Source organism: Neorhizobium tomejilense, from assembly GCF_964254135.1.
In the GTDB taxonomy this organism is placed as follows: domain Bacteria; phylum Pseudomonadota; class Alphaproteobacteria; order Rhizobiales; family Rhizobiaceae; genus Neorhizobium; species Neorhizobium tomejilense.
The window spans coordinates 790396-845365 of the sequence record NZ_CAXUSO020000002.1; the positions used below are offsets into that span (position 1 = coordinate 790396).

Annotated in this window: 60 protein-coding genes (1 of these 60 cut by a window edge); 17 read left to right on the forward strand and 43 right to left on the reverse strand. The window is 62.3% G+C overall.

What is annotated here, in order from left to right; all coding sequences use genetic code 11:
- Nucleotides 1–12: 12 nt before the first annotated feature.
- From ACSQ3G_RS26455 to ACSQ3G_RS26500, 10 genes are all read right to left on the reverse strand, one after another.
- Nucleotides 13–1359, reverse strand: coding sequence for an extracellular solute-binding protein (locus tag ACSQ3G_RS26455; RefSeq protein WP_436112355.1), 1347 nt, complete (start codon nt 1357–1359; stop codon nt 13–15).
- 187 nt (nt 1360–1546) lie between these two features.
- A complete protein-coding gene (locus ACSQ3G_RS26460; protein ID WP_436112356.1) occupies nt 1547–1843 on the reverse strand; it encodes an addiction module antidote protein in 297 nt (98 codons plus the stop codon).
- 2 nt (nt 1844–1845) lie between these two features.
- Nucleotides 1846–2136 carry a type II toxin-antitoxin system RelE/ParE family toxin gene (locus tag ACSQ3G_RS26465; protein WP_436112357.1) on the reverse strand — a complete coding sequence of 97 codons (291 nt, stop codon included), beginning with the start codon at nt 2134–2136 and terminating at the stop codon, nt 1846–1848.
- 41 nt (nt 2137–2177) lie between these two features.
- Nucleotides 2178–3239, reverse strand: coding sequence for a molybdenum ABC transporter ATP-binding protein (gene modC, locus ACSQ3G_RS26470; RefSeq protein ID WP_436112358.1), 1062 nt, complete (start codon nt 3237–3239; stop codon nt 2178–2180).
- Nucleotides 3236–3937: a molybdate ABC transporter permease subunit gene (modB, locus tag ACSQ3G_RS26475; protein ID WP_436112359.1), complete on the reverse strand. Its 702-nt coding sequence runs from the start codon at nt 3935–3937 to the stop codon at nt 3236–3238. The genes modC and modB overlap by 4 nt, the downstream gene beginning before the upstream one ends.
- Before the next feature lie 217 nt (nt 3938–4154).
- Nucleotides 4155–4382, reverse strand: coding sequence for a hypothetical protein (locus tag ACSQ3G_RS26480; protein ID WP_436112360.1), 228 nt, complete (start codon nt 4380–4382; stop codon nt 4155–4157).
- Between the two features lie 85 nt (nt 4383–4467).
- The gene (locus ACSQ3G_RS26485) at nt 4468–4698 is read right to left on the reverse strand and encodes a hypothetical protein (protein ID WP_436112361.1); all 231 of its coding nucleotides are present in this window, start codon (nt 4696–4698) and stop codon (nt 4468–4470) included.
- Nucleotides 4699–4995: 297 nt separating this feature from the next.
- Nucleotides 4996–5790, reverse strand: coding sequence for a molybdate ABC transporter substrate-binding protein (modA, locus tag ACSQ3G_RS26490; RefSeq protein WP_436112362.1), 795 nt, complete (start codon nt 5788–5790; stop codon nt 4996–4998).
- A 108-nt stretch (nt 5791–5898) separates the two neighbouring features.
- On the reverse strand, nt 5899–7491 hold the full coding sequence (ggt, locus tag ACSQ3G_RS26495; RefSeq protein WP_436112363.1) for a gamma-glutamyltransferase: 1593 nt from the start codon (nt 7489–7491) through the stop codon (nt 5899–5901).
- Between the two features lie 129 nt (nt 7492–7620).
- Entirely contained in the window at nt 7621–8583 is a 963-nt protein-coding gene (locus ACSQ3G_RS26500; RefSeq protein WP_436112364.1) for a LysR family transcriptional regulator, read from the reverse strand.
- Between the two features lie 129 nt (nt 8584–8712).
- Here ACSQ3G_RS26500 and ACSQ3G_RS26505 point away from each other — a divergent pair, with 129 nt between their 5' ends.
- Entirely contained in the window at nt 8713–10110 is a 1398-nt protein-coding gene (locus ACSQ3G_RS26505) for an MFS transporter (RefSeq protein ID WP_436112365.1), read from the forward strand.
- A gap of 234 nt (nt 10111–10344) precedes the next feature.
- Nucleotides 10345–10845, forward strand: coding sequence for a MarR family winged helix-turn-helix transcriptional regulator (locus ACSQ3G_RS26510; RefSeq protein ID WP_436112366.1), 501 nt, complete (start codon nt 10345–10347; stop codon nt 10843–10845).
- An 88-nt stretch (nt 10846–10933) separates the two neighbouring features.
- On the opposite strand, the gene ACSQ3G_RS26515 is transcribed toward ACSQ3G_RS26510, so the two are convergent.
- Both ACSQ3G_RS26515 and ACSQ3G_RS26520 read right to left on the reverse strand, forming a co-directional pair.
- Nucleotides 10934–11749: an FAD binding domain-containing protein gene (locus ACSQ3G_RS26515; protein WP_436112367.1), complete on the reverse strand. Its 816-nt coding sequence runs from the start codon at nt 11747–11749 to the stop codon at nt 10934–10936.
- A gap of 17 nt (nt 11750–11766) precedes the next feature.
- Nucleotides 11767–12258: a (2Fe-2S)-binding protein gene (locus tag ACSQ3G_RS26520; protein WP_247138896.1), complete on the reverse strand. Its 492-nt coding sequence runs from the start codon at nt 12256–12258 to the stop codon at nt 11767–11769.
- Nucleotides 12259–12678: 420 nt separating this feature from the next.
- On the opposite strand from ACSQ3G_RS26520, the gene ACSQ3G_RS26525 reads away from it, so the two are divergent.
- Nucleotides 12679–13263 (forward strand): UbiX family flavin prenyltransferase, encoded by a 585-nt coding sequence (locus tag ACSQ3G_RS26525; RefSeq protein WP_436112368.1) that lies wholly within the window; start codon nt 12679–12681, stop codon nt 13261–13263.
- Between the two features lie 22 nt (nt 13264–13285).
- On the opposite strand, the gene ACSQ3G_RS26530 is transcribed toward ACSQ3G_RS26525, so the two are convergent.
- Nucleotides 13286–13792 (reverse strand): TIGR02444 family protein, encoded by a 507-nt coding sequence (locus ACSQ3G_RS26530; protein WP_436112369.1) that lies wholly within the window; start codon nt 13790–13792, stop codon nt 13286–13288.
- 63 nt (nt 13793–13855) lie between these two features.
- Complete coding sequence (locus tag ACSQ3G_RS26535) at nt 13856–15667, reverse strand: HAMP domain-containing methyl-accepting chemotaxis protein (protein WP_436112370.1); 1812 nt, start codon at nt 15665–15667, stop codon at nt 13856–13858.
- 201 nt (nt 15668–15868) lie between these two features.
- Here ACSQ3G_RS26535 and ACSQ3G_RS26540 point away from each other — a divergent pair, with 201 nt between their 5' ends.
- Nucleotides 15869–16249 (forward strand): VOC family protein, encoded by a 381-nt coding sequence (locus tag ACSQ3G_RS26540; RefSeq protein ID WP_436112371.1) that lies wholly within the window; start codon nt 15869–15871, stop codon nt 16247–16249.
- Nucleotides 16250–16270: 21 nt separating this feature from the next.
- Here the strand turns inward: ACSQ3G_RS26540 and ACSQ3G_RS26545 are convergent, their stop codons facing one another.
- The 7 genes from ACSQ3G_RS26545 to pcaD all read right to left on the reverse strand — a co-directional run bounded on the left by ACSQ3G_RS26545 (nt 16271) and on the right by pcaD (nt 20697).
- Nucleotides 16271–16693, reverse strand: a complete 423-nt coding sequence (locus ACSQ3G_RS26545) for a type II toxin-antitoxin system VapC family toxin (protein WP_436112372.1) — start codon at nt 16691–16693, stop codon at nt 16271–16273.
- A complete protein-coding gene (locus ACSQ3G_RS26550; RefSeq protein ID WP_436112373.1) occupies nt 16694–16948 on the reverse strand; it encodes a type II toxin-antitoxin system Phd/YefM family antitoxin in 255 nt (84 codons plus the stop codon).
- A gap of 75 nt (nt 16949–17023) precedes the next feature.
- Nucleotides 17024–18094 carry a 3-carboxy-cis,cis-muconate cycloisomerase gene (locus ACSQ3G_RS26555; RefSeq protein ID WP_436112374.1) on the reverse strand — a complete coding sequence of 357 codons (1071 nt, stop codon included), beginning with the start codon at nt 18092–18094 and terminating at the stop codon, nt 17024–17026.
- A gap of 33 nt (nt 18095–18127) precedes the next feature.
- Nucleotides 18128–18745, reverse strand: a complete 618-nt coding sequence (gene pcaG, locus ACSQ3G_RS26560; protein WP_436112375.1) for a protocatechuate 3,4-dioxygenase subunit alpha — start codon at nt 18743–18745, stop codon at nt 18128–18130.
- Between the two features lies 1 nt (nt 18746).
- Nucleotides 18747–19487: a protocatechuate 3,4-dioxygenase subunit beta gene (gene pcaH, locus ACSQ3G_RS26565; RefSeq protein WP_436112376.1), complete on the reverse strand. Its 741-nt coding sequence runs from the start codon at nt 19485–19487 to the stop codon at nt 18747–18749.
- A complete protein-coding gene (gene pcaC / locus ACSQ3G_RS26570) occupies nt 19484–19900 on the reverse strand; it encodes a 4-carboxymuconolactone decarboxylase (protein WP_436112377.1) in 417 nt (138 codons plus the stop codon). The genes pcaH and pcaC overlap by 4 nt, the downstream gene beginning before the upstream one ends.
- Nucleotides 19901–19902: 2 nt before the next feature.
- Nucleotides 19903–20697 carry a 3-oxoadipate enol-lactonase gene (gene pcaD / locus ACSQ3G_RS26575; protein ID WP_436112378.1) on the reverse strand — a complete coding sequence of 265 codons (795 nt, stop codon included), beginning with the start codon at nt 20695–20697 and terminating at the stop codon, nt 19903–19905.
- A 93-nt stretch (nt 20698–20790) separates the two neighbouring features.
- On the opposite strand from pcaD, the gene pcaQ reads away from it, so the two are divergent.
- Complete coding sequence (gene pcaQ, locus ACSQ3G_RS26580; RefSeq protein WP_436112379.1) at nt 20791–21717, forward strand: pca operon transcription factor PcaQ; 927 nt, start codon at nt 20791–20793, stop codon at nt 21715–21717.
- Here the strand turns inward: pcaQ and ACSQ3G_RS26585 are convergent.
- Nucleotides 21701–22123: a hypothetical protein gene (locus ACSQ3G_RS26585; protein WP_436112380.1), complete on the reverse strand. Its 423-nt coding sequence runs from the start codon at nt 22121–22123 to the stop codon at nt 21701–21703. The genes pcaQ and ACSQ3G_RS26585 overlap by 17 nt on opposite strands.
- Before the next feature lie 96 nt (nt 22124–22219).
- Entirely contained in the window at nt 22220–22552 is a 333-nt protein-coding gene (locus tag ACSQ3G_RS26590) for a hypothetical protein (RefSeq protein ID WP_105436704.1), read from the reverse strand.
- A gap of 153 nt (nt 22553–22705) precedes the next feature.
- Between ACSQ3G_RS26590 and ACSQ3G_RS26595 the strand changes: the two genes are divergently transcribed.
- The gene (locus ACSQ3G_RS26595) at nt 22706–23962 is read left to right on the forward strand and encodes a glycerate kinase type-2 family protein (protein ID WP_436112381.1); all 1257 of its coding nucleotides are present in this window, start codon (nt 22706–22708) and stop codon (nt 23960–23962) included.
- A 35-nt stretch (nt 23963–23997) separates the two neighbouring features.
- Here ACSQ3G_RS26595 and ACSQ3G_RS26600 read toward each other — a convergent pair whose 3' ends face one another.
- Together ACSQ3G_RS26600 and ACSQ3G_RS26605 are read right to left on the reverse strand one after the other, a co-directional pair.
- A complete protein-coding gene (locus tag ACSQ3G_RS26600; RefSeq protein WP_436112382.1) occupies nt 23998–24903 on the reverse strand; it encodes a S1C family serine protease in 906 nt (301 codons plus the stop codon).
- A gap of 189 nt (nt 24904–25092) precedes the next feature.
- Nucleotides 25093–25626, reverse strand: coding sequence for a DUF992 domain-containing protein (locus tag ACSQ3G_RS26605; protein WP_046627168.1), 534 nt, complete (start codon nt 25624–25626; stop codon nt 25093–25095).
- Between the two features lie 268 nt (nt 25627–25894).
- Here ACSQ3G_RS26605 and ACSQ3G_RS26610 point away from each other — a divergent pair, with 268 nt between their 5' ends.
- The 3 genes from ACSQ3G_RS26610 to ACSQ3G_RS26620 are packed head-to-tail and all read left to right on the forward strand — an operon-like array spanning nt 25895 to nt 28047.
- Nucleotides 25895–26722 (forward strand): DUF1206 domain-containing protein, encoded by an 828-nt coding sequence (locus tag ACSQ3G_RS26610; protein WP_436112383.1) that lies wholly within the window; start codon nt 25895–25897, stop codon nt 26720–26722.
- Nucleotides 26723–26741: 19 nt separating this feature from the next.
- Nucleotides 26742–27449 carry a phosphatase PAP2 family protein gene (locus ACSQ3G_RS26615; RefSeq protein WP_105435042.1) on the forward strand — a complete coding sequence of 236 codons (708 nt, stop codon included), beginning with the start codon at nt 26742–26744 and terminating at the stop codon, nt 27447–27449.
- Nucleotides 27450–27486: 37 nt separating this feature from the next.
- Nucleotides 27487–28047: a putative glycolipid-binding domain-containing protein gene (locus ACSQ3G_RS26620; RefSeq protein ID WP_436112384.1), complete on the forward strand. Its 561-nt coding sequence runs from the start codon at nt 27487–27489 to the stop codon at nt 28045–28047.
- A 13-nt stretch (nt 28048–28060) separates the two neighbouring features.
- Here ACSQ3G_RS26620 and ACSQ3G_RS26625 read toward each other — a convergent pair whose 3' ends face one another.
- The 3 genes from ACSQ3G_RS26625 to ACSQ3G_RS26635 all read right to left on the reverse strand — a co-directional run bounded on the left by ACSQ3G_RS26625 (nt 28061) and on the right by ACSQ3G_RS26635 (nt 30256).
- On the reverse strand, nt 28061–28471 hold the full coding sequence (locus ACSQ3G_RS26625; RefSeq protein WP_436112385.1) for a TIGR02588 family protein: 411 nt from the start codon (nt 28469–28471) through the stop codon (nt 28061–28063).
- 13 nt (nt 28472–28484) lie between these two features.
- Entirely contained in the window at nt 28485–29294 is an 810-nt protein-coding gene (locus ACSQ3G_RS26630) for a TIGR02587 family membrane protein (RefSeq protein ID WP_436113197.1), read from the reverse strand.
- 176 nt (nt 29295–29470) lie between these two features.
- Nucleotides 29471–30256, reverse strand: a complete 786-nt coding sequence (locus tag ACSQ3G_RS26635; RefSeq protein WP_105404318.1) for a DUF1194 domain-containing protein — start codon at nt 30254–30256, stop codon at nt 29471–29473.
- 207 nt (nt 30257–30463) lie between these two features.
- Between ACSQ3G_RS26635 and ACSQ3G_RS26640 the strand changes: the two genes are divergently transcribed.
- Together ACSQ3G_RS26640 and ACSQ3G_RS26645 are read left to right on the forward strand one after the other, a co-directional pair.
- Entirely contained in the window at nt 30464–30862 is a 399-nt protein-coding gene (locus tag ACSQ3G_RS26640) for a GFA family protein (RefSeq protein WP_436112386.1), read from the forward strand.
- 153 nt (nt 30863–31015) lie between these two features.
- On the forward strand, nt 31016–31252 hold the full coding sequence (locus tag ACSQ3G_RS26645; protein WP_040123933.1) for a hypothetical protein: 237 nt from the start codon (nt 31016–31018) through the stop codon (nt 31250–31252).
- Nucleotides 31253–31299: 47 nt separating this feature from the next.
- Here the strand turns inward: ACSQ3G_RS26645 and ACSQ3G_RS26650 are convergent, their stop codons facing one another.
- From ACSQ3G_RS26650 to ACSQ3G_RS26690, 9 genes are all read right to left on the reverse strand, one after another.
- Complete coding sequence (locus ACSQ3G_RS26650; protein ID WP_046605997.1) at nt 31300–31458, reverse strand: YqaE/Pmp3 family membrane protein; 159 nt, start codon at nt 31456–31458, stop codon at nt 31300–31302.
- 67 nt (nt 31459–31525) lie between these two features.
- Nucleotides 31526–32728 (reverse strand): acyl-CoA dehydrogenase family protein, encoded by a 1203-nt coding sequence (locus ACSQ3G_RS26655; RefSeq protein WP_436112387.1) that lies wholly within the window; start codon nt 32726–32728, stop codon nt 31526–31528.
- A 10-nt stretch (nt 32729–32738) separates the two neighbouring features.
- Nucleotides 32739–33896, reverse strand: coding sequence for an acyl-CoA dehydrogenase family protein (locus tag ACSQ3G_RS26660; protein WP_436112388.1), 1158 nt, complete (start codon nt 33894–33896; stop codon nt 32739–32741).
- A gap of 240 nt (nt 33897–34136) precedes the next feature.
- A complete protein-coding gene (locus ACSQ3G_RS26665) occupies nt 34137–34979 on the reverse strand; it encodes a p-hydroxycinnamoyl CoA hydratase/lyase (RefSeq protein WP_247138470.1) in 843 nt (280 codons plus the stop codon).
- A gap of 26 nt (nt 34980–35005) precedes the next feature.
- A complete protein-coding gene (locus tag ACSQ3G_RS26670; protein ID WP_436112389.1) occupies nt 35006–36448 on the reverse strand; it encodes an NAD-dependent succinate-semialdehyde dehydrogenase in 1443 nt (480 codons plus the stop codon).
- Between the two features lie 204 nt (nt 36449–36652).
- Complete coding sequence (locus tag ACSQ3G_RS26675; RefSeq protein WP_436112390.1) at nt 36653–38794, reverse strand: acetate--CoA ligase family protein; 2142 nt, start codon at nt 38792–38794, stop codon at nt 36653–36655.
- A 12-nt stretch (nt 38795–38806) separates the two neighbouring features.
- Nucleotides 38807–39670, reverse strand: coding sequence for a p-hydroxycinnamoyl CoA hydratase/lyase (locus ACSQ3G_RS26680; RefSeq protein ID WP_046599283.1), 864 nt, complete (start codon nt 39668–39670; stop codon nt 38807–38809).
- Between the two features lie 114 nt (nt 39671–39784).
- On the reverse strand, nt 39785–40513 hold the full coding sequence (locus tag ACSQ3G_RS26685) for an SDR family oxidoreductase (protein WP_436112391.1): 729 nt from the start codon (nt 40511–40513) through the stop codon (nt 39785–39787).
- Nucleotides 40514–40539: 26 nt separating this feature from the next.
- Nucleotides 40540–41331 (reverse strand): helix-turn-helix transcriptional regulator, encoded by a 792-nt coding sequence (locus ACSQ3G_RS26690; protein ID WP_436112392.1) that lies wholly within the window; start codon nt 41329–41331, stop codon nt 40540–40542.
- 124 nt (nt 41332–41455) lie between these two features.
- Between ACSQ3G_RS26690 and ACSQ3G_RS26695 the strand changes: the two genes are divergently transcribed.
- A complete protein-coding gene (locus ACSQ3G_RS26695) occupies nt 41456–41989 on the forward strand; it encodes a VOC family protein (protein WP_436112393.1) in 534 nt (177 codons plus the stop codon).
- A 326-nt stretch (nt 41990–42315) separates the two neighbouring features.
- Here ACSQ3G_RS26695 and ACSQ3G_RS26700 read toward each other — a convergent pair whose 3' ends face one another.
- Together ACSQ3G_RS26700 and ACSQ3G_RS26705 are read right to left on the reverse strand one after the other, a co-directional pair.
- Nucleotides 42316–43494: an alpha/beta hydrolase family protein gene (locus ACSQ3G_RS26700; RefSeq protein WP_436112394.1), complete on the reverse strand. Its 1179-nt coding sequence runs from the start codon at nt 43492–43494 to the stop codon at nt 42316–42318.
- An 80-nt stretch (nt 43495–43574) separates the two neighbouring features.
- Nucleotides 43575–44795, reverse strand: a complete 1221-nt coding sequence (locus tag ACSQ3G_RS26705; RefSeq protein WP_436112395.1) for an FAD-dependent monooxygenase — start codon at nt 44793–44795, stop codon at nt 43575–43577.
- Between the two features lie 470 nt (nt 44796–45265).
- Here ACSQ3G_RS26705 and ACSQ3G_RS26710 point away from each other — a divergent pair, with 470 nt between their 5' ends.
- The 5 genes from ACSQ3G_RS26710 to ACSQ3G_RS26730 all read left to right on the forward strand — a co-directional run bounded on the left by ACSQ3G_RS26710 (nt 45266) and on the right by ACSQ3G_RS26730 (nt 50358).
- The gene (locus ACSQ3G_RS26710) at nt 45266–45712 is read left to right on the forward strand and encodes a tripartite tricarboxylate transporter TctB family protein (RefSeq protein WP_172724165.1); all 447 of its coding nucleotides are present in this window, start codon (nt 45266–45268) and stop codon (nt 45710–45712) included.
- 3 nt (nt 45713–45715) lie between these two features.
- Nucleotides 45716–47221, forward strand: coding sequence for a tripartite tricarboxylate transporter permease (locus tag ACSQ3G_RS26715; RefSeq protein ID WP_105404306.1), 1506 nt, complete (start codon nt 45716–45718; stop codon nt 47219–47221).
- A gap of 36 nt (nt 47222–47257) precedes the next feature.
- On the forward strand, nt 47258–48241 hold the full coding sequence (locus ACSQ3G_RS26720) for a Bug family tripartite tricarboxylate transporter substrate binding protein (RefSeq protein ID WP_436112396.1): 984 nt from the start codon (nt 47258–47260) through the stop codon (nt 48239–48241).
- A gap of 72 nt (nt 48242–48313) precedes the next feature.
- Nucleotides 48314–49291, forward strand: a complete 978-nt coding sequence (locus ACSQ3G_RS26725) for a Bug family tripartite tricarboxylate transporter substrate binding protein (protein ID WP_105422491.1) — start codon at nt 48314–48316, stop codon at nt 49289–49291.
- 83 nt (nt 49292–49374) lie between these two features.
- A complete protein-coding gene (locus tag ACSQ3G_RS26730; protein ID WP_436112397.1) occupies nt 49375–50358 on the forward strand; it encodes a Bug family tripartite tricarboxylate transporter substrate binding protein in 984 nt (327 codons plus the stop codon).
- 103 nt (nt 50359–50461) lie between these two features.
- On the opposite strand, the gene ACSQ3G_RS26735 is transcribed toward ACSQ3G_RS26730, so the two are convergent.
- From ACSQ3G_RS26735 to ACSQ3G_RS26750, 4 genes are all read right to left on the reverse strand, one after another.
- Entirely contained in the window at nt 50462–51274 is an 813-nt protein-coding gene (locus ACSQ3G_RS26735) for a class II aldolase/adducin family protein (RefSeq protein ID WP_105404302.1), read from the reverse strand.
- 26 nt (nt 51275–51300) lie between these two features.
- Nucleotides 51301–52254: a 2-hydroxyacid dehydrogenase gene (locus ACSQ3G_RS26740; protein ID WP_436112398.1), complete on the reverse strand. Its 954-nt coding sequence runs from the start codon at nt 52252–52254 to the stop codon at nt 51301–51303.
- Nucleotides 52255–52383: 129 nt separating this feature from the next.
- The gene (locus tag ACSQ3G_RS26745) at nt 52384–53982 is read right to left on the reverse strand and encodes a thiamine pyrophosphate-dependent enzyme (protein WP_436112399.1); all 1599 of its coding nucleotides are present in this window, start codon (nt 53980–53982) and stop codon (nt 52384–52386) included.
- A 179-nt stretch (nt 53983–54161) separates the two neighbouring features.
- A protein-coding gene (locus ACSQ3G_RS26750; RefSeq protein WP_105435057.1) for an amidohydrolase family protein crosses the window boundary here: on the reverse strand, nt 54162–54970 show its 3' portion. The gene runs 421 nt beyond the window's last position; the window shows 809 of its 1230 coding nt (coding positions 422–1230); its start codon lies off the right edge, out of view; its stop codon occupies nt 54162–54164.

A 54970-nucleotide genomic window follows, 5' to 3' on the forward strand; every position in this document is an offset into this window, starting at 1 on the left:
GCCCGGTTACAGTCAGCGGATGATGATCGCCGCGCCGAGCGTCGACTTCAGCTCGGCTTCGGCATCGTTGACCGCGGCCTCGGCGGTCTTGGCACCCGTCCAGGAGGCTTCGAAGTTCTTCCACATGATCGTCCAGTACTTGCCGAAATCGGCATTGTTCGGCATGGCGTTGGCATGCGGCAGAAGGCGTTCGGTGGCTTCCGAAGCCCAGCGGTCGGCCGCATAGAGGTCGACCTTGGTTTCGGAAGGCGAGATGCCGAGATGGGCGGACTTGATCGCATGCAGCGCATTGATGCGCGGCTCGGAGGCGATCTTGATCAGGTCGGCAGCGATCTGGGTTTCTTCTTCGGTATGGCCGGCCATCAGCAGGTAAGCGAGCGGATGGGTCAGCGTATTGGCCTTGCCGCCCTCGCCGCCCGGTACCAGCGTGAACTGGACGTTGGTGAAGAAGTCCTTCAGGCCTTCCTGGTTGACGAGACGGGCATAATGCCAGGTGCCGCCGTGCCAGATGCCGGCCTTGCCGGTGGCGACTTCCTTCCACCACTGGTCACCCGGCATGCCGACATGGTTCTTCTTGGTGACGCCGGCCTTCACGAGATCGGCGAAATACTGGTAGGTGCGCTTCATCGCGGCCTTGTCGAAGACGAGCTTGCCTTCCTCTTCCATCACGCCACCGAAGGACGTGTAGAACTGCCAGTAGTCCGGGCCGTTATTGGTGCGCGGATAAAAGCCGTAGCCGGCCTGGACGAGGCCCTTGTCCTGCATCTTCTTGGCGTCTTCGAGCACGTTCTTGAGCGTATATTCGCCCTTTTCGACCTTGGCCGGCAGGGCCTCGATATCGGCATCCGAATAGCCGATCGCCTTCATGTAAGGCTTCCAGAAGAAGAACGGGCGGGATTCGGCGTCCTGCGGGATGCCGTAGACGCTACCATTGAAGGAGGTGATCTCCATCAGGTTCGGATAGATGTCGCTGATCGGCCAGCTGTCGAGGTCGATGAACTTCTCGACCGGAACGATGAGGCCGGCCTGCGCCCAGGGGCCGATGTCTTCATGGCCGGTGGCGACGATGTTCGGAGCCTTCTTGGCTTCGGCGGCGAGCGTCAGCGCCTGCTTAAAATCTTCCCAGCCGGAATAGGGCGTCTTCTGGACGATGATGTTGAGCTGCTGGCCGCGGATGGCGGCTTCGCGCTCGAGAATATCGGCTGCGATATCGAAGGCATCGGTGCGGTAGTTGTCGTTCGGCCCGGAACCGCCGGACCAGACGGAAATGGTGACATCCTTGGCGGACGCGAAGACGGCGGTCGAGGTCAAGAGAACGGCCGCGAGCGTGGCGGATTTGAGTATCGGAAGAACAGTCATGGTTTACTCCCCGAAGAGCGAAATGGCTTCTTCCGAACCCTGAAAGACCTATCGGCCGAGGCTGCGGAAGCGCTGAAGATCATCAACAGGAAGCGGTCTAGCGGGGCTCCTTAACACCCGGATGACAAAATGTACGCGTGTGCAAAATTTCTTCGAAGGATCGTTCTGCCGTCTGCTGGGGCCGACCCTATGCGGCTTCGTTGGCGGAAACCACCGTGACTCGGAGTCCGAGGGCCTTCAAGACACCGAGCAACGTGGAGAGCTTCGGATCTCCCTTATCGCTCAGCGCCTTGTAGAGCGCCTCGCGGGTAATGCCCGCTTCCTTGGCGACATTGGTCATGCCCATGGAGCGGGCAACATCGCCAAGGGCGATCGAGATAAGTTTCGGATCCCCGTCCTCGAAAGCTGCTTCGAGATAAGCAACGCGCGCTTCGGGCGTCTTCAGGTAGTCCTGAACGTCCCATTTCGTCGTTTCAATAGGCACTGTCATATCTCCTTCGCCATCTGTTTTGCCGAAGCGACGTCCCTGCTTTGGGTGCTCTTGTCTCCGCCACAGAGCAAGATGATGATTTCCTGGCCCTGCTGGATGAAATAGAGCCGGTAGCCGGGGCCGTAGGCAATACGCGCCTCGCTGACGCCTTCGCCGACAGGCTTCACATCGCCAAGATTGCCAATTTCCATGCGGCGAATGCGCGTAACTATTCGCATTCGGGCGTTATAGTCCCGAAGTTCGCTGAACCACTTTGAGAAAGTCGCCGTTTTGCGAATTTCGATCATGTGTAATCTATAGTTCACAGTCTGCTGAAGATCAACCCACGCTACCGTTCTAGCGCCACCGTCTTGATCACCGCAAAAACCGGCTTTTCCAGCTTCAGGTCGAGCCGTTCGACGGAAAGTGCGGTGATGCGGGCGAGCACGATATCTCCGCCGCAGCGGATGCGGATGCGGGCCATGCCGTCGCCGTCCGGCTCGATCGCGGCGATTATGCCGTCAAGGATGTTGAGGGCGCTAAGCCCCTCCGGCCGCTGGGTGGCGACCATCACGTCCCGTTCGGGGATATGCACGCGGACTCTCCGGCCTTCTTCAGCATGCGCATTCGGCACCACGATCTGCGCCTGCGAAAGCCGGATCGTCGCCAGCCGGTGCGGGATATCGATCGTCTCGACCGTGCCGGTCAGTACTGCTCCGGCATCGCGGCGATCCGCAGAAGGCATAGAGAGGACTTCCGACGGCGTGCCGATGGCCTCGACCCGGCCCTCCTTCATTATCACCACCTTGTCGGCAAGCCGCGCCACTTCCGAGACCGAATGGCTGACATAGACGATCGGCGTCGAGGTTTCGTCGCGCAGGCGTTCGAGATAGGGCAGGATCTCGGCCTTGCGCAGGTCGTCGAGCGCGGCGAGCGGCTCATCCATCAGAAGGAGACGCGGAGCGGAGAGCAATGCCCGACCGATCGCGACACGCTGTTTTTCGCCACCTGAAAGCTTCCCCGGCCGCCGCTCCAGCAACAGGCCGATGCCCAGCAGTTCGACAATCCGATCGAAATTTTCCGGCCGCGTTGTCTTGGGTGCGAACCAGTGGCCATAGGCTAGGTTCTGACGCACCGAGAGGTGCGGGAAAAGCCGGCCTTCCTGGAAGACGTAGCCGAAACGTCGTTTGTGCTTTGGCACGAAAATGCCGCTTTCGGTGTCGAACAGCGTTTCGCCATAGACCACCAGCCGCCCGTGGTCCGGCTTCGACAGTCCCGCGATCACCCGCACCAGCGACGTCTTGCCGGAGCCCGAAGGCCCGAACAGTGCGGTCACGCCGCCATCCGACGTGAAGCCCGCGTCGAGAACAAACTCTCCCAGCGTCTGCCGTGCCTTAACGACGAGGGTCATTCGATATCAACCCTCTTGCCGACCAGATAGGCCAGGAACTCCGAGGCGAGAAGCGCTGCAAACGAGATGGCGATCGCGACCAGTGTCAGCCGCATCGCCCCGGCATCGCCGCCCGGCACCTGCGTGAACGTGTAGATCGCTGCCGAAAGGGTCTGGGTTTCACCGGGAATATTGGAGACGAAGGTGATCGTCGCGCCGAACTCGCCCATCGCCTTTGCGAATGCGAGGATCATGCCGGCGATCACGCCTGGCAGGATGAGCGGCAGCGTCACAGTGATGAAAACCCAGGCGGGTCCTGCGCCGAGCGTGCCGGCCGCTTCTTCCAGCTTGCGGTCGACGGATTCGATCGACAGCCGGATGGACCGTACCATCAGCGGAAAGCCCATCACGCCGCAGGCAAGTGCCGCGCCGGTCCAGCGGAAGGAGAGGACGATGCCGAGATATTCGTTGAGAAAGGCGCCGATGACGCCGCGTCGTCCGAACAATATCAGCAGCAGAAAACCGGTGACGACCGGCGGCAGGATGAGCGGCAGGTGGACGACGCCGTTCAGGATCGACTTGCCCCAGAATCTTCCGCGGGCAAGCAGGTAGGCGACGAGAAGGCCGAACGGCAAGCTGACGATCATGGCGACGGCGGAAACCTTCAGGCTGAGCCTGATCGCGGTCCATTCCTCGTCGCTCAATGCCAGCCAGTCCAAACGCCGATCCCACCCGTAGCCGCCATGCAATATATCGCATTGGATATATCGAGACGGGTCTGATGGCTAGGTCCTGGCGGAAAAGTTACTGGAGGGTTCTGAAAAAGGCGGTGGGAGAGCGCCGGATTGACCGCTGCTCTCCCTGCACCATCGCATTCACAAGATGGGTAGCCTTGAACAAAGGCCGCTAGGCCTTGGTCTTTTTTTGTGCGGCTGGTTAGCGATTGTCGCGGCTCGTATCGCCGAAGATCGACTGGCTTTCCCGGTGATCGGTGTCGCGGATCTGGATGCTGCCGGTGCGGACGTCGTCCACATTGCCGCTGTTGACCCGGGCGGAGGCATGCGTCTTCGAGGTGCCTTCAAAATAATCGCCCTCGGCGAGAGCCGAGCCTCCGAAGGAAGCGGCAGCGATCATGGCGGCGATAGCGGAGATGGAAGTCTTCATTGTCCTAGTCCTTTCAGAGTTCGTCCGGGGCTCAAGTTTGCGACCTGCCTGCCGGACGATGTTCGGTATCTTGAATGAGCTGCGCTTAGCGATTGTCGCGGCTTTCGTGCTTGAAGATCGGCTGGTCGCCGCGATTGTCGTTGGCGCGAACCTGGTCGATGCTGCCGGTCCTGACATTGTCGACCTTGTCATTGGTCTGCGCCGCTGCCTGTCCCTTGGTCGCACCCTGATAATAATCGCCTTCTGCAAGGGCGACGCCGGCGAAGGAAGCCGAAGCGATCATGGCTGCGGCAAAAGTGGAAAGTACTGTCTTCATTATCGTATTCCTCAGTTGCTAAACGGAGCCGTTTGGGAGCCGGCGTCCGCTCGGTGGTATTAGGAAGCGTATTGTTTGCTTCCGGTCATGAGATGGGGGAGCCCGATCGAGGTCGCTAGGGCATGATTTCCAAACGGAATGTTCGGGATTCGAGAACAAACGATCGCGTGAGACCGGTTGAAATCGAGATCGGGACAGGGCTGGGCGGAGAGACTCGCCCGCAGGAACGGCACGGCCGGCAACGAAAAACAGGCCCGAAAGGGGCAGTTTCGATGCGCATTGCCGGAGTGCTCGCGGCTACTTCAGAACCGTAAAACCTTCCTTTTCGAAGAACGGCGCCGCCTTGTTGGACGTCAGATAGTTGAGATAGGCGGGCGCATCCTTGGACTTCGATTCCGACAGGACGGCGATTGGATAAACGATCGGCGGGTGGGTGTCGCCCGGGAACGTGCCGACGATGGCAACACCCGGATCGGCCGCCGCGTCCGTCTGGTAGACGATGCCGTAGGGCGCTTCGCCGCGCGAGACGAACGCGAGTGCTGCGCGCACACTTTCGGCGCTTGCTACGCTCTTTTCGACCGACGACCAGACACCGAGCTTTTCGAGCGAGGCCTTGGCGTATTTGCCGGCCGGAACCGCGTTCGGCTCACCCATGGCAAGCCTGCCGCCTCTGAGCAGGCCCGCGAGATCGAAGCCCGGCCTGATATCGACCGGCTTGGCGGCGTCCTTGGCGGCGACCAGCACGATCCGGTTGCCGAGCCAGTTGAACCTAGTGTCTTCCCTCACGAGCTTCTTGTCGGAGACATATTTCATCCAGTCGAGATCGGCCGAAATGAAGATATCCGCCGGCGCGCCGCTTTCGATCTGCTTGGCGAGCGCCGAACTTGCGGCATAGGAAACGGTGACCTGCCCGCCACCCAAGGCTCCCCACGCCTTGTTGGCGTTGTCGAGCGCGTTCTTCATGCTGGCGGCTGCAAAGACGGTGACTTTTTCCTGCGCTGCGGCGGGAGCGGCAAACGAGGCGATCGACACAAAGGCGGCTGCCACCGACGTCACCGCGAGCCTGATCCAGGAATGACGACCAATGTTCATGATTTCCTCTCCGATCCTTAAGCGAGATATTCCTTTGGATATCTCGCTGGCGAGGTTTTGACCAGCGTTATATCCCGCAAGATATCTTGATCGGTTGGCGGGGTAGGCTTAAATGCCGAGAGCCATGCCGTCCTTGCGGGGGTCGGAACCACCTTTCAGCACGCCTGTTTCCCAGTCGATCCAGATCGCCTGGGCGCCGCCCATGGCCGATTCCGGCGCCTTCACCTCGAAACCGCGCTTGGTGAACTCCGGGCCGATCGTGTTGCGTAGCCGGGCTTCCATCTCGACCTGATTGGTCCCGGGCAGCGGGAAGAGGCGCGGCAGGTCGATGGCGCTCTGCAGGTCCATGCCGTAATCGAAGACTTTTGAGAGGAAATGGGCGTGGCCCATGGCCTGGTATTGGCCGCCCATGACACCGAAGGGCATGACGGCACGGCCATCCTTCGTCACCATGCCGGGTATGATCGTATGCATCGGCCGCTTGCCCGGCGCGATCGCATTCGGATGGTCCGGATCGAGCGAGAAGCTGAAACCCCGATTGTGGAACATCACCCCGCTCTTCGGATCCATATGGCCGCTGCCGTAAACGAAGAAGATCGAGTTGATGAAGCTGATGGCATTGCGGTCGCTGTCGACGACCGAGAGATAGATCGTGTCCTTGTGCGGCACTTCGTCGAAGGGCGGCAGGTTCTCGATCGCTTTTTCGGGATCGATCATGGCGGCCAACTGCCGGGCAAGTTCGTCCGAGAGCAGGTAATCGACCGGCACGTCGACCTTAGCCGGATCGGCGAGAAAACGGTTGCGCGCCGCATAGGCTAGGCGCGTCGCCTCGACCTCGACATGCAGGCGCTCAGGCGCCAGCGGATCACCTTTGCCCGGAAAATGCGACAGGATGTTGAGGATCATCAGCGCGATGATGCCCTGGCCGTTGGGCGGGCATTCGTGGATTTCGTGGCCACGGAACGTCGTCTTGATCGGCGTCACGTATTCGCCTTTGGCATTGGCGAAATCTTCGAGCGTGTGCAGCGCGCCGATGCCGTTCAGGTAGCTCACCATGCCTTCCGCGATCGGGCCACGATAGAAAGCGTCCCTGCCCTCCCGGCCGATGGCTTCGAGCGTATCGGCAAGTTGCTTCTGATACTGGACCGAACCCGCCGGCGGCGCCTTGCCGTCGACGAGAAAGACGCGGCTCGCAGCCGGATCATCCTTCAGGATCTCCGCCTGGGCGGCAAGGTCGTGTGCCGTGCGCGGAGGCAGAACATAGCCGTCGCGCGCCAGCTTGACAGCCGGGGCCAGAATATCGGCCATCTTCATGCGGCCGTGATCGGTTACCAGCCGCGTCCAGGCATCCACCGCCCCCGGCACGGTGATCGTGTGCGGCGAGGTGCGGGTGAGGCTGGTGACGCCGAGCGAACGGAGATGTTCGACGGTTGCGGCAGCCGGTGCCCGGCCTGACCCATTATAGGCCAGCACCTTGTCGGTGCCACTGAGCGAGAGGAGAGCGAAACAATCGCCGCCGATGCCGGTCGAGCCGGCTTCGACGACGCACTGTACGGCGCAGGCGGCAACCGCCGCATCGACGGCATTGCCGCCATTGCGCAGCATGTCGATGGCGGTAAGCGTCGCCAGCGGCTGGGAGGTGGCGGCCATCGCAGTGCGGCCGACGGCGAGCGAACGGCCGGGTAATTCGAAATCTCTCATATCACCTCATCACGGAGCAATCGGGCTCAAGGCCCTGTGGCGGCACAGCATTTTCCTCAACAGACCATGCCGGGCGCCCGGCATCAAGCCGTCATGTCTTGATTTCCGAAAGCCGGCCGCCTGCCGGGCTCAAGCCGCGATCCGCGAAATTCCCATCTTGCAGCCGGAAGCTTCGAGCGCCGTGCCGGCGACTTCCACGAAGAGGGCGCGGAACCATGAGGCACGGCTGTCGGCATGGTCGACGCGTCGGTAAAGCATGCTCACGGGCTCTGCCGGCAGGTCGACCGGCGGCATGTCGATCGCTAGATTGTGGAGCTGGGCCATGCAGCGGGCGATCGATTCCGGAATGGTGGCGATGGCCGGCATGGCCCGAAGTGCCGTCGGCAGTGCCGAGAAACGCGGCACCGTCGCCACGACATTACGGATTTTACCGTGACCGGCGAGTGCTACGTCGATGCTGGTCGAGGAATTGCCCTCGAAGGAGACGGCGACATGCGGCGCATCGGCATAGGCGTCAAGGCCAAGCGGCACCTTGAGCTTGATCTGCGCGGGGTCGTAGATGCAGACGGACGACTGGGTGAAGAGCGGCGCGCGGACGTGCCAGGAGGGCGGCTCGCCATGCACCGCGACGCTGAAATCGAAGGCGCCGTCATCCAGCATGCGCGAAACGTCACGCCGTTCCGAGGCGACGCCGATCAGCCGCGATCCGGGCGAGAGCTGCCGCAGACGGGCGGCGAGCGGGCCGAAGAAAGCCGATTCGAGATTGTCGCACATGCCGACGCGGAACTCGCCTTCCCAGCTTTTGGGATTGAACGCGGCAGGCGGGCGGATCGCCCGTTCGATGTTTGAAAGCGCGTCCTCGATCACAGGCGCAATTGCGAGCGCTCGGGGCGTCGGCTGCAAGCCACGTCCGACACGTACGAACAGGTCGTCATCCAGCGCCTCGCGCAACCGCTTCAAGGCCGCCGACAGGCCCGGTTGTCCGAGTAGCAGCCGCTCGGCGGCGCGACTGACGTTGCGCTCCTGCATCAGCACCGCAAAGGCCAGAAGCAGGTTGAGGTCGAACTTTCGAAGGGTCGCATCATTCATCATCGCCAGTAATACCTGACATGACAATTATCAATTTGCAATAGGTCACGAAGATGGACAATTTCTCGTTCCTCTGCCGGCCCGGTTCGACCTCCCCGCTCCGGGGGCAGCATGAACAAGGATTACGATCCCATGAGCAATCCTCAATTCCGAGGGGCTGCGGGGCTTGCATTGCTGCTGCTCTGCACCGCCAATTTTCTCGACGCGATGGATGTCTCCACAATCGGCGTCGCACTGCCCGCTATCCAGGCCGAGCTCGGCATGCAAGCCACCTCCCTGCAATGGGCGGTCAGCGCCTATGTGCTCGGTTACGGCGGCTTCCTGCTGCTCGGCGGCCGGGTGGCCGACATTTTCGGCCATCGCCGCGTCTTCCTCTGGTCGCTGGCGGTCTTTGCGGCGGCCAGCATTGGCGGCGGCTTTGTCGACAGCGGTCCGACGCTGATCGCGGCCCGGCTTGTCAAGGGCATCGCCGCAGCCTTCACGGCACCCGCAGCGCTGGCCCTTCTGCTGGCAGTCTTCGGCGAAGGTCCGCAGCGCGCCAAGGCGCTTGGCCTCTTCGCCTCCACCGGCGCCGCCGGTTTCGTGCTCGGCATGGTGCTCGGCGGCGCTGCGACACTGATCAGCTGGCGGGCAACGCTGGTGATGGGCGCGCCGGTCGCGATCCTGACCCTGCTTCTCGCGCCGATCGCCTTGCCGCTCGACGCGCGCCGCACAGGGCCGCGTCCCGGCTTCGACTGGGCCGGCGCGATCACCATCACCCCCGGTCTGCTGCTTTTCGTGTTCGGCATCACCAATGCGGCTTCCGCCGGCTGGGCTGATATCTTCACCTGGGGCTCGCTGGTGGCCGCAATCGTGCTGATCATTGCCTTCCTCGCCATCGAAGCCCGCCATAAGGACCCGATGGTGCCGCTGGCGATGTTCCGCCGCGCCAGGCTCACCCACGCCAATATCGTTGGCTTTCTCTATCAGGGCGCCTATATCGGCTTCCAGTTCACCGCGACGCTCTATTACCAGGACGTCTATGGCTGGTCGGCCTTTGCCACGGGCTTCTGCTTTGCCGGCGCCGGCGCCTTCGTGATGTTCCTGGCACCTCGTTTCGCGACGCTTGCCCAGAATCGCGGGACGACCGGCTTCATGACGGCCGGCGTCGGGCTGCAGGCGCTCAGCTACATCTTCTGGGTCTTGTCGGTCGGCCATATCGACCCGATCCTGCTTGTCATACTGTCGCAGATCCCGCTCGGCCTCGGTTATGCCATGACCTTCCCGTCCATCCAGGTCGCGGCGCTGGCCGATATCGAGGAAGACAAGTCGGGCCTTGCCTCCGGCATGTTCTTCGCCGCCTTCCAGATCGGCGGCGGGGTGGTGCTGGCGGCAACGTCTGCCGTGTTCAGCGGCGCTCCGAGCTTCGGCTGGGAACCCTATTCCGCGGCTGTCGCATTCGTCGCGACGCTCGCGGTGCTGATCACCCTGATCGCCGCGCTTGGGCCGAAACCTTCTCCAGCCGTCGATCGATACCAGGCCGCCGAATAGATCTGCCCATCGGCCTTAGTCCTGCTCTCCGCCCGCGCCACTGCCTGGCGCGGGTTTTCTTTTGGAAACCTCGACCAGGTCGCATATCGTCCCGCGACAGGCGTGTGTCCATCGCTTCGCTTGCAGTCCGCCCCGCTTTGTCGGACAATCGGTCAAGGCAAGGTAATTTGATATCAAACTATCTTGCTGCACTCCCCCATTCCGACTAGTTTCCATATGGGGAGGAATGCAAAAATGGCGATGGAAACATCGACGCGGCCGGACACGCATGCGCCATCCGCGGAAAGCGAGATGCTTGTCCCGGCCATGTTCCAAAATCTGATCGGCTATCATCTGCGGGTGGCGCAGGAGACGTCCTTCCAGGCGTTTGCCAGGGCGGCCGGCAAGGCGGATCTGAAGCCCGGGTGGTATTCGCTGCTGACGGTACTTGCCGAACGGGAGAGCATGACGCCGTCAGAACTCAGCCGCATCTGTGGCCGCGACCGCTCGACGCTCACTTCCAGCCTCAAGGCATTGTCCCATCGCGGACTGATCGAACGGCGGCCGAACCCCGACGATCAACGAAGCTACAGCGTCAGGCTTACTGAAAATGGCCGCAGGATGCAAAAGCAGTTGCACGCGATCGCCGTCGTCTACGACCGCCGTCTTGACGAGATCGCCGGCAAGGACAAGGCGGTTCTGATCGCCGTACTCGGCCGGATCGCCGCGACATTCGGCATGCCCCAGGATTATTGAAGATGCCGTATCTCGGTTGCGCGGCCTGCCGCGATGCTTCTGGCCGGCGGGTCGCTCCGCTGGCCTTTGAGCATCAGTGCATCGGCCCTCAGAGGATATGCGTGCCGCCGAGGTTTTGCACCGCGCGTCGGGTCATGACGGCGACGAGATGGGCGCGGTAGTCGGCCGGCGCGTGCATGTCGCCCATCATCCGCGACGGGTCCATCGTCAGGCCATCCAGCGCTTCGGCCGAAAAGTTCCCGGTCAGCAACGCCTCGGCCTCGGCCCAGCGGAACACCCCCTCGTTGCCGGCGCCGGTGATCGCCACGCGGATATGGCCGTCGCGGTGCTTGCTGACGAAGGCGGCCGCCATCGAATAACGCGAGGCCGGGTTGCGGAACTTTGCGTAGCCGGCGATTTCCGGGATCCTGAACTCGACGCGGACAAGAATTTCACCGGGTTCCAATGCGGTCGTGTAGAGGCCCTGGAAATAGTCCTCGGCAGGGATTTCGCGGCGGTCGGTGTGGATGATGGCATCAAGCGACAGCACGGCGGCGGGATAGTCGGCTGCCGGGTCGTTATTGGCGGTCGAGCCACCGATCGTGCCCATGTGGCGCACCTGAACGTCGCCGATCGAACCCGCAAGGCCTGCAAGCGCCGGGATGGCGGCCTTGATTTCCTTGGAAGCGGCGACGACGGCATGTTTGGTCGCCGAGCCGATGATCACCCTGTCGGCGGTGACTTCGATCCCGGAAAGCTCCGGAATGTTGCGTACGTCGATCAGATGCTCGGGCGCGGCAAGCCGGCTCTTCAGCGTCGGGATCAGCGTATGTCCGCCGGAGAGATAGGAGGGCTCGTCGGAACTGGCGTAAAGTTCGACGGCTTCGGCAAGCGTCTTCGGCTTGTGGTAGGTCGTTGCGTACATGGCGTGGGCCTCCCCGCTTATTCGGCCGCGACGGCATGCGCCGCGCGATGCTTTTCGGCAGCGTCCAATACTGCCTTGACGATGTTGTGGTAGCCGGTGCAACGGCAGATATTGCCTTCGAGCTCGTGGCGCACGGTGTGTTCATCGAGCATGCCGTCGTGGCGGCGGATCATGTCCACTGACGCCATGATCATGCCCGGCGTGCAATAACCGCACTGCAAGCCGTGATGTTCGCGGAAAGCCTGCTGCACGTCATGCAGCTTGCCGCCTTCGGCCAGCCCCTCGATCGTCGTCACCTTCGAACCGTCGGCGGCGACGGCAAGCACCGTACAGCTCTTCACAGCCACGCCGTCGAGATGGATCGTACAGGCACCACACTGGGTGGTGTCGCAGCCGACATGGGTGCCGGTGAGGCCAAGATGTTCGCGGATGAACTGCACGAGCAGCGTCCGGTCTTCGACGTCGCGCGTCTGCGGCGTGCCGTTGACGGTGATGGTGATGCGGGACATGAGCCCCTCCTGTTAAAAATCGGGCGGCGAGAGCCGCGATGGCAATGACAGCGACGGCGGTGCCGGCGGCGATATAGGACATACGGCTGAGAGGCCGCACGGCCGTTGCCGCAGGCGCGACAGACGGTCCGGCAGCTTCGGGAGCCGCAGGGGAAATAGGTGCCGATGGTGCAGCTGACATGACTGGCGCGGCAACAGCCGCCGTCGCAATAGCCTCCGCTAATCCGGCATCGGCCACATGATCAACCATCACGGCACGCATCGCAAGCTTTTCGAAGAACGCGTCGGCGAGTTTTTTGCGTGGAATCAATCAGCAGCGAGGCCGCGGCCGAACACATGCGAGCAATCGACGATCGCCGCATTGCGCCCATCGGAAAGTGGCGCTAAGGCGTCGCGGTAGATTGTTCAGGGAAAAGTCCCATGCGCCGCATCATCATCGCCATCACCGGAGCATCCGGTGTCGTTTATGGCGTTCGCGCCCTGCAGCTTTTGAAGGATATCGAGGATATCGAGACCCATGCGGTGATCTCGCCCTCTGCTTTTCGCACTGCGATCGACGAAATCGACATGAGTGCCGACGAGATCAAGAGCCTGGCCGATGTGCTCTACAATCACAAGGATATCGGCGCTGCGCTCTCCTCCGGCTCGTTCCGCACTGCCGGCATGCTTGTCGCACCCTGTTCGGTGAAGACGCTGAGTGGCATCGCCAACTGCTACAATGACGAGCTGATCGTGCGTGCGGCCGACGTCTGTCTGAAGGAACGCCGGCGCGTCGTGCTGTTGTTTCGCGAAACGCCGCTGCATGCCGGCCATATCGCACTGATGGACCAGGCGACCCGCAACGGCGCAATCGTGATGCCGCCGGTGCCGGCCTTCTATTCGAAGCCCAACTCACTGGACGAGATGGTGACCCAGACGGTCGGCCGGGCGCTCGATCTCTTCGATATCCACCTGCCGATGGTCAAGCGCTGGAAGGACGGTCCCGGTTCACCCGGCCAGCACTGATTTTGTGCTCCAGATGGCGCCCCTAAAGGGCCGTGAGCGCGCTTTCGATCACGGCAAGTGCCGTGGCGGTCCGCTCATCCGGCTCCGCTCCACGGAAAAACATCACGACATTTCTGAGATTGCCAGCTGCATCGCCAGTTGAACCATCGGCTGTCATCAGCGCCTGCCCTTCGGCCTCCAGCACCGCCAGCTCGATCTTTTCCGAACTGAGCTCGACAGCCTTCACGCTGTTGCGCAGCGTTTCTGTCTCCTGGGTGGGTGCCGGATGCGGCCCGTTCTTCAATCGCCGGCGCACGGCGCGCAGCGGTTCGATCACCTCATTGCGCCAGCCGGCGACGAATCCGTCGATGCGGGCAATCTCGGTTGGTGAAAGTGCCACGGAATTTTTTGCCAGCCAGGCGGAGAACAACAGCACCGGCACGTCGACGCCGCTTTCGTCCTGAAGCAGCAGGCAGGCTTTGCCGACACCGCGCGCACCATAAAGCCGCAACGCGAAATCCCAAAGCCCCTGCCCGATATCCGCAGCCATCCAGCCCTCTCCATCGCCTTTCCACGGCTTATCAGTTTGGCGGAGAAACAGGCAAGCTTCGCCTCAGGCGGCGCGGCGACGCCGTTGGGGCTGGGTGGAGCCGGCACCGAGCTGGAACTGGCCGACCATCTGGCGCAGTTTCGAGGCCTCGTCAGCGAGGCCGGAGCTCGCAGCCGTCGTCTCCTCGACCATTGCGGCGTTCTGCTGGGTCACCTGGTCCATCTGGTTGACAGCCGAATTGATCTCCGAAAGGCCGGTCGACTGTTCGCGGGTCGAGCGGGCGATATCGTCCACATGGCTGTTGATGGTGACGATATAGCCCTCGATCGACTTCAGCGATTCGCCGGCGTCGCGGACATATTTTACGCCGTGGCCGACTTCGACGGTCGAGTTCTGGATCAGCGCCTTGATTTCCTTCGCCGCATTGGCCGACCTCTGCGCGAGTTCGCGCACTTCCTGCGCAACGACCGCAAAACCCTTGCCAGCCTCACCGGCGCGCGCTGCCTCGACGCCGGCATTCAGCGCCAAAAGGTTGGTCTGGAAGGCGATCTCGTCGATAACCCCGATAATGTTGGAGATCTGGCCGGAACTCTCCTCGATGCGGCGCATCGCCTCGACAGCGCTGGCCACAACTTCTCCGGAACGGGCGGCGGACGAATTGGCTTCCGCAGCGATCTGGCGCGTCTCGTCGACTTTCTTGGACGCGGAACTGACATTCGCGGTAATCTGATCAAGTGCGGCGGCCGTCTCTTCGAGCGAAGCGGCCTGCTGCTCCGAGCGGCGCGACAGGTCGGATGCGGATTGGCTGATTTCCTGGGTTCCCCCGTCGATCGCCTCGGCGCTGCCGGCAATCTGCGCCAGCGTGCTGGCGAGCTGGGCGATCGAGGTATTGAAATCGTGGCGCAGAGCCTCGAAATCCGCCGAGAAAGCTTCGTCGAGCTGGAAGGAAAGATCGCCTGCGGCGAGCCGGCGCAGACCGCCGCCAAGGCCTGATGTCGCGACACGGAGCCTCTGGGATGCGTCGGTCTCGGCTTGTTCTTGCGCGGCGATGCGCTCGGCTTCCGACCGGTTGTGGGCTTCGATGGCCTCGTCTTCCAGCCGTTTGTTGTCGAGTGCGGCCCGACGGAAGATCTCGACTGCCGCCGCCATCCCGCCGATCTCGTCCCTGCGGTCCATGCCGAAAATGGTCAGCGTCAGTTCGCCGCCGGCGAGGCGCCGCATGCAATCCTGCAGACGCTGCAGCGGCCCGACGACGCCCGACAGCACGACCCGGATCGAGAAGCCGACCACGATCAGCGAGATGACGCCGATCACGGTCATCCAGATGAAGAGGCTGACCTTGTCCTTCAGCGCGTCCTCGAAACTCTTATGCGCGACGTCGAGCTGCAGCTTGGTCAAGGCGTTCAGCGGTTCAGCAAGCGGCTCGATCGCCGGGTAGAGCCGCTTCGTCACATAGGTATCCAGGGCCGTCTGATCGCGCTTGCCCATGATCGTCAGAAGCTCGCCGACCGCCTTGATGGTTTCGGTATGAGCGCCGAGGTAACGCTGAACAAGACTTTTTTCCTGATCGGTCAGGTAGGTTGCCTGGTAGGCCGCCCATTCGCGGTCGGCGGTGACAAGCGCTGCCCGGACGGTCTGCTCGCCCAGGTCCCAGCTGAATGCACCGCTGCGCGTCTTGTGGGCGGTGTCCACGATGGTGACCGCATAGGCGTCGGAGACCATCTTGATCTGCGCCATGGGCTCGATTCGATCTTCTACGATCATGCGGGTGCGGGCCGAAAGCGTGTCCATTCCGATAAATGCGGCCGTCGTCGTCGCGGCAAGTGCAAGCGCAAGGCCGACGACGCTGGCGACAAGCTTCAATTTAATGGTCATCGAAAAGATCCATTGCTGCATTTGAGGTCATGGCCAAATCCTGTTGGCTCGCTATGGTTAAGGATTGCGGAAAATACTGAGGATATGTTTAACGGCACTACCAGAGATGGCATCGATTGCGTCTTTTCGCTCGGGACCGAGGCCGCGTTTGACGAAAGACAGGCCGCGACGGTTCGGGATCTGACATGAGGGAGATGGATTATGAAACTTGCGCATGTCGCGCTTTGGACAACGGAACTCGACAGGCTCGTCGCGTTCTTTGAGGATATGTTCGGCGCCACCGCCAGCCCGCTCTATGAGAGCCGTCGGCGTGCTGGCTTCTCCTCGAAATTTCTCACCCTTTCCGAAGGAGCGACGATCGAGATCATGAGCGGCCCGTGGATTGCGCCGGAAGCGCCGCGGGAGCGCGCCGGTTACGCACATATGGCGATTTCGCTCGGCAGCCGGCAGGCGGTCGACGAGATGGCGACCAAGGCGGCAGCCATGGGCATCCTTCTTTCCCCGGCGCGCATGACCGGCGACGGGTTTTACGAGGCGGTGATCTCGGATCCCGACGGCAATCCGGTCGAGATCACCGAGTAGTGGAGCGCAAGCCTGGCCGGCTCAGCCTTGAAAAGTCCAGGGATTGAGGCAGGGCACCCCGAGCGGCTCGAAATCCGAAATGTTGCGGGTGACGACGGTCAGCCCGTGATGCAGCGCTGTCGCGGCTATCATTGCATCCGGTGACGGCCGCTTGTTGGGAGTGGGAAGGGCGCCGGTGCGAAGGGCAATCGCCGTGTCGAAGGGAAGAATGCGATCGCTGAAATTCACCAGCACATCCTCGGTCAGCCAGCGTTCCAGTTCGGTCGAGAAAACAGCGTTTCGGCTTTGCTCCAGTCGGACGCCGAAACGAATCTCCATGATGGTGATCACTGACAGAAACGCGTCGTCTATGCGGAACTTCCGCATGAAAGCCTGAAAGGCAGGCGCTTGCTTTTCCGGCCGCTTCGAGCACGAAATGACATTGGTATCCAGCAGGAATGCCATTCAGAACTCAACCTCGCGCCCCTCGAAGCTCAGGCGCGGAGGGTCGAAATCCTGATCGACCGTACCTTGAGTATCACGCAAAGCGTCGTAGAGGCTCTTCTGCTTCTTCCAGTTGGCCTCGAATTCCTCGTAGCTGACAAGCACATGCGTCGGCTTGCCGTGATCGGTGATGACCAACGGATTCTCGTTCGCCGCCTGCCGGGCCTTGCTCGGGTTCTGGTTGAAGGTGGCACTGGTCATGTATGAAAGGGTCATCGAGACCTCCGGAGCATGTCTAGTATCTTTCTTCGAAAATATACTAGAATTGCCCGTCCTTCAATGCAGATGCCGTCAGCCCCTGCCCAGCGACCTCACATTGCCGGCAAGTTCCGCTGTGAGCCGCAGTGCCGCGCCGGTCGCGATCACCATGGACGGCAGGATCAGCCATTCGAGCGTCCAGGCCGCACCTGAGCGTTCCTGCTCATGCACCATCGATTGCTGCATGCCGGAAAGCTGCACCGCGTTGAAACGTGCGAGCGACACCAGTACTTCTGCGACAACCGGGTTCTGCTTGTGGGCCATGACGGAGGAGCCGCCGCCGCCGGCGAGTTCCATTTCGCCGCCCATCAGCGCGAGCAGCGCCACGTCCTGGCCGAGCTTGCCGAGCGAGCCGGAAATCATTGTGAGGATGTTTGCAAATTCCGTCAGCCGGTCGCGCTGGCTCTGCCATTGCGGCGCGTCGGTCAGAAACAGTTCCCAGGCCAGCGCCTTGCGCACCTCGGCGGCCTTGTCGCCTAATTTTTCGAGGCTGCCGGCAGCCCCACCGAACTGCACGGCAAAACCGGTCTCGGAAAACGAGTCCAGCCGCTGGCGATGCCGGGTCAACGGTTCCTTCCAGACACGGATACGGTCCGAAACGGTGATCGGGATCGCCGCCTGCATGCGGGTATGGCCCATCAGCCTCCGGCTGCCGAATGCCTGGTCGATGTCATCGAAAGCCTTCTCGAGGGCGGCGAGCCGCTCGATGAACAGAGAGCAGGCCTGCTTCAGGCGGATCATGAGCGCGGTGTCGATGACATCCTGGCTGGTCGCGCCGAAATGCACGTGCTTGGCGGCCTCACCGCCGCCCGCCTGCTGTTTAACGGCCTCGCGGAGTTGCTTGACGAGTTCGGCGACGACGACGCCGTCGCGCGCGGTGCCGTTTCGCAAGCCAGCCATGTCCGGCTCAAACGTCTGCAAGGCTGCGGCAATGCGCTCCGCAGCCTCGGCCGGGATGATGCCGCAGGACGCCTCGGCCTTGGCGAGGCCCGTTTCGAAGGCCAGCATGGCGTCGATCTCGGCTTTCACCGAAAACAGCTGTCCGGTCTCGTCGTCACCGACGAGACCGGACAGGAATGGATGCTCGAAAGCCGAGACGCTCATATCTACTCCCGGGCGGACCCTGATTCTTCGATCTCAGATATCGAAGAATATGGTTTCGTTTTCGCCCTGAAGATAGATGTTGAAGGTGACGGTATTTCCGTCACGTTTGCCGATCAGGGTTGGAACGCGAACCCGGTGCTCGATGCGCGACAGGATCGGGTCCGCCGCATTGGCCTCTTCCTCGTCGGAGAAGTACATGCGGGTGTTGAGGCCGAGATTGATGCCGCGGGCGACGACCCAGAAGGTGACGTGCGGTGCCATCAGGCGGCCGTCGCGGAACGGCACTCTGCCGGGCTTGATCGTTTCGAAGGCGAATTCGCCGGTCGCCATGTCGCCCGGCTGACGGGCCCAACCGAAGAAGTTCGGATCGGCCTTGCCGCGGGTTTCCGACGGGCTGTTGTAATAGCCATCGGCATCCGCCTGCCAGATCTCGATCATTGCATCCTTGAGCGGCGTCATCGTCCCGTCATAGATGAAGCCGCGGATGGTGATGCGCTCGCCGCGCGTCTGGTCGTTGACCATCGGGCCGGAGCCGAGATCGGTGTCATAGACGCCGGTAATGCCGGAAAAGTTCGGCGTACAGCCGATATGGACATACGGACCCGCAGTCTGCGAAGCGGATTCCTTGAAGTAGGTGAGCGGTTGGACCATCTCAGTTGCCCTCTTTACGGTTCTCGAAGAATGTCGAGCGACGGCCGCGCAGGACGATATCGAATTTGTAGGCCCGCATGTCGTGCGGGATGGTGTTCTGCATGTCGAGCGCGGCGATCAGGCCCTTGATCGCGTTCTCGTCCGGAATGGTCTTCACGATGGGACAAATCCAGATCATCGGATCGCCCTCGAAATACATCTGGGTGATCAGGCGCTGGGCAAAGCCATGACCGAAAACCGAGAAGTGGATATGCGCCGGGCGCCAGTCGTTGACGCCGTTCGGCCACGGATAGGGACCGGGCTTGATGGTCTTGAAGGCGTAGCCGCCGTCCTCGTCGGTGATCGTACGGCCGAAGCCGCCGAAATTCGGGTCGAGCGGAGCGAGGTAGGTTTCCTTCTTGTGGCGGTAACGGCCGCCGGCATTGGCCTGCCAGAATTCCACCAGCGCGCCCGGAACGCCGCGGCCACGCTCGTCGATAACGCGACCGTAGACGAGGATGCGTTCGCCCAGCGCCATTTCGCCGGGCTTGGCATAGTTGACGATCAGGTCGTTGTCGAACTCGCCGAGGATGTTGTGGCCGAAGACCGGGCCGGTGATCTCGCTCCTGGTGCCTTCGAGCGAAATCAGCGCCCGCTGCGGCGACCGCAGGACAGAGGTCTTGTAGCCAGGCGTGAATGCCGGCGGATGCCATTCCCGGTCGCGGGCGAAAAAGGGTGTGGTTTCTGGGGGTGTGTTCTTCATTTTTGCTCTCCCGCGGCCTTGTCCGCGTCCATTTCGGCATAAGTGGCTTTGGCGATCTTGAAGGCATGGTTGGCGGCCGGGACCCCGGCATAGATGGCCACATGCATCAGGGCTTCGCAGATATCGTCCTTTGTCGCACCCGTATTGGCGGTTGCGCGGATATGCATGGCGACTTCGTCGTGATGGCCGAGTGCCGCCAGAAGCGCGATCGTCACCATCGAGCGCTCGCGCTTGGTCCAGTTCGGGCGCGACCAGACCGTGCCCCAGGCGCCTTCGGTGATCATTTCCTGGAACGGCCCGTCGAACGGTGTCTGGTTCGCCTGGGCGCGGTCCACATGGGCATCGCCCAGCACCGAACGGCGGGTCTTCACACCTTGAGCATAACGTTCCGATGGCGCGGAAGGATCGGCCATATCTATTCCTCGAGCTGTTCGATGAAACCGCGGATCAGCGCGGCATGGGCAGCGGGTGCCTCGACGCAGGGGATATGCGCCGCACCCTCGATGATTTCGTAGCGCGAGCCGGGGATCAGGTCGGCAAACGACTTGACGAGTTCGGGCGGTGTCGAGCCGTCCTCGCGGCCGACGATACAGAGCGCCGACACGGCGATCTTTTTGGCGGCCTCGGTGAAATCCGCATCGCGGATCGCGGCGCAGGTGCCGCTGTAACCGGAGGTCGGCTGGCGCACCAGCATATTGCAATAGGCCTGGTAGGCGGCATTGTCCGGCTTGCGGAACGGCGCGGTAAACCAGCGCTCCATGATCGCGTCGAGAATGCTGCCGATGCCGTTCTGCTCGACGGCGGCAATGCGGGCCGCCCAGCTTTCAGCCGTGCCGATCTTGTGGGCGGTGTTGGAAAAGATCAGCGCCTTCACGAGGTCGGGCCGGGTGGCATAGAGGCTTTGGGCGATCAGCCCGCCAACCGAGAGGCCGCAGACGATGACCTGGCTGAGTTGCAGGTGGTCGAGCAGGCCGGCAAGATCGGCCGCATGGTCGGCGATCGAATAGGGCGGATTGCCAAGGCCGGAGAGCCCGTGGCCGCGCTTGTCATAGGTGAGGACCGTAAAATCCTCGGCAAGCTTCGGCAGTTCGTGATGCCAGATGCGGCTGTCGGTTCCAAGCGAATTGATGAACACCACGACCGGCTTTCCGTCGCCGGCGCGCTGGATGTCGTAATGGATCACAATCTCGTTGATGTGTACAAACTGCATCAGTGCCTCCTCCCGCTTTGATAGATTGCACTAGTTTCCGGTTAGGTAAAATGATATTTCAGCATGATCCCCTAACCACAGGGTTATTTGATCTTGATCAATTCCCGAGTCAAGTTTCGGCACTTGCATACATTTGTCGAGGTCGCGCGCCAGAAAAGCGTGGTCAAGGCGGCCGAAATTCTGCATGTCAGCCAGCCGGCCGTCACCAAGACCATCCGCGAACTCGAAGAGGCGCTGGGTGTCGCCATGTTCGAGCGCGACGGTCGCGGCATCCGCATCACCCGTTATGGCGAGGTGTTCCTGCGCCATGCGGGTGCGGCACTGACGGCACTCCGGCAGGGCGTGGATTCCGTCTCGCAGGAACTGTTCGATTCCGCGCCGCCGGTCCGGATCGGCGCGCTTCCGACCGTTTCCACCCGCGTGATGCCGCGTGCCATGGCACTCTTCCTCGCCGAAAAGACCGGCAGCCGCATCAAGATCGTGACCGGAGATAATGCCGTTTTGATGGAGCAGCTCCGGGTTGGCGAGCTCGATCTGGTGGTGGGCCGTCTGGCTTTGCCCGAAAAGATGACCGGCCTGTCCTTCGAACATCTCTATTCGGAACAGGTCGTCTTCACCGTCCGCGCCGGCCACCCGCTGCTGGATGCCAAGCGATCGATATTCGAGGGCTTGGCCGACTATCCGGTGCTGATGCCGACGCGTGGCTCGATCATCCGGCCCTCGGTCGAACAGTTCCTGATCGCCAACGGCGTCGCCAGCCTGCCGACCCAGGTGGAAACCGTCTCGGATGCTTTCGGGCGTGCATTCGTACGGTCGAGCGACGCGATCTGGATCATCTCGACGGGCGTGGTCGCCGCAGATATCGAGGACGGAGTTCTGGCGACGCTGCCGATCGACACCAGCGAGACCCGTGGCCCGGTCGGCCTCACCATCCGCGCCGACGCCAACCCCTCCACACCGCTGTCGATCCTGATGCAGACCATCCGCCAGGCCGCTGCGGAGATCATGCCGGCGCGGTGACGCCCGGCTCTATCTTCGTCACGTCGTCGCCGCAAAACAGGATGACGTAGTGGCCGCGCGCCTGCGCGGCTTTAGCCCAACTATCGAGATCGGAAAGATAAGACGCCTGTTTCCAGGCATCCGGATGGTCCGGATCGACCAGTATGGTCAGCTGCGGCCCCTGCTCATAGACGAGCATCTTCGATGTCAGCGGCTGCCAGGCGTCTGGAACACCCGGATCCGTCATCCACAGACAGAGGAAATCGCGGCAGAGCTGAGGTCGGTCGGTATAGATTGCGCAGCCCTGCCCTTCCGAACAGTGCCGGCACCAGGCATCCGGCGGTTTGTCCAGTGCCGCGACTTCGGGAAGCCGGCAGCAGAGCGTGCAGGTTCCGCAGGATCGGGCTGGGTTTTCAACTGTCTCCAAGATCTCGCCGCCTCAACCGCAAAATGCCCGGCCAAACGATCGGCCGGGCTAGCGATTATACGCTGCGGTTGTTTCGCGCAAACAGGACCGACGATTTCAGGTCGCTCGCAACTCCGGAAACCTGCGGCGCAATTCGTCCATCGAGGCTAGCACCGCGTCGTCGGCCCGCAACGTCACCGAGATATTGTCGGCGACGTTGAGCGTTTCCTCAAAATGCACCGGCGTTTGAGCGCCACCCTGGCGTACCAGCGTGGCCTCCTTGCGAAAGCCATGTTTCAGCAGCCAGTCGCGCGGGGCGCTGAGGCTCACCGCCACATGGAACGCGCCGTCATCTTCCTTGCTGGCCTTCAGTTTGTAAGTCACGGGAGACCTGTCGCCGCCGATGTCGATCTGGCCTGGGTAACCGGCTTCTTTCAGATGTTCACCCATATTTTCGCTCCTTCATTTTGGTGAGCCCGTGGGACAACCGACACTCGCTTGCTTTGTTCCGCTTGAAAGACCGGTGGGTGATCAAGCCCGGTTGACGGCTGTTGACTGTCGTGATCGAAAGAGCCCGTGTGGCGGAGACGCGGAGGCAAAGCGATGACGGACCGGGAACTGCTGGAGGCGCTGTTTCATGCCGCCGTGAAGGCTGCCGATCCGCTGACCGGCATCGTGAAGCACCTGCCCGCCCCACCGGCAAACGGGCGAACCGTCGTCATCGGAGCCGGCAAGGGTGCGGCCCAGATGGCCGCAGCGCTCGAAAGCGTGTGGACCGGACCGCTGACCGGCGTGGTTGTGACCCGCTACGGTTATGGCTGCGAAACGAAGTCGATCGAGATTCTCGAGGCGTCGCATCCGGTACCGGATGCCGCAGGCCTCGCCGGCGCAAAACGGTTGGTCGAGACGATCCGTGGCCTCTCCGAAAACGACCTCGTCATCGCGCTCGTCTGCGGCGGCGGCTCCGCCCTGCTGCCCGCGCCGCCGGAAGGCTTGACGCTGGAGGACGAGATCGCCCTAAACGAGATGCTGCTTGCCTCGGGCGCGCCGATCTCGGCCATGAATGTCGTTCGCAAACATCTGTCGACCATCAAGGGCGGCAGGCTTGCGGCAGCAACCAAGGCCCGTGTCGTCAGCCTGATCGTCTCGGATATTCCCGGCGACAACCCCGCCTTCGTCGCCTCCGGCCCGACCATTCCGGATGCCACGACGCGCCAGGATGCACTTGCCATCGTCGAACAATACAAACTGAAGCTGCCGGCGGCGATGATCGCGCATCTGAACTCGCCGACCGCCGACGCACCGGAACCGGACGATCCGGTCTTTGCCCGCCACGAGCATTTCGTAATCGCTTCTGCCGGCGTCTCGCTGGAGGCCGCCGCCGAGGTCGCCCGCGCCCATGGCGTGACGCCTTATATCCTGTCCGACTCCGTGGAAGGCGAAGCGCGCGACGTCGCCCTGGTGCATGCAGCCCTTGCGCGCGAAGTGTCGCTCCGCGACCGGCCGTTCGCAAAGCCGGCGGTCCTGCTGTCCGGCGGGGAGACCACGGTGACGCTACGGGCGAAAGGCGGCAAGGGCGGCCGCAACGGCGAATTCGCGCTGGCCCTGGCGCTGGCGATCGACGGCCACGAGATCACCGCGCTGGCCGCCGATACGGATGGCATCGACGGATCGGAAACCAATGCCGGCGCTTTCGCGGACGGCACAACGGCGAGACGCCTGCGGGCCGCAGGGCTCGACGGGCGTAAACTGCTCGACGGCAATGACAGCTTTTCAGGATTTGCCGCGATTGGCGACATATTCGAAACGGGTCCAACCGGCACCAACGTGAATGATTTCCGGGCGATCCTATTGAGGTAGCCGCTTGAAGCCCTCTCCCCGCCAAATTGCGGCAATCACTGCAGCTGCGGTTTCCTCAAGAAATCATTCCGGTCCGCCGACTTCACTCTGAGCCAGGCCTCCTTTCCATCACGCAAAATCCGCATCGGGATTTCGGCGCCCGGAGGCCCGCTGTCCCAGATCTTGCGGTAGAAGTCCGCGAGCCCGTCGACCTCACCGTCGCGGATTTCCGAAATCACGTCGCCGCGCTTCAGGCCTGCCTTTGCGGCCGGACCGTTTTCGGTGACGCTCATGACCACCACCTCGCCATTGCTTTCCGCCGACATGGCACCGAGCCAGGGGCGTGGCGGGCGGTTGAATTCGCCGCGATTGAGGAGATCGTCGAGGATAGGCTTCAGAAGGTTGACCGGCACGACCATGTTGATGTCGGCGATCTCTCCGCCGCGGCTCATCTGCAGGCGCAGCGATCCGACCCCAAGCAGCTTGCCTTCCGTATCGATCAGCGCCGCCCCGCCCCAGGAGGGGTGGGCGGGTGCGATGAAGATCGCCTCGTCCAGCAGATATTCCCAATATCCGGCGAATTCCTGCTTGGCGACGATATTGCCGCGCACATATTCTCCCTCGCCATCGGCGAAGATGACCGGATCGCCGAGCGTAGCGGTAGCGGAATCGCCGATCTGAAGCGCCGGCAGATCCAACGGCGCCATGGCCTGCACCAGGCCGAAGCCGCTTTCCTGATCATAGGCGAGCGCATGGGCCGGCACGACGCGGCCGTCCTGGCGTGTCAGCCAGACGTCTTCTGCTTCGGTGATCAGGTAACCGATCGTCAGCACCAATCCGTTTTCGCGGATCACCACGCCGCTACCTTCCCGGCGGGTGCCGAGAGTATTGGCCGTAAAGGCGTTGTCCGGGATGGAAGCACGCACGGCCACGACCGACCGTAAACTTTTCTCGAGATCCATGATGCAAATCCTGATGAGGCAATACGCGGTCCGGAACCCCGCAAGGGTCTGCAAAGGCCAACCATACCGTCCCTTTAAGGTATGAATGTGGACGGCGTGGAGCAAGAGGCCGGAGAGAACTCATGCTTGCAAAAGTGTCTACCTCATGGGGTCCCCTCCCCGTTTCCGGGAAGGGGAAGCGCGGAATGCTCAGCCTGCTGGCGTCAGCGTGACCGACGTGCCGGTTGCGGCGACGTTGAGGCCGAGCTGACCGGTAACGCTCACCGTCTGCAGGTGGATCGAGCCGGCGGTCCCGCCGACGAGGATGTTGGCGCCGATGCCGGCACCGACGGTGGCCTCAGCGGTCGCACCCTGGTAGAGGCCGCCGAGCGAACCGTGGTGATAACCCGCGGTCGGGGCAAAGACGGCCCAGATCAGCCGCGAACGGGTCGTGAAGCCGAGATCGACACCCATCTTGCGCACCACGCCGGTATAGCGGTCGAGCGGCTCGCTGCCGATCGCCGTCGTAAAGACGCAATCGGCTTCCTTGGCGGAACCAAGCACGTAACCGACGCCGCCGCCGATCGAGCAATCGAGATAACCGATGCGAACACCGCCGCGCTGGTCCTGTTCTTCATAAACCGGGACACGATCCCGGCGGGCAATCACATCGGCGGAAAAGGCGGCTCCGGCGCTGGTTACGACCGGCAAAGCGGCGAGCGCCACGGCAACAATCTTCTTCATCCCTGTACTCCTTTAATTATTCAGCCGCCCTTGTTGAGACTCATGCGAGCGGGTTTGGTAGCGTTGGGAAACGCATGTGGCGGAAGAATGATCCACGTGCGCTGCACACGAATTATCACCGAATTGTTCCAAGCGTGAGCTGGCTCCATTCCGCCGCCCCTGCATCAGCGTTTCGCGGAATTGGCCGGGAGTGAGACCGGGGCATCGGCCACCTTCCGGAACCGCGGCCATCCAGGCACGTTCCTGTCGATCTTTCGAGGAGACCGGCATGGACAAGGACAGGAAACTGGAATGGCTGGCGAGGTCCGGGTATGCGGCCAGGGGGATCGTATACGTCCTGATCGCCGGTATGGCGTCGCTCTCGACCCTCGGCGGCGGAGAGCCGGATTCCAATTCCGCGCTGCAGATCGTATTGGAACAGCCTTTCGGCCAAATCTGGCTCGGCTTGATCGGCATAGGCCTGATCGGCTTCATTCTGTGGCGAGTGGCGCAAGCGATCCTCAACACCGACCGACATCAGCACAACACGGAAGGGTATTTGGTCAGGGCGGGTCTTCTCGTCAGCGCCGCCACCTATACCGGTCTCGCCTTCTACGCGATGGGGCAGGCCCTGCATCTCGGCTTCGGCGCAGGATCGTCCGGAGCCCGCGAAAGCTGGACCGCCTGGCTGATGCAGCAACCGTTCGGTCGCTATCTTGTCGTAGGCGTCGGCCTTGCGATCATCGGTGCCGGCTGCGCCCAGGCCGCCAAGGGCATCAAACGTGGGTATCTTCGCTTTTTCGAAAGCGGTTTCGAGCAGCGAGCCGTCCTCAATGGCATCTGCGCCTACGGCCTTCTGGCGCGCGGCGTGATATTCCTCATTATCGGCGGGTTCTTCATCTATGCCGCCTTCGCTGTCGATCCAAACCAGGCCGGCGGCTTGGCCGATGCGCTCGCGTGGGTGCGCCAGCTCCCATTCGGGGCTATCCTTTATGGATTGGCGGCCATCGGACTTTTCGCCTTCGGCCTCTACGGATTGATCGAGGCCCGGTACAGGATCGTGCAGCTACCTTCGATGGATCGGCCGCTCCGCGCGATGCGGTCGGCCGTGAACTGAAATTGAGCAAGGAGTTTGGATGGCATTCCATCAGCGCGTGACACGCAGAGTGGTCGAAAGGGTCATGACTTTCGAACCGATCGGCTTGATGATGATCGCCTTTCTGGCAGGCGGGCTTTTCGTCTTCTTCCGCTTGACCGACGAGGTTCTGGAAGGCGAGACCCATGCCTTCGACGAGAAGATCCTTCTCGCCCTGCGCAATGCCACGGATCTTGCGACGCCACTCGGCCCCTATTGGCTCAATCATGCCATGGGAGACATCACGGCGCTCGGCGGGGTCACCGTGCTGACCCTGATGACCGTGATGGGGACGGCCTTCCTGCTGCTGTCGCGGCAAAAGGCGATCGCGCTCTTCATGTTCCTGTCGATCGCCGGCGGCTGGCTTTTGAGTTCGCTGCTGAAGCTCGGCGTGGCACGACCGAGGCCGGATATCGTACCGCATCTGGTCGAAGTCGGCGATCTCAGTTTTCCGAGCGGCCATGCGATGCTGTCGGCCGTCACCTACCTGACGCTTGGAGCGTTGCTGTCGCGCGCCCAGCCCTATCGCTCGACGCGGATCTTCCTGATCGGCGCGGCGATCTTCCTGACATTCATCATCGGTTTCAGCCGTGTCTATCTCGGCGTCCACTACCCGACCGACGTCCTCGGCGGCTGGTGCGCCGGTGCGACCTGGGCACTGGCGTGCTGGATGATCGCGAGACGCTATATTTCGGCGGTGCCGGAGTAATCCGGCGAGTTGGACACCTTTGGGAGGAGCTTCTGGCATGAGCACATCCATACTTTTCTGGCGTCGGACCGATATTGAGGGATTTGAAAGGCTGGAGCTTTCGGTCGAACCGGATGTCGTCACCGCGACATCGACGGTCCTCTGCCTCGAAGCCGGCGGCTTTCGCCTCGATCATCGCTGGCGGCTCGATCCGGGCTGGCGCGCTCAATCGGTCACGGTCGAACGCTGGAATGCGCAAGGCCACGGCCTGCTGCACCTGGAACGCGTCGGCAAAAGCTGGCGGGTGAACGACATGGCCCGTCCGGATCTCGATGGCGCGGAGGAGCCGGACCTGTCGGTCACTCCATTCTGCAACACGTTCCCGATCCGCAGGACCGCTGAGGAAAAGGGAGCCAGCCTGATTTTGGATACGGCATTCATCGATGGCCCGGCGCTCACCGTGACGCGGTCGAGCCAGCGCTACGACCGCCAGAGTCCGGGCCGGGTGCGCTACGTCGACCTCGGCCTTTCGGCAGGTTTCGAAGCGGACCTTGTCATCGACGGCGACGGGCTGGTTTTATCCTATGAACACCTGTTCGAACGGGTGACACCGGGGTGATATCCATGATCCCTCACGGGTCGATATACCCGACCGCCCGGACCCGCACCTCGCGGGTGCCCGGATCCTGAGAAAACAGGATGGCGCCGGAGGATTTGGATTCCGCCGGGACGTAGTCGAACGTGATGTCTGCGTCTTCGACGATGTTGCCGCCATCCAGAATCTCGCCCCTTACGGTAACGGCGGCAGCCGTTGCCGTGGCCTTGTTGGCGATATCGAAGACGACACGGTAGCCGCCTTCGGTCTGACGCCTCTCGGTGATGGCGATTGAGAGTTCCGGTTGCATGTCGTCGTGCGTCCATGCCTGGTAGGCGACCCAGGCGATGGTGGCGACAACGACGAGCGCCGAAACCATGCCGGTCGCCCATTCGATCCAGTGTGGCTCCTTGACTTCGGTGTGGCGTTTGTTGGCTGTGGTCGTCATCGAGGTTCACGCGTTACAGGATGAGGCGGGCGGCGGCGGCCCCGATTGCGCCGGGGAAGCTCAGGACGATCGCCGACATCAGCATCTGCGTCGGCGCCGTATCGTCGAGCCGGCCGAAGGTCCACAGCACGTAGAAGCTGATCAGCATGGCGACCAAGTAGCCTGGCAAAGTGAAGCGGAAGAAGGCGTGCCACCATGGCGTTTCCTTCGAAATTTCATGGGTGCCCTTGAAGGCGACCGCATAAACGAAGCCGTGCATGATCGCGATCGATAGGCCGATGGTGACGAGCGCGTGCCAGGGTGTCATCTTGTAGGCGATCAGGATGATTTCTTCCGTCGGCGCGACGTTGAGGTTGAGAAACAGGGCGCCGACCGCCATCAGGAAGAGTTCGCGGCTGTAGCTGGTGGAAATTTCGTCAGGCACCGCGCCACCGCCTTGCCCCTCATCCTCCTCCCCGTCGTCCTCGTGTTCATCATTCCCCGACTGTCCGCCGAGCTGGGAGCGGCCGAGCAGCGCGCCGATGCTTGCCGGCACGGACTGTATGGCGATCTTGCCGAGCATTTCGGAGGGCGGCATGTGGGGCTTGATATCCCCGAGCATGATGAGAACCGCCGCGCCTATGACGATGCCGAGGCCATAGGCGATGGTGGCGTCGCGGCAGGCTTCCGCCAGGGTAGAGGTGCGCTCGAAACCGATCCGGTGGGCGAGCAATATGAGAAGCGGAATATTGACGATCAGCAGCAGCAACAGGCGCCAGCGTTCGATGTAGAAGCCGAGCTGCCAGAGCTCCATTGTCATCAGCATCGGGATACCGAACAGCATCGCGCCAGCCGCGCCACGTCCGAGACCGATCAGAAAACTCCGGCTTGCGCCTACGTCGTTGCCCCGTTCCGCCCTGGCCCCGTTCAATGCCGGCTCCCTCCCGTCTTGCGATAAGCGGAAGGAAACTCTGAAATCGGATGAAATGTTCCACCCGGACGAGAACCCGGGGCAAGGCATCACCGATCGAACAGATCCTGCCATTGCTTCTCGCCGACCAGACAGTCGCTGGAGGGCTGGTTGCCCGCCACCTTCTGTACGGTTGCCGGCGGCGTGAGCCCGCTGATCTCCAGGACCAGCTTGCGGCGCACGGCGACGGCGAAATCCTCGATCTTGTGAACCGGTAGCACGAATGAGCCAGGTCCGCCGATGACGCAGTCGCCATAATATTTGTCGAGCCCGCCTGGTGCGCCGGAGGGCCTCAGCATGATCGCCAGCCCGTTGATGATGATGCCGGCTTCCAGGGCCTTCCCACGGACCGGCACGACCGGATTGCCGGAATTGTTCGGACCGTCGCCAGAAATGTCGATCACCTGACGCGTGCCACGATACGAATTGGCGACGATCATCGTTGCGCCTTGGGTGATTGCGGCGGAAATCGAAGTGCGGCGCTGGGTATTGATGGGCCGGGCCTCGAGCTTGGCGGCAAAATTGATCGCATCCTGCTCGTTTTCGATGATTGTCCAATCGATGATCGAATCCGGCACCACGTCGCCGGCCCACTCGAAATAGCTGATGGCAATGCGGCCGTTCAGCCCCGTCTTCACCGCCGCGATGAATTCCTTGTGCTTGAGCGCCTCGAGATATCCCTCGCGCTGGACGCGGACTTCCTCGTAGTCCATGGAGCGGGACGTATCGACCGCGAGGACCAGTTCCACATCGACTTCGCCTCCCTTTTGCTGCGCGACCATAGGGGCGGTGGCAGCGGCGGAAAGGCTCATGAGCATCGCGAGTGTTGTAAGCATTGCCAATCCAATCACTGCGTTATCGATTTCTTAAAACTGTAACACAGAGGCGACCGAGGGCGACTCTCCTCCGTGAGCCTGTCTTCAACTTTCGGTGATGGGACTTTATTCCGTGGGCACCCCGCGTAATCTGCCATGGAGATTGCTGCTGCTTCGGCCTTGGTCTGGAGCTGCCCCTATCAACCGGTATCTGGACGGGATCAGGCGATGACGAGGTTAAACGGCAAATGTTATTGCGGCGCAGTCGCCTATGAAGTGGAAGACGCTTTCGTATATGCCGCCAATTGCCATTGCTCCGATTGCCGCCGCACCACCGGCTCGGCCTTCAAGCCCTTCGCGGGCATCGAGCGGCAGAAGTTTGCCATGGTGAAAGGCGACGACGGTTTGCTGATCTTCGGCGACGTCGATACCCACAACGCCCATTGCAGGGCCTGTGGTTCGCTTCTCTATTCGCTGGTGCGGGAGGCTGCCTGGGTGCATGTGGCAATGGGCACGCTGGTCGACGCCCCGACAATCCGGCCGACGCACCATATCTTCGTCGGTTCGAAGGCGCCGTGGCACGAGATCACCGACGACCTGCCGCAATATCGCGGCCATAGAGAATAGCTATTCCCGACCGGCCAGCGCGGACCCGCTCCAACGGAGCCGCTATTCGGGTAGCGCAAACTCGTGTCAACTTGGGGGACAGGGCTATTTCCGATGGCCGCTGTTGACTTCGCAGCGCGCATATCGCCAGAGTGGGCCAAAGAAGGAAACCCCATGTCCAGGTCAGAAAAATTCATCGTGTTGCCGTTCAAGAAAGTGCGGGGCAACGTGACGCCTGGCGAGATGCGCGTGGCCTCGAATGCCGCTTCGGCCGAGAAGATCGCCCGCGCCATGGCCGACCGTTTCGTCGGCGTCGCGGCCTATTCGGTTCAGGTCGACATGGAAAGCGGCGACATGTCCGACCCTCGAATCCTCTGGCAGACCGGCGAAATCGCCGATATCGCTGCTTAGCCCCCGAGCCGGCTACTTCTTTCACAGGCGAGGCGGGTTCGATCCGGTTATTTCTTGAGGATCACCCACAGCGCATGCACGATGCCGGGAAGCCAGCCGCAGAGGGTGAGCAGGATGTTCAGCCAGAAATGCAGGCCGAGCCCCACCTGCAGGAACACCCCCAGCGGCGGCAGGATGAAGGCGAGCAGAATGCGGATGATATCCAACGGGCGTTCTCCGGGTTGATCGGTTCGGCCGGTAACGCGCCGGATGGGATATGGTTTCAGAAGATGCTCATCTGAGCAGCGCCTTTGCGATAATCTCCAGCTGAATCTCGTTGCTGCCGCCGAAAATGCTCTGGGAGCGGGAATTGAAATAGACGGCGGAGGCTAACTTGCGTTCTTCGTCGATCTCACTTTCCTCCGGCAACTCGTGCAGCGGCCGATGCTCTTCCCAGCGTAACGCATTCGGGCCAAGGATCGAGGCCGCGAGTTCGGCGATCGACTGGCGGATGCGGCTGCGCTCGATCTTCATCGTCGAGGACGGCACCGACCCCGGATTGCCGCCCGCCTGGACCTTGGACATGGCCGAAAGCTCCAGCATGTCGTTGGCATCGACATCCGTGGCAATCTCGGCAAAGCGCGCCATGAACAGCGGATCGTCGATCATCGTTCGCCCGTCGGGCAGTGGTTCCGAGGCAAGCCGGTGCAGGCGCGCCAGCATGGCGCGCAGCACGCCGCCGGCGAACGCGCCGCCCCGCTCGAACTCAAGCAGGTACTTTGCGATGTCCCAGCCTTCGCCCTCGTCACCGATGCGGTCGGAGACCGGCACTTGCACGTCGTCGAAGAAGACCTGGTTGAACTCATGCGTGCCGCAGATCGAGCGGATCGGCCGGATGGTGACGCCGGGCGATTTCAGGTCGATCAGGATGAAGGTGATGCCTTCCTGTTTCTTGCCCGTGTCGGCGGTGCGTACCAGCGCGAACATCCGCGTGGCGTGATGCGCCAGCGTCGACCAGATCTTTGAGCCGTTGACGATGTAGTGGTCGCCGTCGAGCACCGCCGTGGTCTTCAGCGAGGCGAGGTCGGAGCCGGAGCCCGGTTCGGAATAACCCTGAGCCCAGACATCCTCGCCACTCAGGATGCGCGGCAGGTAGAAACGCTTCTGCGCATCGTTGCCGTAGCGCATGATCACCGGGGCGATCATCTTGATCGAGGCGCCGCGGAAATGCGGCTCGCCGGCGCGTTCGCATTCCTGGTCGAAGATGTAGCGCTCGGCGAGCGTCCAGCCGGTGCCGCCATATTGTTTCGGCCAGGATGGGGCGGCCCAGCCCTTGTCGTTGAGCTTCGCCTGCCATTTGAGGCCGATAGCGGGGTCGGCGAGGAAGCTGGGGTTCAGCCGCTCGGCGCGCTTCAGGCCCTCGTCCAGATGGACGTCGAGGAATGTCCGAACCTCGTCGCGGAACCGAACCTCTTCTTCCGTCATCAACAGATCCATGGAAATCTCCTCAGACGGGTTCGCGCAGCAGGCTGCCGGAGAGCATGGCAGGATCGCGGATGATCTCGCCATAGCGCTTCAGGTGGTCCGCGGTCGTGCCAAACGTGTTTTCGATCGCATAAAGCCGGCGGAACCAGGCGCCGATCGGCATCTCTTCCGAAAAGCCCATGGCGCCATGCAGTTGGATCGCCTCCTGCGCGACGGAGCGGGAAACCTTGCCGATCTTGGCACGGGCGCCGGAAACGCCGCGGATGCGCGTCATGCGCGGCGCATCGACGGAAAGCGTGGCAAGCAATGCGGAACCGCGGGCTTCCTGGCATTTCACCGCCATCTCGGCCATCCGGTGCTGCAGCGCCTGGAAGGCGGCGAGCGGCTTGCCGAACTGCACGCGCTCCTTGGTATAGGCAACGGTCGCGTCCATCAGCGCATCCATGATGCCGACCGCTTCCGAGGCAAGCGCCGCATTGACGCGGTCGTAAGCCACTTCGATTTCGGCGAGCGTATCGGCCTCAGCACTAAATAACGCCGACGCGGGTAGGGAGACGTTGTCGAGAACGAGATCGCTGGCGCGGCTGCCATCGACGAGTTTCACCTCGGTCCGCGTCAGGCCCGCAGCATCCGCAGGTACGACGAACAATTTTACTGACCCGTCGAACTTGGCCGAAACCAGAAAGATATTTGCGAAGGGGCCGCCGGGAACCAGCGGCTTTTCACCGGTGATGGCGTAGCCATCCCCGCTCTTCGTGGCGGTTGTGGCGATGTTGCCGAGGTCGAAACCGGTCTGGCGTTCCGCATGCGCCAGCGCCGGGCGCGAGGTGCCAGCGATCAGGCCGCCGAGGATCTCGGCTTTTTGGTCTTCGGAGCCAAGCTTTTCGACCAGCCTGCCGGCGAGAATGACGGAAGCAAGATAGGGTTCGACCATCAGCGCGCGGCCGATCGCTTCCATGATCAGCGAGATTTCCACCGCGCCGCCGCCGAGCCCGCCATTCTCCTCGGCAAACGGCAGCGCCAGCCAGCCGAGATCGGCCATCTCGGACCAGATGCCGGCATCGAAGCCGGTCTCCGACGCGATGATCTTGTTGCGCTTCTCGAAGTCGTAGCGATCCTTCAGGAACCGCTCGGCGCTTTCCTTCAACAGAAGCTGCTCGTCCGAATAGTTCAGGTCCATGACTGGGTCTCGCGATTAGATGAAGTGACGCGGCGCGGCAAACTCCCGAATCTCCCCCCTTGAGGGGGAGATGTCACCGGAGGTGACAGAGGGGGCTGGCGCCGTGAACTCAACTGCAGAAGAGCGTGCCGCGGCACCCCCCTCTGCCCTGCCGGGCATCTCCCCCTCAAGGGGGGAGATCGCCTTGCCGCATCGCCCCATGCCTCTATCAGCTTCATGCGCTCTGAAGCACAGACTCCCTCACTCCTCGCGCGTATACGCCCCATGCCCCGGACGATAGGTCTTCGTGTCAAGAAACTGCGACAGCCCCTTTTCGCGGCCCTTTTCAGGATCGACGAACGTCGTCTGGTCGGCTTTGGCGGTCAGGTATTCCGCCGACTCCTCCCAGGTCATCTCGCGCACATACTTATAGGCCATGCGTGCCTGGCGGAGCACGGTCGGGTTCTTTTCGAGGAGCACGCGGGCGATCTCGACGGTGCGCTCGCGAAGCTTGTCGGCCGGCACCGCCTCGTTCACCAGGCCAAGCTGCTCGGCCATCTTGCCGCCGAATTTTTCACCGGTCATGACGTAATACATCGCCTTGCGGTCGTTCATCAGCGTCGAGATGGCCTTCGAGACGACGCCGCCGGGGATGACGCCCCAGTTGATTTCCGATAGGCCGAACACCGCATCTTCGGAGGCGATCGCCAGGTCGCAGCAGATCAGCGGCGTGAAGGCGCCGCCAAAACACCAGCCGTTGACCATGGCGATGGTTGGCTTGGCGTAGTGCATCAGCAGGCGCCACTGCCAGGCGCGGGTCGAGCGGTAGGCGCGCATGCGCTTGACGTCCGACACACCATCGGTGGCGCGGAAGAAGTCCTTGAGGTCCATGCCGGCTGAGAAGGCATCGCCCTCGCCGGTGAGGATGATCACGCCGGCGCGGTCGTCGATTTCAAGCGCGTCGAGCACCCGGATCATGTCTTCGGCAAGACCGACGCTCATGGCGTTGCGCTTGTCCGGGCGGTTCAGCTTCACCCAGGCAATGCCGTCCTCGAATTCGACCTTGACGTTCTCTCCGCCCAGATCGCTTGCTTCAATGGTCATCATGTTCTCCTAAAAGGTCCGGGACCTTATGACAGGCTGGTCATTTTGGTGACGAGATAGGCATCCATGCCCTCGGTGCCGCCTTCGGAGCCGTAACCGCTCTGCTTGACGCCGCCGAACGGCGTTTCGGCCATCGAGATGAAGTTGTTGTTGATGCCGACCATGCCGGCCTCGAGCGCGTCGCTGACCATCGCCGCGGTCTGGCTGGACCGGGTGAAGGCATAGGAGGCAAGGCCGTAGGGCAGCCGGTTGGCCTGTTCGATCACCTCGTCGAAGGAGGTGAAGCGGGCAGTGACGGCGACAGGGCCGAAGGGCTCGTCATTCATGATGATCGCGTCCTGCGGCACGTCGGCCAGCACCGTCGGCTGGAAAAAGTAGCCGCGATTGCTGCCGCGCTCGCCGCCGGCCTTCACCGTGGCGCCACGCTGCACTGCATCGGCGACCATGCGCTCCATCGCCGGCACGCGACGGCTGTTGGCGAGCGGTCCCATCTGGCTCGACGGGTCGAGACCGTCGCCGACCTTCAGGGCCGAGGCCGCCTTGGCAAAGCCGTCGACGAACTTGTCGTGGACGCTGTCATGGACGTAGAACCGGGTCGGCGAGATGCAGACCTGACCGGCATTGCGGTATTTCGCGTGCACCATGACGCGGATGGCGTGGTCGATATCGGCGTCCTCGAAGATCAGCACGGGGGCATGGCCGCCGAGCTCCATCGTAGCGCGCTTGACACCGGCTTTCGCGGCGAGGACGGCGAGATGCTGGCCAACGGCGGTCGAGCCGGTGAAGGTGATCTTGCGGATGCCGTCTGCGGCGATCAGGTGTTCGGAAACGTCCGCCGGCTTGCCGTGCACGACGTTCAGCACGCCGTTCGGCAGGCCCGCATCCTGCAGCGCCCGGGCGATCTCGAGCACGGTCGCCGGCGTCTCTTCCGAGGGTTTGATGACCATGGTGCAGCCGGTCGCAAGCGCGGCCGAGATCTTGCGGGCCGGGATGACACCGGGGAAATTCCAGGGCGTGAAGCCGGCGACGGGGCCGACGGGTTCCCTGGTGACCATCCATTTAACGCCGGGCACGCGGGCCGGCACGATCCGGCCATAGGAACGGCGGCCCTCGTCGGCGGTCCAGTCGAGGATGTCGGCCGAGATATGGACTTCCGGGATCGCCTCGGCGAGCGGCTTGCCCTGGTCGAGCGCCATGCGCCGGCCGATTTCGTTGGCCCGTTCGCGCAAAATGTCGGCTGCCTTGCGGATGATCTTGGCGCGGTCGAAGGCGGTCGTTGCCTTCCAGGCCTTGAATTCACGGGTCGCGGCTGCCACGGCTCGCTCGAGATCCGCCGTAGTTGCATGCGGCAGGGCGCCGATCGGCTCGCCGGTTGCCGGATTGATGACGTCTTCCGTCATCCGGCCTTCCGCGCCGAGCCACTCGCCATCCACAAAGAGCTTCAATTCACCATAGGATTGGGTCTGCATCACGGTTTCCTCCCTCGTGATAGACTGACAAATATTGGGCGTCCCACCCCCTCACCCGGCCTCCGCTCCGCTCGGCCACCCTCTCCCCGCTGGGGAGAGGAGGATCTGAGACATTGCGGCAATTCGCCTTCTCCCCTCGGGGAGAAGGTGCCGGCAGGCGGATGAGGGGGCTACACCCCAAAATCTCAGCGAGGGCTTACGCCCTCACTGCACCACGAATAGCGCGTCGAGAGCCAAAGCCCCGTCCCCCTCGCCATAGACAACGAGCGGATTGATATCGACCTCGACGATCTGAGGCTCCGAGCGCATCAGCGCGCCGAGCTTGACGACCACGTCGGCGATTGCTTCGACATCGCGCGCCGGCTGGCCACGGAAGGCGCCGAGCAGCTTCGAAGCCTTCAGCTTGCGGATTTCGGCGATCGCCCGCTCGCGGCTGATATCGGCCGGCAGCAGGCGGGCATCGGCGAGAGCCTCGATCCAGACGCCGCCGAGGCCGACCAGCACGACCGGACCCCATTGCGGATCACGTCTGGCACCGACCACCATTTCGAGGCCCTGGCGCGCCATGCCCTCGATCAGCACGCCGTCGAGCTTCAGGCCCGGCTTGTGCTTGGCGATGCTGGCATACATCTTTTCATGCGCCGCCCGTAGCGCCGGCTCGTCGGCGATATTGACGATGACGCCGCCGACATCGCTCTTGTGGGCGAGTTCGGCTGCCTGCGCCTTCATGACCACCGGATAGCCGACATCGGCTGCGATCGTCGCGGCTTCGTCGGCGGACTTGGCCAAAGCCCCCTTGGGGATATGGATGCCGAGATCGGCAAGGATACGCTTGCCTTCATACTCGACCACGAGACCGGAGGGTGGCAGTTTGGCGATCCGTCCACCTTCCGGGGCGCGGTCCTTGGTGGCGGCGAGCGCCGCCGCATAATTCATCACCACCGCCATGGCGCGCATGGCGCGTTCCGGCGAGCGGAAGAACGGGATCCCGCTGTCGCGCACCGCCTTCATGAAGGTCGGGTCGAGCGGGTAGTCGTCGCCGACAATGTTGAGGATGACGGGCTTTGTCGCGGTCGCGGCAACCGGGATGATGGCATCCGACTTCTTGATCTGCATCGGCGGCGAGCCGCCCGCGTGCGACAGGAAGACGATGCCCACATTCGGATCCTTCAGCATGGATGCCGTGGACGTTCCGAAAATACCAGGATTGGAGAAGCCGGTCGTGCCGATGTCGAACGGGTTGTCGACATGGACGTAAGGCGGCACTTGCGTTGCAAGCTCGGCATGCACCTCGTCTGACAGCGTCGCGATCGGCAGGCCGACGCGTTCGCAGAAATCGAAGCAGAGGCCGCGGATGGCGCCGGAATTGGTGACGATGCCCGCCTCGCCCGGCGGCGGCGACGGGTAGCGCGCCAGGATGGCGGTGACGTCGAACAGTTCGTCGGTGGTCTCGACCAGCGCGACGGCCTCGTTGCGCACGGCCGTCTGCATCAGCGCATGGTCGCCGGCAAGCGCGCCGGTATGCGATTGCGCCGCCTGCTTGCCGCGCTCGCTGGAGCCCGGATGCAGCATGACGATCGGCTTGCCGAGCTCGCGGGCACGCCGCGCAACCGCGAGAAACTTTTGGGGGTTCTTGACCTGTTCGACATAGACCGCGACGACCGCGTTGTCCTTGTCCTCGATCAGCCAGGCGACCAGATCCTCGGCGGCGATCACCGCTTCGTTGCCGGTGGCTATGACGTAGGAGACCGCGATGTCGCGGGAATGCATGGCGAAGCGAATATTGGCCGCCGTCGCACCGCTCTGGGCGACGATAGCCACTCTGGAGCGCTCGCCGACGCCGCGCAGGTCGACCGGCTCGAAGGTCAGCGGAACGCCGTCCACATAATTGGTATAGCCCATGCAGTTGGGTCCGAGCATGGCCATGCCCGCCTTGCGGCAGATCTCGGCAAGCTCATCCTGCTGGCGGCGGCCTTCCTCGCCTGCTTCGGCGAAACCGGAAGAGTAAACGATGACGCCCGCCACATCCCGATCGACACAGGCAAGAACCGATTCCTTGATCGCCACCTGCGGCACGATGAGAATCACCACGTCGACGCCATCAGGCAGATCGGCGATGGTCTTCACGCAGGCGCGGCCGTTGATCTCGTCGCGCGAACGGCTGACGAGATGCAGGTCGCCTGTATATTTGAAGAGTTCGAGATTGGCGAGCACGCCGCCGCCGATCGAAGCGGGATCCGGCGACGCGCCCACGATCGCGATCGATCGTGGGCGCAGCAGACGGTCAAGATCGAACGGCTTGGCCGGATCGAGCGCCTTGGGAGTGGTGGTCATCGTATCAGCCATGGGAGCCACTTCTTAGTCGCGACGGTAGGCACCGAGGCCCGGGCGGAAGGATTTCTCGTCCAGGAACTGACTCATGCCGGTATTGCGGCCGTTTTCCGGGTCGCGGAGCTCCGTCTGGTCGGACTTCGCCATCAGGTATTCGCCCGCCTGTTCCCAGGTAAGATCGCGGGTGAAACGGCAGGCGGTCTTGGCCTGGCGCAGCACGAAGGGGTTCTTGCCGATCAGCGTCATAGCGAGCTTGCGGGTCTCGGCCTTCAGTTCGTCCGGCGAAACGGCCTTGTTGACCAGTTTCATGTCGGCAGCCTGCTGGCCGGTGAAGGTTTCCCCGGTCATGATGTAATACATCGCGTCGCGGAAGCTCATCGTCTCCAGCACCGACTTGGTGACGATGCCTGCCGGGATGATGCCCCAGTTGATTTCAGAAAGACCGAAGATGGCGTCTTCCGAGGCGATGGCCAGGTCGCAGCCGACCAGGAACTGGAAGGCGCCGCCGAAACACCAGCCGTTGACCATGGAGATGGTCGGCTTCGGGAAATACATCATCCGGCGCCACTGCCATGCGGCGTTCGCCCGGAACAGGCGTTCGCGCTGGATCGGCGGCACCTTGTCGGTAGCGCGGAAATATTCCTTGAGGTCCATGCCGGCCGAGAAGGATTCGCCGGCGCCGGTAACAACCATCACCTTGCAGCGGTCATCTTCTTCCAGCGCATCCATGATCGCGTTCATTTCCCAGACGATGCCCGGGTTGATGGCGTTGCGCTGCTTCGGACGGTTGAGCGTCACCCAGGCGATGCCCTCGTCGAAATCCACGGTAACATATTCGCCCCACTTGCCATTGTTCTGGCCGGCGGCAGCGGATTCGGTCTGGTTTTCCATAGCAAATTCTCCCTACTGGGGAAATGGATATCAGGGACCCGAATATGCGTCAAGCGGCTTTCAATCTCAGGCCTGGCGAAAAGAAAACCGTTTGACGTCGTGCTGAACCGATACTTAACCGCGGCCGAGGAACGGCATTTCGACCGGCAGGATGATGCTTTCGTAAAGGTTCACGTCGTCCGGCAGCGTCGCCATCAGCACGACGATCCGCGCCACATCCAGAGGCATCATGGTTGCGGGCCGGACCTTGTCGGTGATGCCGGGAACCAGCGAGCTGACCGTCGAGCCCGGATGTACCACGGAGACCGCAATGCCGTGCTCGCGGCCATCGACGGCGAGCGAACGGGTGAGGCCTTCGAGCGCGAACTTGCTCGCGGTATAGGCGGCGGTATGGCCGCGCGGAACCTTGGACGACAGGCTGCCCATGTTGATGATCCGACCGCGCTTCTGTTCCTGCATGAGGACAAAGGCGGCGCGGCTGCAATAAAAGACAGAGTGCAGGTTTGCCCCGATCACCTCGTGCCAGCGCTCGTTGGTGAGCTTTTCGACCGGCGTATGGTCGGCAATGCCGGCATTGTTGATCAGGATGTCGAGCCGGCCATATTTCTCCTTCACCGTGGCGAACAGCTTTTCGACCTGTGCATCATCTGTGACATCGGTCGGCACGACGAACGCGCGGCCGCCTTCGGCCTCGATCTCGGCTGCCAGTTTTTCAAGCTTGTCGGCGCTGCGGGCGGCAAGCACGGCGACGGCGCCCTCAGCGGCAATCGCCTTGGCGATGCCCCAGCCGATGCCCGAGCTAGCGCCGGTGACGATGGCAATACGGTCCTTGATCGAAATCATCTGAAATCCCTCCTCGAAATGATGCGTTAAACGCGCGAAATTCCTTCATAAAGCGCTTCGAGCCCGCGCCGGTCGCTGACCCCGAGCTTGCGATAGGCGCGCTGACGGTAGGTGACGATGCTCGAAAGCGCGAGCCCGACCTTTTCGGAAATTTCCCGATGGGTGCGGCCAAGCAGCAGGCCGGCGGAAACCTCCGCCTCACGGCCCGAAAGTGCAAACCCCGCCTGCAGCAGGCGCCCGGCGATCTCCTGTTGTGGCGGATGCAGTGGCGCCGTCGGCGGCCGGCCCCGGAGCCGCACGTGCTTGACGACCATGGCCATCAAGAGCGGCGCGGAGGCTTCCAGCCGTTCGACGGCGGAGAGCGGGAACGGGCCGCTTTCGCGGGTGCGATAGAGGCTGGCGAAGATCCGCGGTTCCTCCGAGTGATAGATGGTCAGGCGTTCGAGCACATGGGCACGCTCGTAACAGTCGCGGCGGTATTCGGGGTCGCGAATGCCATTCCAGGCCTGGCGGATGACCTGCACCTTGGCAAGTCCGGGGCCTGCGTTCAGCATCTGGCGGGTCACCCGGTCGCGCAGCCAGTAACGGCGGGCATAGTCGAGCGAGGCGCGCTCGGCAAAGCCCGGGATGGTCGAGTGATAACCGCAGGCGAAGAGATAGGTGAGCGATCCGTCTTCCTCGGCCTGGAAGGCGGAACAGAAATCGGTGCCGGCGATGCCGCGCAGCGTTTCCAGCAATTTTTCGGGGAAGCCGGGCTCGCCGACTTCGTCCATGAGGGCGGCCATGACGGTCACGTTGTCTCCATCAAGCGCAGGCATTGACGCCTCCAGGGTTGAGAATAAATCCGTCGTGGGCATGTCCACCTGCAAGGTGGACATGGGAGGGTCGGCAAGGGCCTACCATCACGGCCAATGCAACAAGCCTGGATATGGAGGAACCACCATGGTTGACGCACCAAAGCTTCGCAAACTCTATCACTTTTCCTACCCCTGCCGCGATGGCGAGGAGACCCGCAAGTTCTACGAGGACCTGCTTGGCCTGCCGCTGGTCAACTGCATGACCGCCGACAAGGTGCCGTCGACGGGCGAAGAAAAGCCCTACGCGCATTTCTTCTTCGAAATGGGCGACGGCTCCTACATGGCCTTCTTCGACCTCGGCGAAAACACCATGCCGCTTCCCTCGCCGAACACGCCGGACTGGGTCCAGCACTTCGCGATGGAAGTCGATTCGGTCGAGGAGGTCCTGACGTTCAAGAAACGATTGCAGGATGCCGGCGTGAAGACCACCGACGTCATCGACCACGAGTTCATCAACTCGATCTACTTCTTCGACCCGAACGGCTTGCGTCTCGAAATCACCGCGCGCACGGAAGAGCCTGGCTATCTGGAACAGGCCGCTTCGGAAGCTCATGACGCGATGAAGGGATGGATCCAGAAGAAGGCCGGCATGATCGCCAGGAAATCGGCTGCGGCTTGAGGCTTGGCCTCTGCCTTTGAGAGAGAAAGCAGTCCTCTGACGAGGACTGCCCCCCTCACCCCGCCTCCGCTCCGCTCGGCGGACCTCTCCCCGAGGGGAGAGGATACCCAAGACGCTACGGCATACTTCTTCTCCCCATCGGGGAGAAGGTGCCGGCAGGCGGATGAGGGGGTGCGCGGCCAGGTATGATCGCCTTGTTTGCAAGGCATATGCAGGCGAAACACGCACACCACCGATCCAGCCTGGACGGTGGTGCTTTTCTTTGAAGCTCACGGTCAAACCTCCCGATGGTCCGGAGCCCGCTCCCGGCGAACGCCGGACTGCTCTCATGCCAACAACCCCTGCCGCTTGCTCCAATCGATCACCCGGTCGATGCAAGCCTTCAGAAGCTCCGGCTGGCCGAGGTAATAGTGGGTCGCGTGCGGGATCGTCATATATTCCTTGTTCTCGGTGGCGAGCGCCGCCCGGATGGTCGGATTGTGGGTCGCCGGGACAGCCTCGTCGGCATTGTTCTCGATCTGCAGCACCGGCGAGCGCTTGATCAGCGCCGCGTTCATCGGCCCCTTGGCATTCGACAGGTCGTAGCTCCACTGGGAAAGCCACGAACGCAGCGTCGTGAAGCGGGCAAGACCGACCGGGCCGACATTGACTGTGCGCGGATCGCCCATATAGCTCTTGCCGATCGGCCGGTCGTTCGGGTCGATGGTGCCGTCGAACCAGCGCACGTCGCACATGGTGCGGTGGACGATGAAGGCGCGCTCCTGTTCGAACGAGCCGCGGCGCTTCAGCTCCGCCAGCATGTCGAGCGCCCAATGGGTGATCTTGCGGTTGCGGGCGACTTGGGCGGCCCGGAACCGCTGGATGAATTCCGCCGAATAGGGTGGCTGGTGCGGGCAGTCCGGCGAATAGATGTCGAATTCCGGGTCGCGGAGATCCGGGTCGAGTTCGTCGAGAACCGACGGGTCGAGCCATTCGGTCAGCGTTTCGGCACGCGACAGGTGGGCGGCGATGAAGATCACGCCGTCGGCGGGCTTCAACCCCGCTTCGACGAGGTTGACCTCGTCGCCGGCCGGCGTGTGGGTGATCGTCGGGTTCTCGGCCTGTGCCTGGTAAAAGAGCGACAGTGAGCCGCCGCCCGACCAGCCGACCAGAACCACCTTCTCGTAACCGAGTTCGCCACGGGCATGATCGAGCCACTTGCCGAGGTCGATCGCCACCTTTTCCATGATGAGAGCGGTGTCGTTCTTCGGATAACGGCTGGCGGCGCAAAGCACGTGCAGGCCGGCATCGGCCAGCGCCGTCGGCATCGGCAGGAGCTGCAGCGTCGAGGTTGGATGCATGAAGACATAGACCGTCTTCGACGGCGCGCCGGTGCCACGCAGAAGCTGGCCCTCGAGATTGACCCTGCCCGAATTGCCGGCAAAGCCGTAGGTCTCGGTATATTTCGCGGTCTCCGGAAAGGAGACGATCAGCGGGATTCGCTGCCATTCCGCCTTGGTGGTCATGATGTCCTACCCGTTATGCTTCGCCCGCTCGGCCGGTAACCCGGCGAACGGGCTTTCGAGATTAAATTGTGATCGCGGCCTCAGGCGGCCGCTTCTGGCGACCTGGTTCCCGCCACGACCGGCACCGAGGTGGCATCGTAGGTGAACAGCCATTCGTAGCGCTGCTTGACCTTGTCTTCCTGCCATTCGGCATTGACGTAATCCTCGGCGAGCTTCGGATCCTTCAGCGCAGCATTGTGGAAACGGCTGAGATTGCCTTCGGCGCCGCGGACGATCTTGCCGGTGCGCTCGACGCGGGCCGCCTCGTAACCGGCAAAAGCCGCTTCGTAGTTGCCATTGTTCTCGGCAAGCGCCCGGGCGAGCACGAAACCGTCCTCGATCGCCATCACCGCGCCCTGGGCGAGGAAGGGCAATGTCGGATGGCATGCATCTCCGAGCAGCGTCACGCGGCCGCGGGTCCAGTCGTCCATCGGCGGCCGCAGCATCAGCGCCCACTTGTAGGGCACGTCGATTGCCTTGATCATCGTGTGGATGTCCTCGTGCCAGCCTTCATAGTCGGCAAGGCACTCTTCCACGGTGCCCGCGACCGACCAGGATTCGACCTGCCAGTCGGCGCGCTCGACGACCGAGACGTAATTCATCAGCTTGCCGCCGCGCAGAAGGTACTGGATGACGTGGCCGCCAGGACCGATCCAGTTGGTGCCGACCGGCCGCAGCATGCGTTCCGGCAGGCGCTCGACCGGGATGACGCCGCGCCAGGCGACGATGCCGGTGAATTTCGGATCGTCTCGACCGAACAGCGTCTCGCGGATCTTCGAGTGCACCCCATCGGCGCCGACGACGATATCCGAAGTGGCGGTGGTGCCGTCGGCGAAGGTGATGGTCGCGCCCTTGTCGTCCTGGGTTATCCCGACGCATTTCTTGGACAGCTTGATCGCATCGGGCTTGATGCGACGCACGCCGGCTGCCAGCGTCTGGTGCAGGTCGTTGCGGTGGATGGTGATATAGGGGAAGCCGTAACGCTCGATGGAAAGCGGGCCGAGGTCAAACAGTTTCCAGGTCTGCCCGGTATTCCAGAGACGAATCTCCTTGCCCTGCGCCTGTGAGGCGATCGACATGATGTCTTCTTCGAGCCCGAGCGAAAACAGAACCCGCGTGCCGTTGGCGCTGACCTGAACGCCGGCGCCGACTTCTTTCAGCTCGACCGCCTGTTCGTACACGTCGACGTCAAACCCCTGGCGGAGCAGCGACAATGCCGCCGTCAGCCCGCCAATCCCTCCTCCCACGACAGAAATCTTCATTTTTTTATCCTTTGAAATTCTGACGGACAATCTCTCCCGACGCGCATGCGCCTGTCAACTATTTTTGATAAAGTATAATTGACTTTGTTCAAAACCAATTTCATATCTGCCCGCCGGAGCTTTCGGACAAGCCCTTGGGAGACGGCGGCTGCAATTGAAAGTTTCAATCCACAGATCAAAAACAGGAAAGGATGTCACGAAATTACACCTTGGATATCTGGCTTCCTGATATAAATGCGATAGGATCGAAAACGGCGGGCGGCTGTGGTATCTGATCGACAAGGGAGACTACGGAATTCGATTGACTGACAAGAGAAATACTCTTGTATATAGTCAAATCTAGTTGCCTATAGACGAATTCAGGGCTGCGAATTCGAGGCGCGGCCCGAGGAACATGCATAATGACGGTTTGGCCGGCGCCCAAGGGGAGCCAGACCGGTTCTCATAGTCGGGTTTTCAGGGAGGAAACCATGGTCATCAAAAGTCCGCAGGATTTCGGCGCGGGCATCTTGTTCATCCTTTTCGGCGCGGTCGGCCTCTATGTCGGGTCGGACCTCACCTTCGGTTCCGCCCGCAACATGGGCCCTGGCTATTTCCCGATGATCATTTGCGGCCTGATCGCACTGATCGGGCTGATCGTCACGGTAAAGTCGCTGGCGATCGAAGGTCCGGCCATCGAACGCATCCAGCTCCGCCCGATCGTCTTCATCCTGCTGGCGATTGCCGCCTTCGGCATCCTGATCGCTGAAATCGGCGCGGTGATCTCCTCGATCCTGTTGATCATGTTCGCTGCCTATGCACGGCGCGACGTCAAACCTGTCGAGACCGTCGTCTTCGCGGTCACCACGGCGGCGTTCGTCGTTATCATCTTCGTATACGCGCTTGGGCAGCCAATGCCCGTCTGGTGGGGCAGGTAATCCATGGAAGTCTTTGAACACCTCGCAACCGGCTTCATGGCTGCAGGCTCGCTCGAGAACCTGATGTTCTGTCTGATCGGCGTCGTGCTCGGCACGCTGATCGGCGTTCTTCCAGGCATCGGACCCATTCCCGCGCTGGCGATCCTGCTGCCGATCACGTTCGGGCTCGATCCGCTTTCGTCGCTGATCATGCTGGCCGGCATCTATTACGGGGCACAATATGGCGGCTCCACCACCTCGATCCTGGTCAACATGCCGGGTGAAGCTTCCTCGGTGGTGACCTGTATCGAGGGACATCAGATGGCCCGCAAGGGCCGCGCGGGTGCGGCACTCGCGATCGCCGCTCTCGGCTCGTTCTTCGCCGGCACGATCGGCACCGTCTTCATCGCCGCCTTCGGTCCGCCGCTCGCTTCGATCGCCCAGCAGTTCAATTCGCCGGATTATTTCGCGTTGATGTTGCTCGGTCTCACCATGGCGATCGTTCTGGCGCACGGTTCGGTCCTGAAGGCCGTTGCCATGGTCTTGATCGGCCTGCTGCTCGGCCTTGTCGGCACCGACATCAACACGGGTCTTACCCGCTATACCTTCGGCCTTTCGGGCCTGTGGGAAGGCATCGACTTCCTGCCGCTGGTTCTCGGCCTCTTCGGTATCGTGGAAATCATCCGCAACCTCGAGAACCCGCCGCCGCCGCGCGAAGCGATCAGCACCCGTATGCGCGACATGTGGCCGACCAAGAAGGAATTCAAGGAAGCCTATCCGGCCGCTCTCCGCGGCACGGGCCTCGGCTCGCTCCTCGGCATCCTGCCGGGCGGCGGCGCGGTTCTTGCCTCCTTCGCCAGCTATACGCTGGAAAAGAAGATTTCGAAGAACCCGCGCAAGTTCGGCACCGGCGCGGTCGAAGGTGTCGCGGGTCCGGAAGCAGCTAACAACGCCGCTGCCCAGACCTCGTTCATCCCGCTCCTGACGCTCGGCATTCCGTCGAACCCGATCATGGCGATCATGATGGGCGCGATGATCATCCAGGGCATCCAGCCGGGTGCGGCGGTCATGACCACCCGCCCCGATCTCTTCTGGGGCATGGTCGCCTCGATGTGGATCGGCAACCTGATGCTCGTCGTCATCAACCTGCCGATGATCGGCATTTGGGTGAAGCTGCTGTCGGTTCCCTACCGCCTGCTCTATCCGGCGATCCTGCTGTTTTGCGCAATCGGCGTCTACTCGACGAGCACCGAGCCGTTCATGATGGTCCTGATGATCGTCTTCACGGTCTTCGGCTACATCCTCTTCAAGCTCGGCTGCGAGCCCGCGCCCATGGTGCTCGGCTTCATTCTCGGCCCGCTGATGGAGGAAAACCTGCGCCGTTCGCTGGTCATCTCGCGCGGCGATCCGACGATCTTCATCGACCGTCCGATCTCGGCCACGCTTCTCGTGGCGACGGTCCTGATGCTTTGCCTGATCATCTTCCCGCAGTTCCGAAAGACACGCGAGGAGGCGTTCCAGGAGGAATAACGGACGTTCTGCAACGGTTTTTTGGAGGAGGAGCCAATGACTGAACAACATTTGAAACTGACAAGACGCACCCTGATTGCGGCGGCTACGATGGCCGCCGTTCTCCCCGGTGTCTCGTTCGCACAATCGGGCTATCCCAATGGTACGATCACCTTCGTATGCGCCTTTCCGGCCGGAAGCGGCGCCGATATTCTGGTCCGCTTCTTCTCCGAAAAGGTGGCGGCCGTTTCAAAGCAGACGGTGATCGTCGAGAACAAGCCGGGCGCCAACGGCAATATCGCCGCCGAATATGTCAGCCGCGCCAAGCCGGACGGCTATACCGTCTACGTCCATTCGGGCACCTCGACCGCGGCCAACATGTCGCTGTTCAAGAAACCCGCGATCGACGTCACCAAGGCGCTGCGAGGGGTCCAGTTCATCAACAAGCAGCCCTTCATGATCGCGGTCGCGGCGGATAGTCCGATCAAGGACATGAAGCAACTCACCGAGCACCTGAAGGCCAAGGCGGGCGACGCCACCTATGGCTCGACCGCGACCTCGGGCAAGGTTCTCGCCGAAGTCTACCTACAGCTGGCAGGCGTCTCGGCGACCGAAGTCGCCTACAAGACCGGTCCGGATTCCCTGAACGACATCACCAGCGGCCAGCTGGATTTCGCGGCGCTCGACCCGGTCTTCGCGCTCAGCCAGCAGCGCGAAGGGCGCCTGAGGCTGCTTGCGGTCGGCTCGCCGCAGCGCATGAAGTCGACGCCCGAGATTCCGGCCATCAAGGAATATGGCCTCAATGTCGACCAGCTTGGATGGTGGGGTGTGTTCGTGCCGGCCAAGACGCCGGACGATGTCGTTCTGAAGCTGAACGCACTGTTCCGGGACGTGCTTGACCAGCCGGAAACGGAAGCCTTCCTGAATAAGTTCGGTGGGGACGTCTTCAAAGGTACGCCGAAGGAGGTCGACGAGCTTCTTGCGAAGACCGTCGAGGAGTGGCGTGCCTATGTGGCGCTGGCGAAGATCCCGCAAAACTGAGGCTTGTTCAACGGGCTTCACGGAAGCTTGCTACGGGAATGACTGGGGCGTTCAAGGGAGGAACTTGTACCGATGACCACTGAAATCTCACGCAGAAACCTGATGATGGCGACTGCCGCGGCCGCCACGCTCGCACCCTTTGGTGCGTTCGCGCAGGGTGCTTATCCGAATGGCCAGATCACGTTCGTCTGCGCCTTCCCGGCCGGCTCGGGCGCCGACGTCCTGGTCCGCTTCTTTGCCGACAAGTTCGCCAAGGTCGCCGGCCAGACGGTGATCGTCGAAAACAAGCCGGGGGCCGCCGGCAACATCGCCGCCATGTACACCGCCCGTGCCAAGCCGGACGGATATTCGATCTACGTCCATTCCGGCACCTCGACGGCGGCCAACATGTCGCTGTTCAAGGCGCCGCCGATCGACGTCGTCAAGGAGCTGCAGACCACCTCCTTCATCAACAAGCAGGCCTTCATGTTCGTCGTGGCTTACGACAGCCCGATCAAGGACATGAAGGAGCTGACCAAGGTGCTGAAGGAAAAGGGCAACAACGCCAGCTATGCAACGGCTGCGACGTCCGGCAAGGTTCTCGGCGAAATCTACAAGCAGGTCGCCGGCGTCGATCCGGTCGAAGTCTCGTTCAAGGACGCCAAGGATTCGCTCAACGACATGCTGAGCGGCTCTCTCGACTACGGCGTCCACGATCCGGTTTTCTCCCTGTCGCAGGCCAACGAGAAGCGTGTCCGGATCCTTGCGACCGGTTCGCCGATCCGGCTGAAGTCGCTGCCCAACATCCCGACCGCCAAGGAACAGGGCTATGACATAGACCAGCTCGGCTGGTGGGGTTCCTTCGTTCCGAAGGCGACGCCGAAGCCGGTGGTCGACAAGATCAACGCGCTGTTTAACGAAGTCCTGGCCCAACCCGATACCGTCGCCTTCCTCGCGAAATTCGGCGGTGACGTCTATGTCGGCACTCCAGACGAGGGTCAGGCACTGCTCGCCAAGACCGTCGAGGAGTGGAAGACGTATGTGGCCATGGCCAAGATTCCGCAAAATTAATCAACCGATTCGAAAGACCCTCTCGCCATAGTGCGGCAGGTTCTTTCGCAGGGACCCTTACGAACCGCCATAGGAGATGAAAAGTGACAAAATGGCTTAAGAAGATCGCGCAAGCCACCGCCGCCATGGCGATGCTGGCGGTCGCACAGATTGCAAACGTTACCCCCGCCCAGGCCGCCTATCCGGAGCAGACGATAACCTTCGTCTGCGCCTTCCCGGCCGGCTCCGGCGCCGACGTTCTCGTCCGCTATTTCGCGGACAAGGTGTCCAAGGTCGCCGGCGCCACGATCATCGTCGAAAACAAGCCGGGCGCGCTCAGCAACATCGCCGCTGAATACACGTCGCGCTCCAAGCCGGACGGCTACACGATCTTCGTCCATTCCGGCAACTCGATCGCCGGCAACATGTGGATCATGAAGAAGCCGCCGATCGACGTCGGCAAGGACCTGATGACGATCGCGACCATCAACAAGCAGGCCTTCATGATCGCCGTCGCCAAGGACGCGCCCTACAAGGACCTGAAGGAACTGACGGCTGCCATGAAGACAAAGGGCGATGGTGGCTCTTATGCCGTCAACGCCACTTCGGGCAAGGTCATGGCCGAAGTCTACAAGCAGAAAGCCGGCCTCGAGACCGTTTCGGTCCAGTACAAGACCGCCGCCGATTCGCTCAACGACATGACCAGCGGCGCAATGGACTTCGGCTCCTACGATCCGGTCTTCGCCCTCGCCCAGCAGCGCGAAGGCCGCTTCCGTCTTCTCGGCGTTGGCTCGCCGGAACGCATGAAGGGCGCTCCGAACATTCCGACCCTGAAGGAACAGGGCTTTGACGTCGACCAGCTCGGCTGGTGGGGTGCCATGGTTGCCAAGGGCACGCCGGAAGACATCACCACCAAGATCAACGGCTGGTTCAATACCGTCCTGCAGGCGCCGGAAACCCAGAAGTTCCTGGCCGACCAGGGTGGCGACCCCTACATCTCCACCCCGGCCGAAGCCCAGGCTCTGATGATCAAGACGATCGCGGAGTGGAAGGACTACGTGGCCATCGCCCAGATCCCGCAGCAGTAAGACCTGCTGAAGCAAATAAAAAGCCGGCGGAAACGCCGGCTTTTTCGTTGCGGAGAATGAGAGGAAAGACCGCCAGTTCCCCGCACGCCGTCATTTCAGGATGTCAGTCCCGATAGCTCGGATCGATCCGATCCAGCTTGCGCAGCATGGCCGGCCATTCTTTCAGTCCCGGCTTGGCCGGAGACATCTCGTACATATGCGCGGTTAGCTCGGCGATCTTCTCTGCCGGAACGGTGAGACCCTGCGGCTGGGCGGCCATGGCGGCGAGCTGCGCGCGGGCGGCCTTTTCCAGCCAGAAGGTCCACACGAACGCCTCGCCCACACTTTCGCCCGATGTCAGCGTGCCGTGGTTCTTGAGGATCATGTTCTTGTGCGGGCCGAGATCGTGGATCAGCCTTTCCTGCTCTTCCATATTGAGGGCCAGGCCCTCGTAGCCGTGATAGCCGATGCGGTTGTAGAAGAACATCGAATGCTGGGAGAGCGGCAGCAGGCCGCAATCGAGCATGGAAAGCGCCATGCCTGCCTCGGTATGCAGGTGCATGACGCAGTTGAGCTCGTGGCGAGCCTTGTGCACGGCGTGGTGGATGACGAAACCGGCACCGTTCACCGGATAGTCCGACTTGCCGATGATCTTCGCCTCGTGGTCGATCTTGACGAGGTTGCTCGCCTTGATCTCGTCGAAGGCGAGCCCGAACGGGTTGATCAGGAAGTGATTGTCCGTGCCAGGGACGCGAGCCGAGATATGCGTGTAGATGAGATCGTCCCAGCCGTAGAGTGCTGCGAGACGATAGGCGGCGGCGAGATCGACGCGGACGGCCCACTCCTCGTCGGTGACCGAAGCGCGGTCGAACTCGGTGATGACTTCGCCGGATTGGTCCTGTCCTGCCAGTCCGATGACGTGACGTTGAAATGCCATTTGAATTCCTCCCTAGAGTTCAAAAGCTACAGTTCAAAAGCCCAGATCGCGATCGGGACCACCGGCGTCGGCAGCGGCGTTCCCTTGAAAAACGCGTCGACATTCTCGATCAGCAAAAGGGCCATGGCGAGGCGGGTTTCCGCAGTGGCGCTGCCCTGGTGCGGCGTCATGATCACATTCGGCATCCACAGCAGCTTTTCCGAAACCCTCGGCTCGTTGGCGAACACATCCAGCGCCGCAAAGCCGAGCTTCCCGGTCCTGAGCGCCTCCACCAGCGCCGCCTCGTCGACGATCGAACCGCGCGAGACGTTGACCAGCGTACCCTCGGGTCCGAGCGCCTCCAGCACTTCGCGGTTGACGATTTTCCTAGTGTCCTCGCCGCCGCGGCTGGCGACAATGAGAAAATCGCTCTGCTTCGCCATCGCGACGAGATCCGGCATGTAGGTATAAGGGACAGGTTTCTGCCGCGGACCATGATAAGAAACCCGCATGCGGAAAGCGGAGGCGCGTTCTGCAATCGCCGCGCCGATATTGCCGAGCCCGACGATGCCGATCGCCTTGTTCTTGAGCGACCGGCCGAGCGGGACCTTTGCCGCGATCGTCGTCCATCGGCCGTCGCGAATATATTGGGTCTGGGGCACGATATCGCGGGCAGAAGCCAGCATCAGCGCCATCGCGAGATCGGCGACATCCTCCGTCAACAGCCCCGGCGTATTGGAAATGCCGATGCCGCGCGACTTGATGGTCGGCATATGGATCGAGTCGATGCCGATGCCGTAACAGGCGACCAGCTTCAGGTCGGGGAATTTGGCGAGTACATCCGCGTTGGCGCCAACGCCGGGATCGGTGACCAGCGCCTGCACGCCCGGCATCTCGCCGCCTGCAGCGACCTCCGCGACCGACATTTGCCGCCCGCCCATGCCTTCGAGCGTCGAGACCACCGAAGCCGGCAGGACCGCCGTCAGCACAACGATACGCATGGTTTTCTGATCTGATGACACGGAAACGAAGCCCTCCCCGGCTCGAATTCTGGTGTCCGACTTTATACGGCTCCCTGCCATGACGATAGGCATTTTCGTCGATGTCGAACGGAATTCGTCATCGACGGATCAGCCATGAATGAATTTCCAGGGGCTGACTTCGTTTTCGATCGACAGCGGCACTTCGATCAGCCACGGGCCGCCGCGAGCGATCGCGGTCTCGATTGCGGCGCGGAGATCCTCCGGCGCATTCACTCGGGCGAAATCCACATGGAAGGCGGCGGCAAGCTTGTCGAAATCCGGGTTCTTCAGTTCCGAGCCGATCAGTCGTCCCCCGAAAGCTTCGCTCTGGTCGCGCTTCACGTTGCCGAAGGCGGAGTTGTTGAAGACGACGGTGATGACGTCGATGCCGTATTGGGCGGCGGTCGCCAGCTCCTGGACGGCGAACATGAAGCCACCATCGCCGGCGATCGACACCACCGGCACGTCCGTCCGGGCAACCTTGACGCCAAGCGCGGTCGGAAAGCCGAAGCCGAGCGTGCCCTGGAAGCCGGTCGAGATGAAGGTGCGGGGTTCGTAGACCGGATAGCAGTACCAGGAGGCGAAACCGGACTGGCAGACCTCCTCGACGAGGATGCCGTCATCCGGAAGGGCTGCGCGGATCGCCTGCAGGTATCCGTAATGCGGCGAGATTTCCTGGATGGCTTGCGCCGTTTGCGCGCGTGCCTTTCGGATGGCTTCCTGCCAATCGTCGGAAGGCGTCCGCGGCTTGAGTTCGGCAAGCAGCGCCGTGAGGGAGGTCTTCGCGCGGCCGAGCACGCCGAGGGCCTCCGGTGTACGGATCAGTTCCTCCGCGTCGATTTCCAGCCGCACCACCGGCACGTCTGCTCTCGGCTTCCAACGCCAGCTCGGCACCTCGAGCCGGGTGCCGACACCGATGACGCAATCGACCACCGGCCAGAGCTTTCGCGCCTCGGCGATGGTGAGGCCGAGTTCGTGGCGGTTGGAGACCACGCCGCGTCCGGAACGAAAGCCGACCACCGGCGCATGCAGCATTTCCGCAAGCCGCAGCACCTCGTCACAGGCCTCGAAGGCGCCAGGCCCGACGAAGATCATCGGCCGTTCCGCCCGGCCGATCGCCGCTGCCGCCTCGCCGATGGCGACATCCGCCACCGGGTCCGGATGGTTTTCGAGCGGTCGGGCGATCTCGAATTCACCCTCCGCCACGAACTGCTCCCAGGGCATTTCGACCGTTGCCGGGCCGGGCTTCAGGGAGCGCATCTCGCGAAACGCATGGGCGATGGCGGCCGAAGCGTCCGCTGCCCTGTCGGCGCGTTCGGCAGACTTGGCGATGCCGGCGAGAACGGCGCGCTGGTCGCGCATCTCGTGCAGATGGCCGCGGCCCTTGTCGAGAAACGCGGTCGGTACCTGCCCGGTCAGGCACAGAACCGGCTCGTTGCAGCCCCAGGCAGTCAGGAGCGCGGCGCCGGTGTTGAGCACGCCCGGCCCGGGCACGACGGAATAGACACCGGGATTGCCCGAGGCGCGGGCGTAACCGAACGCCATGTAGGCGCATGTCTGCTCGTGCCGCGGCGTGATCACCCGCATGCCGTCGCGCTGAAAGGCGTCGAACAGGCCGTAGAGCTGGGCACCCGGTATGCCGAAGACGGTATCCACATCGTGGGCGCGCAGTGAAGCGACGATGGAATCGCCTCCGGTGATGGTCATGTTGGAATGTCCTTTTTAGACGAAGAGGAAGCCCATGAAAAACTGTGGCGGCGCTGCGATCTTAACCCTCCCCCTTGTGGGGAGGGTGGCCGGCAGGCGGGAAGGGTTTTTGATGCGGAGCGAAGACCCCTCCCCAACCCCTCCCCACAAGGGGGAGGGGCTCTACGCACCCTCCCCGCCTACAAGGTCTTGCGCGGCGTCGGGTCCAGATTGAACAACTTTGCCGCATTCAGCCCGAGGATATTCCGTTTCGCCTGTTCGCTCAGGAATGGCAGGTCGTAGATTTCCTGCGGCAGGTCGAAATCGAAATGCGGCCAGTCGGATGCAAACAGGAGTTGGCTCTCGGCGTTGATCATCTCCAGCGTCAATTGCAGCGCCTTCATGTTCACCGTTTCCATCGGCTGGGTCGTATACCAGCAGTTTTCACGCATATATTCGCTCGGCAGCTTTTTCAGCTGCGGCGCTTCCGACGGCCGCATCAGGTACTGGTCGTCGAGCCGCTGCATCAGGAAGGGGATCCAGGCGAGCCCGCTTTCCACCCAGATGCTTTTCAGTTTCGGGAAACGCTCCGGAATACCGTTCAGGATCCAGTTGGTCATGTGCACCATATTGCACCAGACGAAGCCAAGCGCATGCATGCCGAGGAAGCGGTTGATGGTCGACAGCGACTGATCCTGCCAATGATAGGCGGCATGGAAGGCGATCGGCAGGTTGCGCTCCTCGAGCATCGCATAGACGCGCATGTAGTCGTTGTGGTGCACCGGCTTATGGCGGGTGGACGGAACGCAGAAGCCGATGACACCCGGCTGGCCGGCGAATTCCTCGATGGTGCGTTCGGCTTCCTTGGGCACGTTGAACGGCAGGTAGGCGAGCGTCTTCAGCCGGTCGTCCTTGGAGAGCACCTTGTCGATCAGCCAGCGGTTATAGGCGCGGCCGAGATAGACCTCCATTTCCGGCTGCGGATGTAGCCCGAGCGTCAGCATCGGCG

Coding starts and splice junctions, on each gene's coding strand:
- ACSQ3G_RS26725 (WP_105422491.1), top strand. CDS start 48,314: ATGACCACTGAAATCTCACGCAGAAACCTGATGATGGCGACTGCCGCG.
- ACSQ3G_RS26520 (WP_247138896.1), bottom strand. CDS start 12,258: ATGTCCCGCATCACCATCACCGTCAACGGCACGCCGCAGACGCGCGAC.
- pcaG (WP_436112375.1), bottom strand. CDS start 18,745: ATGGTCCAACCGCTCACCTACTTCAAGGAATCCGCTTCGCAGACTGCG.
- ACSQ3G_RS26660 (WP_436112388.1), bottom strand. CDS start 33,896: ATGGACCTGAACTATTCGGACGAGCAGCTTCTGTTGAAGGAAAGCGCC.
- ACSQ3G_RS26630 (WP_436113197.1), bottom strand. CDS start 29,294: ATGCTGTTCGGTATCCCGATGCTGATGACAATGGAGCTCTGGCAGCTC.
- ACSQ3G_RS26700 (WP_436112394.1), bottom strand. CDS start 43,494: ATGACCACCAAGGCGGAATGGCAGCGAATCCCGCTGATCGTCTCCTTT.
- ACSQ3G_RS26675 (WP_436112390.1), bottom strand. CDS start 38,794: ATGGCTGATACGATGACCACCACTCCCAAGGCGCTCGATCCGGCCAAG.
- ACSQ3G_RS26740 (WP_436112398.1), bottom strand. CDS start 52,254: ATGCGTATCGTTGTGCTGACGGCGGTCCTGCCGGCTTCGGTGGTCTCG.
- ACSQ3G_RS26525 (WP_436112368.1), top strand. CDS start 12,679: ATGCGCCGCATCATCATCGCCATCACCGGAGCATCCGGTGTCGTTTAT.
- ACSQ3G_RS26665 (WP_247138470.1), bottom strand. CDS start 34,979: ATGACCATTGAAGCAAGCGATCTGGGCGGAGAGAACGTCAAGGTCGAA.
- ACSQ3G_RS26455 (WP_436112355.1), bottom strand. CDS start 1,359: ATGACTGTTCTTCCGATACTCAAATCCGCCACGCTCGCGGCCGTTCTC.
- ACSQ3G_RS26595 (WP_436112381.1), top strand. CDS start 22,706: ATGACGGACCGGGAACTGCTGGAGGCGCTGTTTCATGCCGCCGTGAAG.
- ACSQ3G_RS26685 (WP_436112391.1), bottom strand. CDS start 40,513: ATGATTTCGATCAAGGACCGTATTGCCATCGTCACCGGCGCTAGCTCG.
- ACSQ3G_RS26480 (WP_436112360.1), bottom strand. CDS start 4,382: ATGAAGACTTCCATCTCCGCTATCGCCGCCATGATCGCTGCCGCTTCC.
- ACSQ3G_RS26535 (WP_436112370.1), bottom strand. CDS start 15,667: ATGACCATTAAATTGAAGCTTGTCGCCAGCGTCGTCGGCCTTGCGCTT.
- pcaD (WP_436112378.1), bottom strand. CDS start 20,697: ATGCAGTTTGTACACATCAACGAGATTGTGATCCATTACGACATCCAG.
- ACSQ3G_RS26620 (WP_436112384.1), top strand. CDS start 27,487: ATGAGCACATCCATACTTTTCTGGCGTCGGACCGATATTGAGGGATTT.
- ACSQ3G_RS26720 (WP_436112396.1), top strand. CDS start 47,258: ATGACTGAACAACATTTGAAACTGACAAGACGCACCCTGATTGCGGCG.
- ACSQ3G_RS26465 (WP_436112357.1), bottom strand. CDS start 2,136: ATGATCGAAATTCGCAAAACGGCGACTTTCTCAAAGTGGTTCAGCGAA.
- ACSQ3G_RS26485 (WP_436112361.1), bottom strand. CDS start 4,698: ATGAAGACAGTACTTTCCACTTTTGCCGCAGCCATGATCGCTTCGGCT.
- ACSQ3G_RS26615 (WP_105435042.1), top strand. CDS start 26,742: ATGGCATTCCATCAGCGCGTGACACGCAGAGTGGTCGAAAGGGTCATG.
- ACSQ3G_RS26680 (WP_046599283.1), bottom strand. CDS start 39,670: ATGGAAAACCAGACCGAATCCGCTGCCGCCGGCCAGAACAATGGCAAG.
- ACSQ3G_RS26705 (WP_436112395.1), bottom strand. CDS start 44,795: ATGAAGATTTCTGTCGTGGGAGGAGGGATTGGCGGGCTGACGGCGGCA.
- ACSQ3G_RS26715 (WP_105404306.1), top strand. CDS start 45,716: ATGGAAGTCTTTGAACACCTCGCAACCGGCTTCATGGCTGCAGGCTCG.
- ACSQ3G_RS26605 (WP_046627168.1), bottom strand. CDS start 25,626: ATGAAGAAGATTGTTGCCGTGGCGCTCGCCGCTTTGCCGGTCGTAACC.
- ACSQ3G_RS26670 (WP_436112389.1), bottom strand. CDS start 36,448: ATGCAGACCCAATCCTATGGTGAATTGAAGCTCTTTGTGGATGGCGAG.
- ACSQ3G_RS26610 (WP_436112383.1), top strand. CDS start 25,895: ATGGACAAGGACAGGAAACTGGAATGGCTGGCGAGGTCCGGGTATGCG.
- ACSQ3G_RS26710 (WP_172724165.1), top strand. CDS start 45,266: ATGGTCATCAAAAGTCCGCAGGATTTCGGCGCGGGCATCTTGTTCATC.
- ACSQ3G_RS26735 (WP_105404302.1), bottom strand. CDS start 51,274: ATGGCATTTCAACGTCACGTCATCGGACTGGCAGGACAGGACCAATCC.
- ACSQ3G_RS26640 (WP_436112386.1), top strand. CDS start 30,464: ATGACGAGGTTAAACGGCAAATGTTATTGCGGCGCAGTCGCCTATGAA.
- modA (WP_436112362.1), bottom strand. CDS start 5,790: ATGAACATTGGTCGTCATTCCTGGATCAGGCTCGCGGTGACGTCGGTG.
- ACSQ3G_RS26655 (WP_436112387.1), bottom strand. CDS start 32,728: ATGGATCTGTTGATGACGGAAGAAGAGGTTCGGTTCCGCGACGAGGTT.
- ACSQ3G_RS26695 (WP_436112393.1), top strand. CDS start 41,456: ATGGTTGACGCACCAAAGCTTCGCAAACTCTATCACTTTTCCTACCCC.
- ACSQ3G_RS26510 (WP_436112366.1), top strand. CDS start 10,345: ATGGCGATGGAAACATCGACGCGGCCGGACACGCATGCGCCATCCGCG.
- pcaH (WP_436112376.1), bottom strand. CDS start 19,487: ATGAAGAACACACCCCCAGAAACCACACCCTTTTTCGCCCGCGACCGG.
- modC (WP_436112358.1), bottom strand. CDS start 3,239: ATGACCCTCGTCGTTAAGGCACGGCAGACGCTGGGAGAGTTTGTTCTC.
- ACSQ3G_RS26590 (WP_105436704.1), bottom strand. CDS start 22,552: ATGGGTGAACATCTGAAAGAAGCCGGTTACCCAGGCCAGATCGACATC.
- ACSQ3G_RS26625 (WP_436112385.1), bottom strand. CDS start 28,471: ATGACGACCACAGCCAACAAACGCCACACCGAAGTCAAGGAGCCACAC.
- ACSQ3G_RS26500 (WP_436112364.1), bottom strand. CDS start 8,583: ATGATGAATGATGCGACCCTTCGAAAGTTCGACCTCAACCTGCTTCTG.
- ACSQ3G_RS26690 (WP_436112392.1), bottom strand. CDS start 41,331: ATGCCTGCGCTTGATGGAGACAACGTGACCGTCATGGCCGCCCTCATG.
- ACSQ3G_RS26540 (WP_436112371.1), top strand. CDS start 15,869: ATGAAACTTGCGCATGTCGCGCTTTGGACAACGGAACTCGACAGGCTC.
- ACSQ3G_RS26505 (WP_436112365.1), top strand. CDS start 8,713: ATGAGCAATCCTCAATTCCGAGGGGCTGCGGGGCTTGCATTGCTGCTG.
- ACSQ3G_RS26645 (WP_040123933.1), top strand. CDS start 31,016: ATGTCCAGGTCAGAAAAATTCATCGTGTTGCCGTTCAAGAAAGTGCGG.
- ACSQ3G_RS26515 (WP_436112367.1), bottom strand. CDS start 11,749: ATGTACGCAACGACCTACCACAAGCCGAAGACGCTTGCCGAAGCCGTC.
- ACSQ3G_RS26745 (WP_436112399.1), bottom strand. CDS start 53,982: ATGACCATCACCGGAGGCGATTCCATCGTCGCTTCACTGCGCGCCCAC.
- ggt (WP_436112363.1), bottom strand. CDS start 7,491: ATGAGAGATTTCGAATTACCCGGCCGTTCGCTCGCCGTCGGCCGCACT.
- ACSQ3G_RS26530 (WP_436112369.1), bottom strand. CDS start 13,792: ATGGCTGCGGATATCGGGCAGGGGCTTTGGGATTTCGCGTTGCGGCTT.
- ACSQ3G_RS26555 (WP_436112374.1), bottom strand. CDS start 18,094: ATGAGCGTCTCGGCTTTCGAGCATCCATTCCTGTCCGGTCTCGTCGGT.
- ACSQ3G_RS26635 (WP_105404318.1), bottom strand. CDS start 30,256: ATGCTTACAACACTCGCGATGCTCATGAGCCTTTCCGCCGCTGCCACC.
- ACSQ3G_RS26550 (WP_436112373.1), bottom strand. CDS start 16,948: ATGACCCTTTCATACATGACCAGTGCCACCTTCAACCAGAACCCGAGC.
- pcaC (WP_436112377.1), bottom strand. CDS start 19,900: ATGGCCGATCCTTCCGCGCCATCGGAACGTTATGCTCAAGGTGTGAAG.
- ACSQ3G_RS26600 (WP_436112382.1), bottom strand. CDS start 24,903: ATGGATCTCGAGAAAAGTTTACGGTCGGTCGTGGCCGTGCGTGCTTCC.
- ACSQ3G_RS26545 (WP_436112372.1), bottom strand. CDS start 16,693: ATGGCATTCCTGCTGGATACCAATGTCATTTCGTGCTCGAAGCGGCCG.